Source organism: Actinotignum timonense, from assembly GCF_900155575.1.
GTDB classification, from domain to species: Bacteria; Actinomycetota; Actinomycetes; order Actinomycetales; family Actinomycetaceae; genus Actinotignum; species Actinotignum timonense.
This window is the reverse complement of the sequence record NZ_LT706966.1, coordinates 764,718-822,388: the sequence shown is the minus strand read 5'-3', so window position 1 is coordinate 822,388 and position 57,671 is coordinate 764,718. Positions and strand designations below refer to the sequence as shown.

Here is a 57,671-nt window from a genome sequence, read left to right as displayed (position 1 = left end):
TGGACAGCTGCCGAAAAGCAATGGGAGATGCACACACTTCAGCCTTTCCAACCTCCCTGCAGTGCATGGTCACGATACCGCGTGCGCAGCTCATCGCGATCTTGCCTCATCAACGCTTCGATAGCCTTCGCCAGCTTTGCGGCGTCGTAATGTTTCTTGAACAGCGCCTTGGCATCGCGCTTGAACTGATTCGTACGGAAGACGCTAGTCAGCCTCATTGAGATCCGCCATCAGCTCAGCGACGCTACTAAACGACGCGCCGGTGCGGGACTCAACTTCAGCTCTCGCCACGGCACTGGCCGAGTTCCCGCGATGCGGCGTGAACGGAATGCCGTTGCTGGCAATCGACTGCCGCAAAAACATATTGATGGCAGTACTCATATCCAACCCGAGATCACGGAATAACTCCGCAGCCTGAGCCTTCGTTTCATCATCCGTCCGGAAAGATACATTTGCCACCACAACCACCCCACTACGCGCAATCAACATTACTCTGTACATACAGTAGCATTGACCGCGCAAGATCGCGAGAGCTTTCCGGCCATGTCTCGTTGAATACGCTTGCGCAGCCAGGCAGCGTACCCGCCGCCACTACCCAGCACTGACCGCAACCCAGCCAGGCCAGATGTGAAACATAACGCACCTGGCCTGTAGATTTTGCTCTCGCCGGGGAACGCGGTAAACTCTTATCTGTCGCAAAACGAGGCGGGTTAATCGCTCGCCTCCTCAATTTTTTATTGAGGAGCTTGTGGTAGCCACCTCGTGACTGTGCGCTCGTAGCTCAGTGGATAGAGCATCTGACTACGGATCAGAAGGTCGGGGGTTCGAATCCCTTCGAGCGCGCGAAGCTCCTCCTCGGTGACCCAAATCCCGGTGGGGAGCAATTTCTTTTTCCGCGCTCAAGCCCGAAGCCCCAAGCCCGGCCGCAAAACCAACCTAACGTGAATGCTTCAGGAACGCCGGCAAATTGACCGGGTTGAAACTGAAAACTCCCGGATGGTTAATATCCGCTTCCCAGGTCTGCGCCTTACCCTCCGCGGTCCAGCTAATAAGCGCGGTAGTGGCTTTGCGCTCCACATGAAAATCGATCACGCTCTCCCACGGGTACCGCCGGAAACGCTCGCCGTCCGCCCGCGAAATATTCGACAGCCCCGACTTCCCCTCCGGATTGATCACAATAAACTCGGCATCGGTCACCACCAGCACCCGGATCACCGCCGCGTCGATTGCATTCCACAGGTTCGACACCAGGAGCTTGCCAATTCTGCCCAAGAAACTTCTATACTTGCGCACCACCAGGTAGTTCGCGCCCGCCTCAATGCCGTGCTCGCGAAGAAACGCGAGAATATCTTCTTCCGTCACGCCCCGAATAACGCCCATGACCGTGCACCCTTCTCGCGACTACCGCGATACCCGAGGAGACCCCTTTCCCCGCACCCTTGCGCGAAGTTTGTCACCTCAATAATTTGAGTTTATACCTTTTTACGACGACGCACACCCGCCTCACGCCTCCTTTTCGCACAGCACCGCCGATTCACACCCAGCCCTACCCAGCCCCTCCCCGCGCCAACCATCCACCCAACTCGCACCACTTGAACATTGTCCTATCAAGATCGCTTTAGCTAACACTAAATTTCATTTAGGGTTAGAAGCATAAGTAACCACAACTCTGGATAGGACATCATGGCAAAGATGCGCAAGCTCGCTGTCGGAACACTATCCGCCCTCACGGTCCTGGGATGCGGAATCGTAGCCCCACTCGCCGTGGCGGACGTTCCCACAGCGGATAACCCCAGCCCGGCCATCGTTTCGGGCCTGGCAGTCGGTGATGGCAGCCTCATCACCCCGCAAGATAAGAACGGTAAAGACGCAAAATTCAGCGTAGGCATGCAACTGCGCGCCGCCGACGGCTCGGTTTCGAATAATTTCCCGATGCCTGTTGACCCTCGCGTGGATCCGCTCAAGCGTTTAAAGTGCATGCGGAACAATCTCATTGACCTCACGCAAACAACCCAGCTCACCGCACGAATCCAAGTGCGTAACAATACCGCTTCTCCCCTCTACGGATTCAACTACCAGGTCGGGTTGCGCGATGGCGATGCCGAGTACGATACCACTGGCAGTCAATCCGAACCGTCGGGTTTCGTCGTCGACGGCCCCAAGCTCAAAGAATTCATCACCACCTCCGGCGTATCCTCCAAAGTCACCATCTGGCTCATCCTCAAGGACGGCACCCAAAAGACCCTCGATATGATGACCGATGCGGATTGGGGCAACGTGGCAACGGTGTGGATCCGTGGCATCCTCCCGGCTTCTACCGGCCCGGATGATGTGATCACGGTGGACGTTCCGCTCAAGTTTAATCAAGACCCGGCTACGTTTACCGGCTTGACACCAGTTGCTTCACTGCAGAACTACAAGCTGGTTCTGGCTGGAACCGACTATGGCGAAGCTATGTCGAAGAAGGCCGAAGGGTATAAGCGGATTATCCGCTTCCGCGGTTTCACTCCGCTCACGCAGCCCGATAACGGCGCTGCTGCCAGCCAGCACGGCACCACCGGTAAGTTCGTGGCGGTAGAAAAATCCGATGCCGCTAATTACAGCGACCTCTCCGGCCCCTTCACCCAGGTTCCCCTCGCCGTGCAGCAGGCCATGCCCGCGGTGAAGCACCGGGATGTGAATGCCGAGAAGAAGGTGCCCTTCGCTGACGGTTTCAACCTGCAGTACCAGGCCACCTACGCCAATGGGCTACGCTCGCAATGCGAGGGCTACGAGAGCATGATCTCGAAGATTTCAACGGCCACGGTGAATTCCTACCAGATTGACCTCATGCCGATTCGGGATGCGATCCGCGATAAGGGTTACTCGGTTGGGGCAACCGCTGACCAGATCATGCCGGTCTACACCTACGGGATGTCCGCCCAGCAGCCCAGTTTCGTGGATGCCCAGGGCAATCCCATCGCGATGAACGAAGGCGCTTATGCCCCGCTCGCCGCGGAGCTCTCCAACGCACATGTGCGCCTGGTCAAGGTTATTGAGGCCAGCGATATCACGATTCCGCAACACAGTGCTTACAATTCCCGCGCTCAGCTGAGCACGATCCGCGGCCTCGCGGAGCAGGCAGCGCAGGCGGGCAACCTCGACCTGGCCACCCTCACGAGCGACCGCGATCCGCAGGCGCTCACCGATGCGAAGCAGGTCATCACCTATTCCACCGCGAATTACGATGCCCCGGATGGTACCGGCATTCCCACCCGCGTGATTATCGACGCGTCCCAGGTGGATACCGCCACGCCCGGCGTTTACCCGGTCACCTACAAGCGCGCCGTGAAAACGCAGGACGCCGCGGGTACCTGGGTGGAAGATATTGTGTCCACAACGGCGCAGGTCACCGTCACCGCGGTGAACGCTGCTTACCAGCCGGCCTCCGCCGCGCGCGAGAATCTGGATCCGGTCACCGTGAACGTGCCCGCCCCGAGTTTCACGGATGCGAACGGCGCTGCGGTCACGCCCGCGCTCAGCGTGAACGGTGCTTACGCGCTCAATGACGGCGCGACCCTGCCGAAGGGCTGGGATGTTGTGGTTAATCCGAACGACGGCGCACTCACCGTGACGATGGGGAAGGACGCTGCCACCGGAACTCACGAGCTGCCGATCAAGGTGACTTTTGCCGATGGGAGCAGCACTGTTCTCAACGCGCAGGTGAGCTTCACCCAGAAGGCTGCGACGCTCACCCCGGGAACTCCGATCCCGCCGGAGCCCACGGTTGAACCGACTGTTGATCCAACGGTGGAACCGACCACCGAGCCGACGGCAGACCCGACTGTTGATCCGACTGCTGCCCCAACGGTAGCGCCCACGGAACCGAGCGTTACACCGACCGCGCCCACAGCTGCTCCGACCACCGAACCGACCGTTGCGCCGACAGCCGCACCTGCGGCCCCGAGCACCGCACCGGCCGAACCGACGGCGCCGAGCAAGCCCGCCCGCGTCGTCAAGAAGAAGCTGCCCGNCCCGACTGTTGATCCGACTGCTGCCCCAACGGTAGCGCCCACGGAACCGAGCGTTACACCGACCGCGCCCACAGCTGCTCCGACCACCGAACCGACCGTTGCGCCGACAGCCGCACCTGCGGCCCCGAGCACCGCACCGGCCGAACCGACGGCGCCGAGCAAGCCCGCCCGCGTCGTCAAGAAGAAGCTGCCCGCTACCGGCGCGGAGAGTGTCTGGCTGCTGGCTGGCGCTCTCGCCCTGGCGGGAACCGGTCTGCTGGTACGGCGCCGGCATAGCTAAGTAACGCCCATCCAGGCGCGGCACAGCGCCCAGCTAAGCAGCGCATAGCCAGCTACAAACAGGTGTGGCCCGGAACCGCGAAGGTTCCGGGCCACACCTGTTGAGCAACACTTTTGACCAGGCAACATCCCTTGGCAGGCAAGCCCGCTGCCAGCTAGCTGCGCCGTCGTGCTATGCAGAAACCGCGGCGCGGGTGCGCGCGCCCTCGAGTTTGCCGCGCAATCCGTGCGGGGAAATCAACCAGACCACCAGGAACATAATGCCCTGGGCCGTGACCACCGCGGCGCCGGAGGGCAGGTCGAGCCAGTAGGACACGTACAGGCCCACCAGCGCGCACACGGCAGCGAAAACCGGCGCGAAAATCAGCATGACGCGGAAGCGGTTGGTGACCAGGTACGCCGTGGCGCCCGGCACGATCACCAACGCGATAATGAGGATCGCGCCCACCGCCTGCATGGCCGTGACCACCGTGAGCGCCAGGCAGAACAGCAAAATCGCGCCGAGGCTGCGGGCGCGGATGCCGATGGCTTGCAGGTGGGTGGGGTCGAAAGCGTAGGCGGTCAGGTCGCGGCGCTTGAAGAGCAAAATCGCGAGCGCGAGCGGGGCCAGAATCACCACCTGGATCATGTCCGCGCGCGTGACGCCCAGCAGGTCGCCGAAGATCACGTGGTTGAGGTCTACATTGGAGGGATTGAGTTTGATGAGGATCAAACCGATCGCGAAGAATAAAGTAAACACTGCTCCCATGGAGGCGTCTTCTTTGACTCGCGAGGTGGAGCGCAGTAGGAAAATCAGTGCCACTGCGATGAGGGCGGCGATGACCGCGCCCAGGGAGAAGGGCATTCCCAGTACATAAGCGATGACCACGCCGGGCAGAATCGCGTGCGAGAGGGCGTCGCCCATAAGCGACCACCCGATGAGCACCAGCCAGCAGCTAATGACCGCGCATACAATTGCCGCGGTGAGGGTGACCGTGGCCCCGCGCACCATAAAGGGGTGCGTCCACATTTCAACGAAAAGTTCGTACCACACTAGCGATTCTCCTTTGCCTTGCGCAGCTGCGTGGTCGGGTCTGTGGCCGGATCCGTGGCCGGGTCTGCGCCCGAAGCGGTTGCCGGATCCGCGGCCGGATCCGGTTCGCCGTGATCGGGGACGACGCCGAAGGCCTGCATGAGGTGCTCGGGCTTCATGGCCTCGGCCACCGGGCCGTGGAAAATGACGCGGCGGTTGAGGAGGAGCACTTCGGAGCACAGCTGGGGCAGGCCGGCCAGATCGTGGGTGGCGACCAGGATGGTTACCCCGGAGGCCGCCAGTTTCTGGAGCAGCGCAATAATCATGGTTTCCGAGGGTTTATCCACCCCGGCGAAGGGTTCGTCCAGGAGCATGAGCTGGGCGCCCTGCGCGATGGCGCGTGCAATAAACACGCGTTTGCGCTGCCCGCCGGAGAGCGAGCCGATCTGGCGCTCCGCGTAGGGAGTCATTTCCACCATATCGAGGGCGTGGCGCACCGCCTCGCGGTCCTCGGCGCGAGCGCGGCGGGTGGGACCCATGAAGCCGTAGCGGCCCATGGTCACCACTTCCTGCACGCTAACCGGAAAAGCCCAGTCCACGCCTTCGTTTTGGGGGACGTAGCCGACCAGACCGGCTTTGCGGGCTCGCGCGCCGCTCTGGCCGAGGATCGTAATATCCCCGCCGTGGCGCACCGATCCCATAATTGATTTCATGAGCGTTGATTTACCCGAGCCGTTTTGCCCCACGAGGGCGCAAATAACCCCCGGGGTCAGCCCGAAGCTCACCGAGGTGAGGGCCTGCACCGAGCCGTAGCGCGCGTGAACACCGTTCACCTCAAGAGCGTATTTCGGAGTTTCTGCTGGTGTTGCCACCGTTTCTCCGCCTTTCTGCGATTGTGCGTACGTGCGAGCGGCGTTTACTTGCCGGCGGGTTTCGTGGCTTCGCTCGCGGATTCGCTGGCCTTGCCGGTCAGCCCGCGGGTAATGAGATCGGCGTCGTACCGAAGCAAATCGAGGTAGGTGGGCACGGGGCCGTCCGCCTCGGAAAGCGAGTCGACGTACAGTAAGCCGGCCACCGGAACACCGGTGTCTTCGGCAACGGACGCCATTTTGTCGTCCACGGTGGATTCGCAGAACAGCGCCCGCACCCCGGAGGTGCGCACGAAATTCTCGAGGTCGGCCTTCGCCTTGGGGGTTTGCGCGCCTTCGGCATTGACCGCCCACAGGTACTTTTCTTGCAGGCCGTGATCGCGCGTGAGGTAGGAGAATGCGCCTTCGCAGCTCACCAGCGCGCGCTGGGATTCGGGGATGGTGGCCAGGGCCGCGTCCATATCGCTGGCGATGGCATCCAGTTGTTTCTTGTAGTTTTCTCCGTTGGTGCGGTAATCCTCAGCGTGGGCGGGATCTACTTTCGCGAAAGCGGCGACCATATTATCCACGTACAATTTGCCGTTCTTCGGGCTCATCCACGCGTGCGGATTCGGTTTGCCCTGGTAATCGCCTTCCGCGATGGCCACAGGTTCGATTCCGTCGGAAAGGTTAATGCGTTCCGCGGTGGAATTCTCCACGAATTTTTCGAACCAACGCTCCAGGCCCAGGCCGTTGTACAGAATAATATCCGCGCCTTCCGCGCGTTTAATATCGCCGGGCGAGGGCTGATAATCGTGAATTTCTTCGCCCGGGTTGGTGATCGAGGCGACCTCCATATGCTCGCCGGCAATATTGCTCGCCATATCGGCCAGCACCGTGAAGGTGGTGAGCACTTGCGGTTTCTCGCTTCCCGCGCTTTTTTCCGGCGACGACGCAGCTCCGCAGGCCCCCAGCAGGGCAAGCATGCTCGCCAGCAGCGCGGCCAGGCCGGCCCGGACCGCACCTCGTTGATATCCGATTCCCATCACCATCCCCTTTCTGGCTATACTGGGCGTTGGTGCCCTGATCGGATGCACCCTGTGAGGAAGCCCAACGCTCGTAAGTAAGGGTACCCTTACTTTTTGGTGACGGAGCCTAATCCTACGCGATATCACCACCGCGCGCGAGGGTTTTATCCCGCAACTGGGACTTTCTCCCCGAGTATTCGCCACATTTTTTACTTAATATGACATCGCCCACCGCGCCGCCCTGCGTGAACACCGCAGAGCCGTACGCGAACATTACAGAGCCCTGCGTGAACATTACAGAGCCGAGCGTGAACACCGCATTTTGCTGTCGGAGGCCCCGGGTAGACTTCCCCCATGGATGAGATGGACGCTATCGGTCGGGAAATTGACACCATCGCCGCTTCCCTCGGCGATATTCCGGAAGCCGAACCCGGCGAACCGGGCTACATCATTAATACCTGGGAACGCGTGGTGACCGCGTGCCGGGCGGGAATGCGCCCGGTGGCATCCACGGAGGGGCTGCGCCTGGCCGTGGCTATCGGGCACAACCTGAAAACTGTGGAACTTTCCCCGGCGCGCGATGGGGAGGGGCGTTCCTATCTCAATCTGCGCTGCTCGGTGGGGCGGGCGGATCTCATCGATGTAACCGGCCTGGCCGGCTGGGTTTTTGAGACTTTTTCTCTGGGCGATGTGCGTATTGTCGGAGAGGATGTGGTCCTGCACCTGGCGCTGCGCATGGCCGGATTACCTTTCTCGCGGCTCACCAGCATGGTGAAGTTCCTCGTCGTCGCCGCTATTGACGCCACCGCGGTATTCGTGCGCGGTCTCGATAACGTTCCCCCCACGAAAGATGATCTTTTCGGGCCGGAGGCGGTGGCCGGCGCCGGCGATATTCTGGAGGATACGTTTTCCGCTCGCCCAGAAATGAATCCTTTTGTGGGCAATGCGCCCGGGGATGCCGATCAGTTCACGGATCCGACCGGGGTGGATGCCCGTTTTGATGAGCTGCTGGGCACGGCCGGGGTGTATCGCTGGAACGGTTTGGTTTCCGCGCTCGCTCCGCTGCTCGGGCAGCGCGATGCGGCTCAGGCCGAATACGGTTTCGGGGCTACCCTCCGGGTGGATGGCTCTGAAGTTCCGGTGGTGATGCTGCGCAATACCCTGGTGAGCGGGGCGGATAGCGCGGCCGTGACCTTGCGCCTGGGTGATGCTAACGCGGATGCGGTGCGGGAGGCAGCCCGCCAGGCCGCGGCTCTACCCCTCGGCGGAGTGGTGGTGCACGGCACGGATCTTTATTTCAGCCACGCTTTTGAAATTAGCGGGCAGCGGCCCGGGTGGATCGCCAGCCAAATCGAGGGCGCGGCGCGGTGTTCACTACTGCTCGGCCGCGGGCAGTTCTAGCACGGCTTCTTGGAGCCGCTCCCACAGATCCGCTTCGGCGTCATAAGCTTCGGCAACGATGGATTCGGGGAAGTAGGCGGTATCGCGTTCCAGGCCCAGCAGGCAAGGGTAGAAACCGCCGCGCTGGCGGTAGGCCACCCAGGCGAGGGGCGCGTGGGCTACCAGCCGGTCCCCGATGAGCACCCCGAGCCCGGAGGCGAGGGCCTGCCGGGAGCGCTGGCCGCGCAATTCGGGCAGCAAAGCACAAATATCGTGCAGGTTCTGGGGCAGTTCCCGCCCGCGCGGCACCAATTTCTTCGCTTCTTCGCGCGCTTCGTGTAAATAATTCTCATCCCCGGGGGCGAGCCAGCCGATGCTCCCTTCCGGGTAATAATCGGGATTATCGCATTCGCGCAGAGCCGGCAGCAGCGAAGCTTCCCAACCCAGGTAACGCCCGTTGGTGGCGGCGGCAATAAGCTCCAGGTAGGAACGCGAATCGGCGATGACCCCGTTATCCACGGAGGTAGCGGACCACAGGGTGAGCATCCAGGAATCTTTGGACCGCCCGAATTGGGAAAGTTGCGATTGCTGAACCCAGCCGTTGCGTTGCAGGCGGGTGCGGGCGGCCACCGCGGCCCGGCGCGAAGAAAAACGGAGGCGATTGATCCACATGCGCGGGGCAGTCAGGCGCGCAGCTTCGGCGACCATAGCAAGCAGGGCCCGATCCAGGGCAGCAGCGTCCGCCTGGTTGTCACTCTCGGGGGCCAGATGTGCTCCATGCGCCATGGCTGCTGGTACCGTCCTTTGCTACTCGAGGGCCGCGGAAAAATCACGAGGATGCTCAGGGGGCCGTCCGCGGACAAGCGTGGACGGGATGATCTCTATTGTACGCGGCGCGCCCGGCCTGTGCCGCATTCTGCCGCCAACGTGGAATACTGGTGAGGTGGTATCACAGTTCACAACATGGGAGGATGCCGCCGCGGCCCTGCGCGATACTTATGCGGGCGCGCGGGCGGATGAGACTCCGGCTTTACGATTTGTCACTCACGGGGTGCCGGTTACCGCCTGGCCCGGGCAGTCCACCCGGCGCGATAGCCGCGCCGTCGTTCATCTTGCGGCACCGGTGCTCACCGGCGCGGAGCTGCGTAAGTACGACGGCGCCGCCGCATCCGCGGCGTCCAGCACGCACGCAGCATCTGAGCCAGGCACGCAAGCAGGCACGCAGCCCGCCGCCAAAACCGGCGCGCAACCCACTACGCAATCCGATGCACAATCTGATGCGCAATCTGACTCGGTGCTTTCCCGCAATGCGGCGGCGGTGCTGGAGCATTTCGGTATTGACCCGACCGGCCCGGATCTGATCGCGGTTCTGCGCGCCGCGGATGCGCTGCCGATTGGTGGGATTCGCCTGCTGGGCGGGCGGGCGCATATTCATTACGCGGTGGCGCTGCCGGTTCCGGCTGAGCAGTTGGCCGCTTGCGCGGCTTTGGTGGCGGCGCAGGCCCGGGCGATGAGCGGCGCGGATGCCTCTCATGCGGGCGGCGCTGATGCGGCATCTCCGGCCGGCGCGGATGCGCTTTCGGATGCTACCCGGGAGGGGGAAGCTGATGTCTAAGAAGTCGGGGCGCGGAGCGTCCGATTCTCGTGATGTGACAACGGCGGCGGGCCTGTATGAGGTGCTGGTGGCTGATTACCATGCCCAGGCGCTGCCGGATGGGGTGCATTACCGTTTTGAGGTGGTGTGGCGTTCGGAGTCGGATAAACAGGAGATGATCGCGAGTTACGCGAATGTTCCCGGCTTGGGGGATGTACTGTATGTGGCGGCATCGCTGGTGGAGTCGCCAACGGAGGCACGTACTCGCGATATTTTGGAGCGGATCGGCGAGTTTTTGGATGGTGATGCGGTGATGTCGGGTGGTCACCTCCAGTTGCGGATTTGTTTGCCGATGGCCGGGCTCACGATTGAGATGTTGCGGGCGCGCTTGCGTAATCTTGCCGGCGCTGCGACTTCTATTCGCCGGGATTTTGCCGACGACGACGAAACTGGCACCTTGACCTTCGGCTACTGAGGCATATCCCGGGGCGACCTGGGCGTACTTTAGCCGTAGGCCTTCACCTACCCGCCCGCGCGGGCGTGAGCAGTATGGGCGCATTGTAGCGGTGCGGGTTTAGCGGCTCTGACCCGGGCGGCGCGGGCGGGCTCGTTTGGTTGGGCTGGCGGTGGCGCCGTTTTCCGGCCAGGGGTGGCGCGGGTAGCGCCCGCGCATTTCTGCCCTGACTTGGGCGTAGGGGCCGGCCCAGAAGCTTTCGAGGTCGTCGGTGATGGCAACGGGCCGAGCGGCCGGGGAGAGTAGTTCAAGGGTGACGGGGATGCGCCCGCCGGCCAGGCGCGGCGTTTTGGTCCAGCCGAAGGCTTCTTGGACGCGCAGGCGAACGGTGGGCCGGCCGCCCTCATAGTGGATGGTGCGTTGTTCTCCGGTGGGGATGGTGAGGCTGGCGGGAGCGAGTTCGTCCAGGTGGGTAGCTTCCGGCCAGGGCAGGAGGCGTTCAATATTTCCCGCCCCGAGGTTTCCCCAGGTGCCGCCCCGGGCGAGGGCGGCGAGTTCGGGGCCGGCCAGTTCGTCAATGCGCTGGCGTAGTGCGGTTTCGCTCATATCGGGCCAGGGTTCACCTAGGACGGTGTGGAGGAAGGCGAGGCGTTCGCGCAGGGCTTGGGCTCCGGCGGTGAATTCCAGCGGGAGGGTTCCGGAGCTGGCCGCGGCGCTCACCCACGCGGTGGCGGCGCCGCGCGGGAGGCGTTCGAGTTCCCGGCCGCTAAGTTCTATGGCTCCTAGCCGGGTGGTTTCCCGGGCCCGCAGGCGGCCTTTCCGATAGGTGATTGCGGTGCCGGTGGTGATGAGGCCGCGGCCGGCTTGGCGGGCGAGTTCTTCGTCGGCGGGTACGGCGGCGCGGATGAGTGCATCCGCTCTGCCTTGGCTGGCGCTCACTTCTGCGACCGCGAGCCAGGGCGTTCCAAGGAGCGGGGAGCCTTGCGGGAGTACTGCCCCGCTACCGTTGGCCAGGAGGTAGCGCCCCGAGGTGCTATCCACCGCGCGGGCCAGCAGATCCGGATATGCCCAGGCGGTTACGAGGGCGAGGGCGTCGTCACTGCGAGCCGCCCGGCTGGGTTTCCCGGAGCCAGCTGGGCCGGTTGTACCGGAACCTGCGGTATCGGTTTTCCCGCGGATGGCTGCGCCGCTGCCAGATTTCCCACTGCCACTCTGCCCGCTCTCATGCTGCCCGCTGCCGGCTGCCACCGCATCACCCAGGGCGCGGCGGGCTAGTTTTTCGAGGCGTTGGGCTTGCCGGGCCCAGGCCGATGAGACGGCGATGGGCCACCGGGCCAGATCCGCCCCGGGCAGCCGGGGTGATTCCGCGAGCGCGGCAACGATCTGGGCGGCTGTACCTGCCCCTAACCGCGGGGTGGTTTCCAGCAGGCTACGCCCCAGCCGGGTGCTGACTGGAAGCGGGGCGAGGGTGCGGGCCAGGTCTGTGACCTGCCAGGCGCGCTCAACGCCGGTACTCTCACCGGTGACGGCGCTCCCGTGCGTCTCAGTTCCGAGCGTCCCACCATTGGCCGCATCGACCCCGGCGCTCTGTTCTGCCACCACGCAGCCGAGGGCGGTGAGGGTGCGCATGCCAGCCGCCACGGCCGGCTGCGGGGGCGGGTCCAGGAGGGCGAGCCCGCGACCTTCCGGGGCACCCCATACCGCTGCTTGCAGCAGAAAATCAGTGAGATCCGCGGTGTAAATTTCCGGGGTGGAACGTTCGGCGAGGCGGGCCCAGGTGGCTTCGCTCATGACCCGATACACGGTTCCGGGGCCTAAACGCCCGGCGCGCCCGCCGCGTTGGATACCGGCGGCTTGGGATTCCAGCACCGTGACGAGCCCGCTGATGCCACTGGCGTAATCGGTGCGGGGTTCCCGGGAGAGCCCACTATCCACCACAATCCGCACCCCGGGCACGGTGAGGGAGGATTCCGCGATAGCGGTGGTCACAATAATGCTGCGGGTTCCGGTAACTTCCCGGAGTGCGGCATCCTGCTGGGCGCCTGTGAGGGAGCCGTGCAGGGGCGCCACCCGGGCAGGTAAGTGGCTGAGCAGGCCAACCACGTGCTCCACTTCCCGCACCCCGGGCAGGAAGACCAAAATATCGCCGAACTCCACCTCCCTAAAAGCACGTTCCACCACCCGGGCCACGTGCGCCAGGAATTCCCGGCGCACCCCGAGCGCGCCGTCCCGCGAAATTGTGCCCAAGGGTTCTTCCCCGCGCCCGGGTGGTGCGTAGCGCAGGGTGAGGGGATGAAGCACACCCGGAATATCCACGATCCGCGGGGTTTCCCCGGGCGCTGCGGCCCCCGCTTCCAGCAACGCCGCGGTGCGCTGGGATTCTACGGTGGCGGACATGGCCACCAGCAAAAGGTCCGGGCGGAAAGCGGCGCGGGCTTCCAGGGCGAGGGCGAGGGCCAGATCGGCATCAAGGTGACGTTCGTGCACTTCGTCGAAAATAAGAGCGCCGATACCGCGCAATTCCGGGTCGCTTTGCAGGCGGCGCACCGCGATACCGGGAGTGATCATTTCGATGCGGGTTTCCCGGCTCACCTGGGAATCCCCGCGCACGCTATAGCCGGCGCTGGCGCCTACCGGTTCCCCGAAGAGTTCGGCCAGGCGCCGAGCCGCTGCCCGAGCGGCCACCCGGCGCGGCTGAATCACAAGGACCCGCCCGGGCCGACTACCGCCCGCATCGGTTCCTCCACGCACGCCTTCCGCGAGCGCGCGGGCCACCAGCGGCGGAATGAGCGTGGTTTTCCCGGTTCCCGGCGGGGCGTTCACCACCGCGAGCGGCAGCGCGGCGCGCACCTCATCAAGGTGGGCTGCTACCGGCAGCGAGGGCGGGGCAGCGAGCAGGCGAGCGCAGGGATCCGAGGTCATGCGCCCATTCTCCCACGGGCCTCCGACACGATTTTCAGCCCGAACCGCAGCCTGCGCAAACGGCGCACCCCGCGCCTCAGCCCGCGCGCGAGGTTTCCGTCAGATAGGCCAGCACCGCCCGCACCCGGCGGTTTTCTTCCCCGGGCTGCATCCCCAGCTTGAGGAAAATATTTGCCACGTGTTTGGAGACGGTTGCCCCGGTGAGGTAGAGCTCGGCGGCGATTGCTGAATTGGCATATCCACGCGCCATGAGCTCCAGGATTTCACGTTCGCGGGAGGTGAGCTCCGTGAGAAGTGACGGCGTCGTCGCCATTAATTGGGCCGCAACATCCGGATCCACGACCACGCCGCCCACCCCCACAATTTCCAGGGACCGCACGAAATCCGCCACCCGCGCCACGCGATCTTTGAGCAAATACCCCAGGCCACCGGGCGCGTCATCCTCGTTCCCGGAAGCATGCGTGACCGCGGCGCCGTTCCCACCGGTCCCCGCCGCCGGGTGGAAAAGTTCGCGCGCGTAGGCCGGCGCCACGTATTGGGAAAGCACCATAATGCCCAGGGCCGGGAATTCGCGGCGCAGGTCCACGGCGGCGCGCAGGCCGTCGTCGCTCATGGTGGGTGGCATGCGCACGTCGGTAATGACCAGGTCGGGGGCCTCCCCGCGAGCGGCGGCCGCGCGCACCGTCTCGCTCAGCTCCGGCGCCGTGGCGGCGGTGGCCACAATGGTGTGCCCGCGCCGCTCCAGCAGCCCGCACAGCCCCTCGCGAAATAGCGCGGAATCATCAGCAACGACCAGACGCATCCGTCCCCTCCGTTCTCGTATTTTCGGTTTCCGGCACAACGTCCGGCGCCGCGACCGTCGCGGGCACGTCCGTAGCCCGCGCCACCCCGGCCCCGCTCCCCCACTCGCCGCGGTGGAGCAGCAGCGGGATGCGCGCGCGAATTTCCGTGGGCCCGCCCACCGGGCTGGAAATGCGCAGGCTGCCGCCGAAAGCCGCGAGCCGCTCGCCGATCCCGCGCAGGCCGCTGCCCGGGATGACCCCGCCCGGGCCAGTGTCAGTGATGCTGAGATGGAGGTCGTCGTCGGCAATAAGCAGCACGGTCGCGGTGGCGGCGGGCGCGTGTTTCGCCACGTTCGTCAGCGCTTCGGCCACCGTGAAATACGCGGCGGCGATCACGCCTTCGGGGATTTCGGGCAGCGGGCGCGGCACCCGCAGGGTGGCGGGCACTGGCGCGGAGACCACCAGGTCGCGCACCGCCGCCTCCAGCCCCAGGTCAGAGAGCACTTTCGGATGGATACCGGCCACGGTGCGCCGCAGCGAGGTAAGGGCCAGTTCCGCGCGGTCCTGCGCGGACGCCATGCGTTCACGCGCGGCCGCCAGATCCGCCGAGCTCACCGCGCCGTTCGCGTCGCCTTCCAGCAGAAACGCCGCCTCACCCACATCCATCGAGGTCGCGACCAGGTACTGCTGGGCGCCGTCGTGCAGATCGCGTTCGATGCGGCGCCGTTCGATTTCAAAAGCCGCGGCAATGGAGCGTTGCGCGTGCACTACGTCGCGATGATCGGATGGTCGCGCCATCCAGGTCGACGACGCCGGGGCCACGTCCGCGAGCGCCCTCCCGTTCCCGCGCCACACTATCCACCCGGCCCCACCCAGGGCCAGCAGTCCGGCCAGCCCGATAATGATTGGAATCGGGCTGAATCCGCCGAGCAGGGAGAGCCCCGCCACCGCCACGGATATCAGGGCGATGGTACCGAGCCCGCCCGCAAGCACTCCGCGCATCGTGGCGCGGCGGAGTTGTTCGGCCACCACTCGGGTGTTATCCATGTGCATGGCGCTCTGCGTTGTCATATCGCCATGGTAGCCGGGGCGGGCCGGCCGTCACGCGCAAATCCGGGAATGGTAGACCTAGCTCTACCATAAGTGTGGAGTACGAGCCCTGCCGCCGCCGGCCAATCGGAAGTTGACTAGAGCCATGAACACAGCACAGAATCTCGCCCCGGATCTGGTGGCGAATAATCTCACGAAGAATTTTGGGAACGTGGCGGCGCTGCGCCAGGTCTCGCTACGTATTCCGGGCGGGCAGTCGGTGGCGATTATGGGACCTTCCGGTTCGGGTAAGTCCACGCTGCTGCACTGCCTAGCCGGGATTATCACGCCCACCACCGGCACGGTACTACTGGGCAATGAGCCGATTTCGGATATGTCCGACGGGCAGCGTTCGAAAATGCGCCTGGAGAATTTCGGTTTTGTTTTCCAGGATGGTCAGCTGGTTCCCGAGCTGCCGGCCCGCGAAAACGTGGCGGTGCCGCTGCTGCTCCAGGGTAGGCCCCGGCGGGAGGCGCTGGCCGCCGCGGATATGTGGCTGGCGCGCCTCGGGGTGGAACCCGAACGCCACCGCCGCCCGGGGGAGATGTCCGGCGGGCAGCTCCAGCGCGTGGCCATTGCGCGGGCCTTGGCGGGCCAGCCGGCGGTGGTTTTCGCTGATGAACCCACCGGTGCCCTCGATCAGGCCACCGGTCACGAGGTCACCCAGATCCTGACCACCGCCGCGAAAATGAGCGGGGCTACCCTGATTATTGTTACCCACGACCCGAACGTGGCCGCCTGGTGCGAACGCCTCGTGGAGATTCGCGACGGCGTTATTCACGCCGATTCGGCTAACGCTCCGGCGGCGGAACAGCCCAGTACGGCGCGCCCCGGCACGGCGCGCCCCGGCGCATCCCAGCCCGGCACCACCACCGCGAACGGGGGCGAGCTGCAATGAAAGTCCTCTCTTTCGCGCCCCGCCTCACGCTGGCGCGGCTGCGCGCTCGCACCGGGAACGCCTGGCTGGATATCCTCGCGGTCCTCAGTTTCACCCTGGCAGCCACCATGGCGCTCACCATCGCCGGCGGCATCTTCATGTTCTATAACTGGAATTTCCACCCGAGCCTGGCCATGGCTGCCCACCTCGAAGCCCTGAGCGAGACCATGGGCGCCGGCCTGACGGAAATGTACCTTGGCCTGGCGCTTTTCGCCGGGGCGCTCCTGGTTATTCCCATTTCTTCCCTGGCTTCCGGGGCCGCGCGGCTGGGCGCGCAGGATCGCTCCCAGCGCCTGGCTTCCCTGCGCCTGGTTGGCACCACCCGCAGCCAGACGATTGCGATCTCGCTGTGCGAAACGGTGGTGCAATGGCTGCTGGGCACCGCGCTGGGCACGGTGCTTTACCTGGTGACGCTGCCGGGCTGGCGCGCGCTGAGCTTCCTCGGGCTGCCCATTAATCCCGCTCAGATGCTGCTGCCGGTTCCCTTTATTGCCGCGGTTATTGCGCTGCTCTTCGTGGTGACCTTGGTATCGGCGCTCGGCGGGCTGATGCGGGTGTCGATTTCACCCCTGGGGGTGGCGCGCCGCGAAACTCCGCGTGCGCTGCGGGCGTGGCGCCTGGGGGTGCTCGTCGTCGCCGGAATTATGTATGTGCTGGTGGCTAATGCGCGTGGCGGTTCCACGCCCATCGTGCAAATCGTCATGATGGCGGGCGTGCTGCTGGTCTTCCTGTTCGCGCTTTCGGTGGCGGCTTCCTTTATTATTCAGGCGCTGGCCTATCCGCTCACGCGTTCGCGCCGCGCGTCGCTGCTCATGGCGGCGCGGCGGATTCTCAACGATCCGCGCGCGGTGTGGCGCAGTGTCTCCACCCTCGCGCTGCTGTGTTTCATCGGTGGCTACACCTCCACGCTTCCCGAGCGCAGCGGTTCGGATTCGGTGGCGATTCGCTTGGTCTCCGCCGATATCGGCACAGGTGTGATGGTCACCCTCGGTTTCGGTTTCGCGGTGGTGGCGCTGTCCAGTCTCACGAATCACGCCTCCCTCGTTTTTGAATCGGCGCAGCAGACGCAGTCCTTGCGTTTCCTCGGTTTCCCCACAGCCGTTTTCACGCGGATTCGGATCCTGCAAACTTTTATTCCCCTGGTAGTAACGACGGCGCTGACCACCGCGCTCGGGGTCGGTATGTCTCTTATGACGAATTACTCGTGGGGTGCCCGCTTGGATACCGCTGCTTTCACGAAACTCGGGATCATTACGGTTCTTGGTTTGGCTATGTGCCTGGTGAGCATTTTGGTGGTCACACCGCTGGAAACTCGGGTGGTGCTGGCGCGCGGGCGCGCCAATGATTAGGGCGCTGGCAGGCGAATGACGCGGGCGGGCGGGTAAATCATAAGGGGCTGGCAAGTGAATCATATGGGGCTGAAACGCGAATAATTGAGAAACAATTCAGGAATTAAGCGTGGACGCCCCGGGTATAAAGACCCGCTGGTAGCCCGGGCTCGGTGGCAGAATGGATGATGTTCAGGTCACAATTCTCAGTGCGGAGGGCTCGCTTCGCGGGAAGGAAATTCCGATGTCAGAAATTCGTGCGGCTCAGCAGGAAACGCCGGCGGATGCGCCCCGCCCGCGCTGTCTCGTAGCTTTCTTCTCGCGTGCCGGCCTGAATTTCTGGGACGGCGAGGTGCGTAACCTCGAGATCGGGAACACCAAGGTGCTGGCGGAAAAAATCGCGGCGCGCCTGGGTGCGGATACTTTTGAGATTGTCCCCGCGCATCCCTATCCCGCGGATCCGAATGAGACGCACGCCCAGTCCACCCGCGAACTTGCGGAGGGCATTTACCCGGAGCTTGCGGCCCCGGCGCCCAGCGCGAGCGGGTACGACGTCGTGCTTGTCGGTTTCCCTGTGTGGTGCGAGCAGGTCCCCCCGGTGGTACAGACCTACCTGAAATCCTCCGGTCTCACGGATCAGCTGGTGCTGCCGTTCACCACCTGGTCTGGCTCGCCGAAGGTAGAAATCGAATCGACGTTCACGAATCTGGCCCCGGAGGCAACCACCGGCGTGCCCTTCTCCGTGCGCGGTGAGAATATCCACGAGGCAGCTACAGATAGCGCGCTGGAAGAATGGCTCGCCTCCGCGAATTTGATTTAGCGGATCCCGAGTTCGCGATCCTCCTCGAGATCATCGAGAAACAGTTCCTATTCCGGTTTCTGAGCTTTTTTCACCCGCTGAACATACCCCAAGGCATAGCAGGTCGCGAGGATAATCACCGCGAAACGCGTCCACGAGGAGTTGTTGATCGCCACTAAGGCGAGGCATACGCCCATATAGAGCCCGGCGTGCAAGACCTCGCCCCAGTTTTCCTTATACCGCCGGGAGAAACTCCACAGCGCGAGACCGCCAAGCGTCACAACTTCGGAGATGATTTCAAAATCAAAACGTCCGATGCGGTAAAAGTCGGCTGCGAAAAACGAGAAGAGCATGCCCCATATTAGCTCCGGGACAATTTTCGCCAAGGCCGGTACTGGATCCCACATAATTACCGGGAACCCTCCCTACAGCAAATCCGCGCGCAGCTGCGCTGCGCTGGCCGGGTGAAGCAAAGCCGGCGGAACATCGAAGAGGGTTACCGCCCCGCGTTCCCCACGCGCATGCATCCGCGCCACCGCGCGGGCGCAGGCCACCAGCACCGAACCGGTGAATTCCGGATTGGAATCCAGCGCGAGGTTGAAATGCAGGGCGTGCGAAGTCCCCGGCGAGGTAGTGCCGTGCCGAATCACATCGCCGCCGTGCGCCATCCCGGTGTGCTCCGCGGCGAACTCCTCCTCGGAGATCACGTGGACCTCAGTTTCGTATTCGGCAAAGTAATTCGGCATTGTCACGATGGCCTCGCGTACCGCCTCCGGATCCGCACCGCTCTCCAAGACCACGTAAACGATCCGGCGATGCTTATCGCCCGCGCTGAGCTGGCCTTCCGTTTGCCCGGCCAGGGCCGCGGCCCGCACCTGCTCCTTGGGAACGGTGTACTGCACCGCGTTTTTCACGCCCGGCACCCGCCGCACCGCATCCGAATGCCCCTGGGACAGCCCCGGACCCCAGAAAGTTTCCGAGTGCCCGGCCGGCAAAACCGCCTCGGCCAGCAACCGCTGGAGCGAAAACAGGCCCGGGTCCCAGCCGGCGGAAATGAGAGCGAGGGTGCCGGCCGCGCGGGCGGCGTCGTCGACCTGTTCGAAATGCGCAGGAATCCGCGCGTGTGTATCAAAAGAATCCACCACGTTAAAACCGGAGGCGACCAGCGGCGTTTGCGTGTCGAGGTCCGATTTCGAGCCGCCGCAGTTGATAACGACGTCGATTTTGCCGGCCCAGCGGGCGCGCAGCTGCGGATCGGTGAGTTCGGCGGCGGGGAATGCCGGGCCGGAGGCGGTCATCACGCCTTCGCGGCGGGTGAAAACCCCCACCAGCTCCAGGTCGGGGGCGAGGCTGAGGGCCTGTTCCACCCCGCGGCCCAGGTTGCCGTAGCCGTTGATCGCGATGCGCGCGTGTGTCATGCGTGTGGTTCTTTCTCGAGTTCGTCATCTGTATGCCCGGCGGACATAGCAAGAATAGTGTGGCGGGCAATCCGGCATACATCCTCGAGCGACGCGCCGGTTTCCACCTGGCGAAATGCGTCGGAAATGAGGGCGCGGCTGAATGAGGTCCAAATATCGGGATGCGCGATGCCGGTATCTTTCCAGCACATTTTGAGGGCGTCAGTGAAGAAACCGTGGGCTTTATCCACGCCCATTTTGGTATGCGCCGTGGCCTTCTCCGAACCTTTCCCGCGTGCCGCACGCATGAGACCCATGAGCCATTTATGCGAGTCGCGCTGGCCGGACTGGCGGATGCACGCCACCACCAGCTGCGCGAGGCGTTCGCGCGGTTCGGCATTCATATCAACCTGGCCCATCACCTTGGCGCGCCACTTGGGCACATTCCGTTCGAGCACCAGCAGCCGCAGGTCTTCAACCGACCCGACATAGCGGTAAATGGAGTTGCGCGCGATACCCGCAGCCGCAGCCACCGCCCCGGCCGAGAGCGGTTTGCCCGGCTCGTCTTTGAGAATCTTTTCCGCCGCATCCACGAGCCGGGCTATCATCATTTCCCGATGCTCGCGGACCGTTGGTGCAGAAATCTTTGGCATATCTCCTCCCAGCGTCGCCCCCTATTGTTGCGGACTCAATCGATGAGCGCAACGGTTTAACCACGCCCGGGTTTGCCCGCCCGTAGCATTCGCGCCCTCGCCGCCAGCCCGAATGCCCCGCGCTCCCGCACACACCCATCCGCTCGATGCGAAATCCGGCGCGAGGCGCTACACTTTGTCGGTACTGCTGAGGTGACCGAGAGAGGCGATCCGGCGTGGCTGATAACAACGCGCGTAACTCCATCCCTACTACAGAAACCCCTTCCCCCCATATCCCCTCATTGCAGAGCATCGGATTTGATCGGGAAAAATACATTAAGCTCCAGTCCCAGAAAATTAGGGAGCGCCGCGAAAAGATCGGCGGGAAGCTCTACCTGGAAATGGGCGGGAAGCTTTTTGATGATTTCCACGCCTCGCGAGTGCTGCCCGGTTTCACCCCGGATAACAAAATTGCGATGCTAGCCGAATTGAAGGATGAGCTGGAGATTGTGGTTGCCGCTAACGCGCGCGATCTCAAGGCGAAGCACCGCGCTGACCTGGGCATTTCTTATGAGGATGAGGTGTTGCGCCTCGTGGATGTATTCCGCGAAGCCGGCTTCATGGTCAATTCCGTGGTGCTCACCCAGTACGAGGAAGATAACCACGAGGCGCGCGATTTCCGCCGGCGTCTTATTAAATTGGGTCTCAATGTGGCGCGCCATCGCCGCATCCCGGGCTACCCCTCCAATACCGCGCTCATCGTTTCCGAGGACGGTTTCGGGAAGAACGAATACGTGGAAACGCAGCGTGATCTTATTGTGGTGACGGCGCCCGGCCCGGGTTCCGGCAAGCTCGCCACCTGCCTTTCGCAGCTCTACCACGATCACCAGCGTTCCATCACCTCCAATTACGCGAAGTTTGAGACTTTCCCGGTGTGGAATATTCCGCTGGATCACCCGGTCAACCTCGCGTACGAAGCGGCCACGGCTGATCTGGACGACGTCAATATGATCGACCCCTTCCACCTGGTCGCCTACGGCGTGCAAACGATTAATTACAATCGCGACGTTGAGGTGTTCCCGCTGCTCAGCTTGCTGCTGCGCGAACTTTCCGGGGAAACGCCGTACAAATCCCCCACGGATATGGGCGTTAACATGGTGGGATATTGTATTTCCGACGACGACGTTTGCCGCGAAGCCGCCCGCCAGGAAGTTATTCGCCGGTATTACCGCGCGCTTGTCGATGAGAAGCGCAGCGAATCTGAGCCGGTATGTTCCGAACGCATCGCCCTTATTATGGCCAAGCTCGGGGTGACCGGCACCGACCGGCCGGTGGTGCCCCCGGCGCTGCGCAAGGCCGAGGCCACGGGCGGGCCGGCCGCCGCGCTGCAGCTGCCCGATGGCAGAATCGTGACCGGGAAGACTTCGGAGCTGCTGGGTTGTTCCGCCGCCGTATTGCTTAATGCTCTCAAGGTGCTGGCGGGGATTGATGATTCGGTGAAGCTACTGGCCCCGGAGGCCATCGCCCCGATCCAGACCCTCAAGACGGAGCACCTGGGTTCGCGTAATCCGCGCCTGCACACCGATGAAGTGCTTATCGCGCTCTCGGTTTCCGCGGCCTCGGATCCCACCGCGGCGGCGGCGCTGAGCAAGCTGAAGGATCTGCAGAATTGCGATGTGCATACCACAACGATCCTCGGCTCCGTGGATGATGGTATTTTCCGTTCCCTGGGCGTGAATGTCACCAGCGAACCGCATTACCAGCGTAAAACGCTGTATCGGAAGTAGCCGAGCGGGCGAGTTGGCCCACGTGGCGCGGCGGGCAGCCCGGGTGTTTGTATTCCCGGGTAGCCTGGCGTGCCGCTGAGAATAAGGCGCGGCGGCGCTAGCTGCGGTAATGAACCGTGAAGCTGGCGCCGTCACCCATATCTACCAGGTCCCCATCTTCCAGGCCGACCGCGTGATCAGGTTCGATGCGGCGCAGCGGGCCGTCCCCGTGCTTGAGGTAGGTGCCGTTATTGGAATGGCAATCCCGCAGGAATGCACCGCCCGCCTCCACCAGAACTTCGCAGTGGGTGCGGGAGATTTCCTGGCGCGGGGAGGGCACCGGGAGGAGTTGGGTGGCTGCCGGATCGGAGCGCGCGGCCGCGGCATCGAGGAGCGGGCGGCGCCCCATAATAATATTTTTGAGAGCCGGGCTCACCCCGCCCAGCACCACCGTCTCCCCGAAGGAGAAACGTAATTCGACCGCCGGGAGCGGGGCGGGTATGCCGGAGGAAGGATAGGGCTCGGTGGCCTGCACCGGGTAGGCTTCGGTAGCCGCGGCGTAGCTGGGCACCGGGGCGCTCTCCGCCACCGGNAGCCGCGGGCCGGCCAACCGCAGCCGCCGGCCGGCCGCTGAGAACCGGGCTGAGGCTAATGCGAGCGCCACCGGCGCGGGCCATGCCGCGCTCCAGAGGAAGGGCCGGGCCAGGTGCGGGAGCTGCGCCGTCGTTCCCGGGTGTACCGGTGCCCCAGGCTGCGCCGTCGTTCCCACCGAATGCCGCGCTTTCCGCACCCACAGCACCCGCAGCGCCAACGTTCCCCACCGTCACCGTGGTGTCCTGGGTGGTGGCGGCTTCTTGCCAGGTGAGGGCGTTACTGCCGTCCGCGACCGCGCGGCCGGTGACGTCGCGAACGATGAGACCGTGCGCGGCGACCCGCAGCAGCGGGCCGTCGGCGTAGAACAGCGCAAAATCCGCGCCCAGCGCGGACCACAGATGAGTGAGAAGAGTGGGGAAATCGTGACCGGCGCGCATCGCTTCCCACACCGCGGCCGGATCGGCAGGTAGGGCGGGCGTGAACACCGCCATGCCGGGCACGCAGGCCAGCAGCCCATCACCGGGATAAGAATAGGACGGCATGGCTCCTCCTCGACCTGGTTCCATGAGTCACATCTCTGCTTGCAAGGATACCGCGCCCGGCAAGCGGCCTGCGCCACTTTCTGCCAGAATAGAGGTATGTCGCTCATGAATTGGGCCCTCGAGGTCGCCACCGCTCATCCCGAACTCGCCGGCGCGCTGGTCAATGCCGACGGGCCGTGGCTGGATGTCCTGCTCCCGGACGGACGCACCTTCCGCTTCCGCCCCTTTGAGATGATCGATCCGGATGCTCCCGAAGACAGCCGGCGCGCACTTCTCAACCGCCTCATCACTATCGGCGTATCCGGGGCCACCACCCCGCAGGTCACCGAAGGTGCGGCCGGGTCCGCCCAGCCGGGGGCGGCGTCGTCGGCCCGAAACGGTGCGAACGCGGGCGGTGCGGCTACCGGAACGGGTGCGGCCGCGGGAAGCAGCGCGCCCGAGATGCCCGGCACCCCTCCGGGCCGCGGCCAGAAAAACCTGTCCTGGCGGGAAATCTTCGCGCAATTCTTCGGGACCATGGATCCCAGCGACCCGGGGTTCCCGCACCGCGATCCCGCGCTTGATGAGCTCGCGGAGGAGCAGGGTGACGCCGAGGGGCCGATTATGCCGATTGTGCGCGCCGCGGATTATTTCACGCGCGTCAACCGGCGCGAGGATGATTCCTTTATCTACCTGCCGCTCACGGATTTCGTGGGCGTGGGGCTGGCGCGCGATACCCCGGATAACATCATTCCGCTGTATTTCTCGGATCTGGATCTGATTCCGGGAACGGATGATGTGGGTCCGCTATTCGGGCACGCCGTGGAATCGCTGCGCGGCCTGAATGCGCAATCGGGCTACGCGGCCCTGGAGCTGGTGGTCATGATGTACGCGGGCGCGCGGGTGCTGGCTTTTACCGAACCGAATAATTACCAGAGTTCGTGGTTCGCGGATGTGGATCTGGTCCAGCAGGTGGCGTACTCGATCAGCAAGCAATACAACGGCGCGCTGCCGCTGTTCGTGCCGGCTTCGCGCTCGCGCCTCTTTGTGGTGCTGGCTGATGATCCGGAGCTTCCCGCGCTCTTCAACCGTTTGCTCCAGGATTACGATATCGACGACGCTATCTACCCGCTCCCCCACACCGTGGCCGCGGACGGCTGGATGGAATGGATTCCTATGCCGGATCACCCGGCCTACGCGCCGCTGGCGAATCTGCGCGCCACCTTCCGCGGGCGCATGTACGATCACCAGCAGGAATTCCTTTCGCGCTGGCCGGAAAAGATGGGCCACGTGGCCCTCTACGAGGTGCATGACCTGGACGAAGGCGCGGTGAGCCTCACGCAGTGGCGCCGCTCGGACCACTACGGGTCCATCCCGGCGGTCGCGGATTTCATTAACTATCTTGACGATGCCGATCCGGAAGCCGCCAATATCACCATTCGCCTGGATGTGGCCCGCGATGTGTGGCCCGAAGGCTTCCAGCCGCTCGAAAATGTGTGGCCGCCGCGCTACGAGGTGTCCGGTTTCCCCGATCCGGAGACCTTCCAGAAGCTGAGCGAGGCGGCGCACCGCGCGTTCTAGGCGCGCCCCCACTGCCCGCGGTAGAAGCGCCCGAGCGTTTCTTCTTTGCAGGCCGCGTAATCGCCGGATTCAATAGCCGCGCGGATGGTATCCACGAGGTGCACGGTGAAGTACTCGTTGTGGATAGTGGCGAGCGTGGCCGCCAGTGCCTCCTTCGCCTTGAAGAGGTGATTGAGGTAGGCGCGCGAATAGTTCTGGCAGGTGTAGCACTCGCAGCCGGGCACCAGCGGCCCGAAATCGGTGCGGAACTGGGCGCGGGTCACGTTGAAACGCCCGTCCGGGGAGTAGATCGCGGCATTGCGCGCCACCCGGGAAGGATTGACGCAATCGAAGGTATCCGCGCCGGCTTCGATAGCGGCAAAGAAATCATCCGGTTCGGAAATCCCGAGGAGGTGGCGGGCTTTCGTTTCGGGTAGCTCCTCGCTCACCCAGGCGCAGATGGTTCCGAGCTTCTCCTTTTCCAGCGCCCCGCCGATCCCGAAACCGTCGAATTCCTGCCCGTCCACGCACATGGAGCCGAGGTCCCGCGCGGCTTTCCGGCGCAGATCCTCGTATTGCGCGCCCTGGATCACGCCGAAGAGCTGCTGGTAGGGCTTGCCGGCGCGTTCGATGGTGAGGCGGCGGTGTTCGGCCAGGCAGCGCTCGGCCCAGCGGCGGGTGCGCTCCAGGCTTTTCTCCTGGTAGGCCCGGGAGTTGAGCAGGGTGGTGAGCTCGTCGAAGGCGAACATAATATCGGCGCCGAGCTGGTGCTGAATCCCCATGGACACCTCCGGGGTGAACCGGTGGCGCGAGCCGTTGAGGTGGGAACGGAACCATACGCCGTCGTCGTCCACATTCGCGAGGCGCTCTTTATCGCGCGCGAGTTCGGTATCCGCGCGCCCGGCGTTTTTCCCGGCGTACTCGTTGCTGAGTACTTTTTTGAAGCCGGAGCCGAGCGAGAGCACCTGGAACCCGCCCGAATCCGTGTAGGTGGGGCCGTTCCAGTTCATGAAAGCGGATAGGCCGCCGGCGGCATCCAGGATCTCCGGGCCGGGTTGCAGATAGAGGTGGTAGGCGTTCGCGAGCACGGCCTGCGCGCCGATACCGCGCACCTGCTCGGGCGTGAGAGTTTTAACGGTCGCTTTCGTGCCGACGGGAATGAACGCCGGGGTGGCGATATCGCCGTGCGGGGTATGAATCACGCCGGTGCGTCCCAGCGGCCGCCCGGTGAGGTCACCCACGCGCGCGTCCAGGCGCGTCCCGATCGTAAATCCTGTTGTCACGCTCTCACCTTTCTGTTGCGGTGCGGTTCTTGTGTGCGGCACGCGCGTTATGCCCGGGCGCCGTGCCGCGCGCTCGCGTTGTTTTTAGTACGACGACGCCGCCACCGGCCCGCTGCCTATCGTAAGCCTTCGTGGCGTTTCACCACACCAACCACGGCGTAGGTCAGCGGGAGGAATACCACTTCGATGCCGACTTTATAGAGCCAGCCGACCAGGGAGAGGTTGACGATGGACCAGAATTCCACATTGCCGGCCGCGATATCCGCGCCCCAGGCCACGAAGCAGAAAATGATGGTGTCCAGCAATTCGCCCACGATGGTGGAGGAAATGAGACGCACCCACAGGGCGCGTTCCCCGAAGCGGCGCTTGATCCAGACCAGCACGTAGGAGTTGGAGAGCTGGCCGAAGAGGAATCCGAAAACGGAGGCCGCCACGAAGCGCGGCACCACGCCGAGCACCGCTTCGAAAGCTTCCTGGTTGGCGTAATCCGGGGCGGGCGGGGCGATCTGCACCAGCCAGAAACAGCAGGAGGCCAGGATCTGCACCCCGAAAGCGAGGATGATCGTGCGGGAGGCGACTTTGAAACCGTAGACCTCCGAAAGAAGGTCACCGATGATGTAGGTGAGCGGGAAGAGCATCGCGCCGCCGTCGAAATAAAGATCAAGACCACCAATATTCAGGGTGATGAGCTTCGTGGCGCCGATATTGGAAATGAGGAGGAAGGAGACGAAGAAAACCGCCACGTACACGAAGAGGTGGGAACGGGCGACGTCCGCGAAGCGGGCGGTGGTGCCGGTAGCGCCCGGGGTGGTGGCGGCGGTGCCGGTGGTGTTCGGGCTGACGTTATTCGGGGTGACCAGGCCGTCCGCGAGCGCGGGTGCGGGTGTGGTGGGGTGTGACTCAGGATGCGTGCTGGCGCCGTGCGGCGCGGTGGACTGCGAGCTCATCGTGACCTTTCCATGCGTGTTGAGAAAATATGGTTATGGTGTCCGGCTCTGCCACCGCACGGACGGTCATGATTATAGCGGGATATTGTGGGGCACGAAGCGCCTTAATTCCTGAATCTAATTACCGGCCGAGTGCTAGCATTTTCTTAGATATTTTCCGTATAGGTATTCCTTATGCCGACTGCGTTGTCTGGGAGAAATATGCGATTGAAGAAGAAACCCCTGGTCATCACGGTGCTCCTCGCGGTACTCGCCCTCGTGCTCCCGCAGGCTTACGCCGCACCGGATCCCGCGGCATCGGATCCGGCGGCGCCGCCCGCACCCACCGTGCTCGTCCTACACGCCACTATTTATACGCGGCAGGACATAACATCCCTCAAACTCGAAGAAGGAACAGGGTGGACCGCCGGGGAATGGGACATTGCTCCCGAAGACGTCAAGTCCACCACACCCCTGGCCAATGGCTTGAGCCGCTACGAAATCGAATTCGCGGTGGAACCGGATGGCTACACCGCGGGCCAAACCCTGCCATATACCCTGCGCGCGCCCGGCGGGTGGCGGGGCCGCACGATCAGCGACACCGTGCGGGTCCCGGTCACGCAAAGCGAATCGGGTGATCTGCGCGTTGATGTGGTGCTCAAGGAAAATATTGAACGGCGCTATTCCGTGAACCTCGTGGATGCGAATGGCGCTCCCGTCACCGGAACTATTGACCGCTTCGCGCTGCCCACCTTGGATGGGCCCCACTCGATCAGCCAGATCGTCAGGCGCGATGCGCAGGGCTTCTATTTCACGCACAACGTTGTATACGACGACGCTGGCCAATTCACCACGCTCCTCCTTCGCCCGGATCCGAATAAGCCGATGGATCCGCTCATGGTTCGCGATGGCGGCACCGAAAAAGCCTATGAAGTGACCTCGGTGGACTCCAGTGATACCGGAGAATTCACGGTGCATGTACGGGAAGTGAAGCTGAGCACCGCCACTTTCCACGTGGTGATTGAGCGCCCCTTTGACGTGCTTGGCAAAAGCGCGCGCTGGGAATTTGAGGTGAATGGCCGGGCCAACCCTCATGCCGCCCCGCAGCTCACCATTCCCGCGGGCCGCGGCGATTTCACCACGGATATCACGGTGCCGAATCTTCCGGAAGGTGCGCGGCTCTCGCTACCCGAGCTCCCGGAGGCTTATCCCTACTACGCAATAGCGAAGCAGAGTTACGATCCGGCCACCTCCACCCTGCGGGTCACCTTGAGCAAGCGGGTGTACTTCACAGTTTCGGATATCGAGAAAGTTACTTACGGTGATTTCGGGGTGCGCCACGCGAAGTCCGGCTTTGAGCTCGGGCTGTATAATGCAGCCGGTGAGCTGGTTGATACTTCGGTTGAAGAGCCGGGCATGGCCCCGCGTTACCTCTTTACCAAGGTGGTGCCCGGGGACTACCAGGTGCGTATTATCAGCGCCCCGGAGCGTTTTAAGAGCGGATTTGACCTGGAGCGCGCGCAGCATTTCCGGCTCACGGAAACGGGCCGTTTGCAGGTGCTCGGCTTGACGAGCAGCAGCCCGGATGCGGAAACCTGGATTAATCCGGACGGCGGTAGCGATACCCGCTTCGATAACACCCCGGAGGCCACGGCGCTCCTCGGATTCAAAACTCCCTTGCGCATGTTTATTCCCAAGGCGCCGTCGTTCACCAAAACAATTGTGCAGCAGCAGCCGCAAGCTGAGGTGAAACGCAGCCACGCAAGTCTCGGGGACGCCGTCGAATTTAAGATCGCGGGGAAGATCCCCGGCGACCATCGGCTCATTATGAAATACGATAAGTACGTCGATTTCGGTATCAAAAATACCGTGACCGTGGTCGATGAGCTGGACGAACGCCTCGCTTACGTGGAAGGCAGCGCGCAGGTCCGCGAAGATGGCAAGGCCACCACGAATTACGCGGTGCGTTACGATCCGCAAACTCGCCGTGTGATTCTGGAAGATAACGATGCTGCGCACGTGACGAATTTTGATTTCACCACGCGGACCTCGTACCGGCCTGAGAAAAACCTGGAGGTCACCTTCCGTGCAAAGGTGCGCGAATTTGGTACGACGCCGCTGCGCAATATCATCCCGGGCGATGAAGTAGAGATCGTGCCTTTCCTGGATGTGCTGGTGAAGAAGCAGTGGACCGGCGGTGGGGATCTCATTGCCGGGGTGGATCCGGATACGTATCTCGATAATTTCGAGGTGGAAAGTTGGCAGGGCGAAACGAAGATCGCCACGGTTCCGGCGCGCACCTATCTCAAGGAGAATAGTGTGATGCGCGGCGAGGGCAAGAATTTCCAGTTTGAGCTGGAGAAACTGCCGATGTATACGCCTGAGGAATTGGCTAAGGATCCGGCCGAGCGCACCGCGCTGATCTACCGGGTGACGGAGAAACTCCCCGAGGGACTGGCCGGGCACTTCCGGGTGGAGCGCAAGGAAAGTGCCGGAGCGCATCCGCATTCTCGGGTCGTCGAATTCACGAATGTGTATGTGCCGCCTACGCCTCCTGAACCGCCGGTTCCTCCCGTGCCGCCGGTACCCCCGGTGACCCCGGAGCCCACGCCGACGGCGACGGCAACCCCGACGCCTACGCCGGAGCCGACACCAACTCCCAGCGGAACTCCGATGCCGAGTGAGACTCCAACTCCGACCCCAAGCGAAAGCGCGACACCTACGCCCGAGCCGGTGCCTACGCCGAGCGAAACTTCAACGCCGGTGCCCACTCCCACGCCAACCGTGCCGCCGAGCGCGCCGCCCGCAACGCTAACACCGACGCCGACACCGAGCACTACCCCGACGCCGACTCCTACTCCCAGCAAGCCCACGGGCGGGAAACGGCTGGTATCCACCGGAGCATCCGGCATCTCCGGCGCAGCTGGCGCTTGTGCCGCCCTCGCGTTGCTGAGCACGGGCCTGGTGCTGGTTATCCGGCGCACCGAGCGCTCCCGGCGCGATCATTAGGGCGACCAGCTGCTGATCAACCGCAGCTCACCCAAGCGCCCCGCTACTGCCCCGCTTTCTCGATTCTTGCAACCGCATCGAGAAAGCGGGGCAGTTTCACGCGCGACGCCGCCTCGCCGCACCGCGCCGCCTCACTACACGTCACCGCGCCTCACCGAACCTCACCCCGCCACAAGCGCGATCACCACCTCGGTAACCGCGCTGTTACCGTGAGTTACTCCCGGGCCCGCCCACGTTACCTCCCTCCACGTAATTTTTTCTTGTAAGCACAGGGTTCTCAGGAACCCAACTCAACACGAAGAGGTGTGTCATGTTTAAGTGGTTGGCGGCACCCGGGCCTAAGCCGCGGCTCTCCGCGGAGCAGATCGCTCGCAAGTTCCCGCGCCTCCGGTTCCAGGTCTTTATGGGAATTTTCCTGGGCTATGCCGGTTTCTATCTGATTCGCAATAATATTTCCACGGTTGCTCCGCTCCTCCTGGAAGAAAACGGCACCATCGATAAGCCCGCGATTGGCATTATCGGTAATGCAGTCCTCATTTCTTATGGGCTGTCCAAGTTCTTCTCCGCGATGGTGGCGGATCGTTCCAATGCCCGCTACTTCCTCCCGCTGGGCCTGGCGCTCTCCGCGGTCATGAATCTCATTGTGGCTTTCGTGCCCTGGGTTTCCGCGTCGGTGGGTATTTTCGCTACGGTCATGTTCCTCAATGGCTGGTTCCAGGGCATGGGGTATCCGCCTTGCGGGCGTATCGTCGTGCAATGGTTCTCCACCTCGGAGCGCGGCTGGAAGGGCTCCTTGTGGAATACTTCCCATAACGTGGGTGCCGGTGCCCTGCCCTTCCTCGTCGGTCTTGGCCTGGCGTACACGGGTGAGGATTGGCGCGCCGCCTACTGGCTTCCCGCCGTCGTCGCCCTTATTGTTGCCCTCCTCGCGTTCATCCTTATTCGTGATAATCCGCCCTCGGAAGGCCTTCCGACGGTCGATGAATGGCGTAATGATCCGAGCAAGGTCGCGGATGTGACCGCCGAAGCCGGGGAGAAAATCTCCACGAAGGACCTCGTTTTCAAGTACGTGCTGCGCAATCGCATTATTGTGCTGCTAGCTATCGCTAATGTTTTCGTTTACGCGCTGCGTTACGGCGTGCTGCACTGGATCACCACGTACCTGTCCGAAATTCACAATATGAGTATTAGTTCCGGGCTGGCTGGTTTCGCTGCCTTCGAGCTGGCCGGTTTCCTCGGCACTATTTTGTGCGGCTGGGTTTCTGACCGTGTTTTCCACGGTAACCGCTCGAAAGCCATTGGGCTTTTCACCCTGGGCGCGGGCCTCTCGATTGCGGCGTACTGGCTGGCCCCGGTGGGTACGCCCTTCGGTGTGATGGTGCTGTTCGTGGCGCTGATCGGTGGTTTCATTTACGGCCCGGTTGGCCTCATCGGTTTACAGGCCCTCGACCTGTCCCCGCGTAATATCGCCTCCACCGCGGCCGGTTTCACGGGCCTGTTCGGTTACCTGCTGGGCGCCACCCTGGCCTCCACCGGCGTGGGCTTCCTCGTCAAGTACGCCGGGTGGGACGTCACCTTTATTACCTTCCTTGTTTTCACCGTGCTGATTCTGGCTATTTTCACGGTGATTTGCCGGGAAGAAAACCGCCTGGCCGAGCAGCGCAAAATCGCCGCTCTCGAAGGTGAGTAAATACCACTAAGAAAGGCGCGGCGCCCGCGGAGCTGGGGATACCTCAGTTTCCGCGGGCGTTTTCGCGGGCGGCGCGGCGCACTAACCAATATCGAGTGCCTGCGCCGGGCCGACCCACCCCGCACAAATCCCCACCCGTACCTGGGTTCCGCGCGCCAACTCCGGGATATCGCCCGGGATTCGGGCAACGATGGTGCCGATATCCGTTTCGACGTCGTACATAGTAAAAGCGCGCGCGAACGTACGCGAGATAATACGGCCGTTCATCCCGGGCGCCGGGCCGCTCGCCCCTCGCGTGGGCGCGGGCCGTGCGTCGAGTGGATGCAGTGCCACCTGTTCCGCGGGGAAATACGTAACGACGACGCCACCCGCTGGCAGGCTGCACACTTCCGCGGCGCACGGTAATTCGAAGGTGCAGCGCCCCAATTCAATCCGCGCGAGGCCTTCTGGCGCGGACCCTTCTGGTGCGGGTGTGTTGCCCGGGGCTGCCGCAGATGGGCGGGTCACGCCGGAGAGCCGGGCCGGGAAAATATTGGGGATTCCTAAAAAGCGCGCCACGCTCGGGCTGAGCGGATGCCGGTACACCTCGCTGGGGGTTCCTAGCGCCGCCACGTTCCCCTTCTCGCCCATCACGAGGAGGCGGTCGCCCAGCAGGAAAGCTTCGTCAATATCGTGGGTGACCACGATGGCGCGGGTACCAAAGCGCTGCACTTCTTCGCGAACCACCCTGCGGGCACGGTGGACCAGGCGGCCTTCCACGTGCACAAAAGCTTCGTCGAGGACCAGCACATCGGGGCGGGTTGCGAGCGCCCGGGCGAGGGCAACGCGCTGCGCTTGTCCGCCGGATAGTTCGTTGGCGCGGCGGCGCGCAATATCATCGACCCCGAGCAGGGCCATGACGATATCCACCCGGTCGCGCACAATTGCCGGAGCGAGGTGCCGCTCCCCGAGCGCGTATTCGATATTTTCACGCACGCTCATCGCGTGGAAAAGCACCGGGTCCTGGGAAACAAAAGCGATGCGCTGCGGGGATGCACCACCTATCCGCACGCGCCCCGATGCAGGAAGGATTCCCGCGATTGCTTCCAGTAGCGAGGTTTTTCCGCACCCGGAAGGCCCCACCACGCTAAGGATTTCTCCCGGGTCAACGTGGAAAGAGACCTCATCGACCACCGGAGCCGGAGCGCCTGGGCGAAGCACGCTCACGCTTTCCACGTGAAGGGGCAGCGGTTCTTGGCGCGCGTGGCTATGCGTGAACACGGTAGTCCTTTCCGGTAGCGGAACTCATGAGGAAGATTGGGGCAATTACTGCCATGAGCACCAGTGCGGTGCAGCCCAGGAGCGTGGCCATGGCGCAGGTGGTGTCGATTTTTGCGGCTTCTGCCGCGGCGAGGATGCGGCTCGCGCTCACCGGGAAATCCGGGGATTCCACAAAGAGCGCCGGGGCAACCCGGGTGAGCAGCACCGCGATGAGAATAAGGTGAATAACCGCAATCGGGGTGATGCTTTCCCGCACAAAGGTGGCGGCGGCGCGCGCCCGGCCGGCGCCCGCAGTGCGCGCGGCGTCGATGATGCGGCGGGATCGCCCGGCCAGGAAGATGAAGGCGAGGAAGGCGATGGGGAAAGATGCGAGGGCGTAACCGTAGAGCATCCCTAGGATGCCGTGCCCGATAGAGTGGGCGCCGACCAGCGGGGGAAGGAAGCACAGCTCCCCCACACAGATGGGATCGCGGTGGAGGGCCGCAACGAAAATCCCCGCCATGGTTTGAGAAATACCAGCACCGCAGGTCGCCGCGAAGAGGCAGAGGGGCACCCACCGTTGGCGGCGCACCACCCACATGGCGCACAGCAGCGCCGCGCTACCGCTGAGCACCACCCCGCAGGTGATCACCCCGAAACTGGTGACCAGATTGCGCACGGGGAAGTCCGCGCCGTAGGGGCGGCCATCCGCGGTATCCCTCGCCAGGGCGAGCGCGCCGCGGAGGTACACGGCGCCGTAGGGGATGGCTACCAGCACGGTGAGACCGGCTCCGATACCGCGGGCGATACGCACCGGGAGCAGGCCCGCGAAATGGCGCTCCGCGGGAGTGGGGATCGCACTGCGCCGCCGCGAGCGCGGCACATGGTTGCGCGGGCGGAAGAAGCGGGGAGCGGGCATGAGCAGGAGGGCGAGGCCGGAGAAAATAAGGCCGGCGCTGAGTAATCCCGGGCGGCCGCTCGCGGCCAGGGCCGCCGCGTGGCTGGCCAGGTAGCTGGTGCTTCCGCCTAGGATTTTTGTGATATCCGGCGTGGAGCAGGCGAGTGCGCTGGCTGCGGCCAGGGCGAAAGCGGCGCCGCGGCACAGGATCGGGAGTGCGATGCGCCACCGGGTTTGGGTGAGGAAAAGGAAATCGAAGAGGCGCCCGGGAGTACGCATCGCCATGCCGAAGATGATGAGGGAAGTTACTGGGATAACGGTGAGCGTCGTCGTACTTATCACCGCGAGGCGGCCGTAGGCCGGCAGGTTAAAGGGAGGGGCCGTGACCGCGGTGGCGAGCGCAACCGGGGAAACGGTGAGGCTCAGCGCCGCAACCGCAATATACGGGGCGCGGTGCGCGGAAAAGCGCGCGGCGCAGGCAATAAAAATGCCGATCACGGTTGCAGCACATCCGGCCACCGCAGCCATGAGAAGACTGCGCCCCAACAGCTGCGCGCCGGTGCCGCCGTGCAGGGCGGCGGGAAAGCTGAGGTAGCCGAGGGCGATAAGGAGCAGGCCGCAGCCGGGCTGGAGCAGGAAGCGGGCGCGGCTGTATCGGGGGACGCTGCGGACTCGAGGGTATCGGAAGCCACGGGCGCTACGGCTGCCATGCTCGCGCGCGGCTGTAGCGAGAGCCGCAGTTCTAGAGCGCACCGTGCCGCACCTCTTCCACCCAGGCGTCCACCAGAGCGCGCTGCTGGATAAAACCATTTCCGCTCACCACGGGCACATCCAATTCGGCCAGTTCCCGCGCGAGATTCTCTTCGATATCGGTTCTGGTGGCGAGCTGGCCGACTCCGTCCAAGCCGATTTTTTCGCCATTTTCGGACATGGCAAAACGGATAAATGCGCGGCCGTTCTCCGCGTGCGGAGCGTGACGCAGCAGCGCGACGGCGCCGATCTCATAGCCGGTGCCTTCGCCGGGATAGATGGTGTGCACGGGCGCTCCGCGGCGGGCGGCTTCTTCGCAATAGGGCGCGAAAGTAATGCCGACGTCGGCCCGGCCAGCAGCAACCACGCGGGCGGGTGCCGCCCCGTACTCGGTGTAGGTCACGGTATTGCTATCCAGGCCGCGCATGGTGCTGAGGAAATTCGGCTCGGTATTCGGCACAGCGTTCGGTGCGGTACCCTGCACGGTTTCTGGCACCGCGTTCGGCGCGCTGCTCTGCGGAACACCGGGCGCAGCGCCGCCCGGTACCGCAGCGATAGTGGAGAGCATCGTCGCCGCGGTGCCACTAGTGAGCGGATTCGGGAGCACAATTTTCCCGCGCAACTCCGGGGCGGTCGCATCTTCCCAGGTCCGCGGGAAATACGCGGCATCCTCGCGCACGCACAAAGCCAGGACGCTACCGTAAATTCCCACCCAATAACCCTCGGGATCGCGGAACCGCTCCGGTATCTCGGCGGGGATATCCTCGAGCGGCGCAAAAATCCCGGTGGCGCTGGCGGCCTCGTAGGCTTCCGACGGGCCACCCAGCCACACATCGAATTCGTGCGGGGATGCTTCCACCCGTTTTTTCGCGTCGCCGGTGGGCAGGCGCGTGAGCGAGACCCGGATGCCGGTGCGTTCGCCAAATTCGGTGGTCAGCGCGGTGCAGGCCACGTTATTGTGCGAGCAGAGGATCCGAAGTTCGGGAACCGGGCGCAGCAGCAGCGCGAGGATCGCCAGGATCGCCACCACCGCGAGCGCCGCCCCACCGCGCGCGAGCTGGCGTTCCCACTGGCTCAGGTACATCGGCCGGCGTAGATATCTCACGATAGTTTCAGGGCGTAGCCGGTGCCGCGGCGCGATTCAATGGCGTTATCGGGAAAGCCGCATTCACGCAGGTGGCAACGCAGCCGATAGACGGCGGTCTTGAGGGTATCGCGCCCGGAAACGGAATCGTGAGAATCCCACACCTGCCGGAGCAATTCGCGCGGGGTGAGGAAAGTGTGCGGGTTCTCGGCCAGGGCCAGCAGCAGTTTCACTTCCCCGCGGGAAATTCCGAGGGCTTTCCCGCGCCACGAACTTTCCAGAGTGACCCGGTCGATAATGAGCTCGCCCACCTGCACGCGGTTATTTTCCGCCTGCGGGCGGGTGCGCCGCATAATCGTGTGGGCGCGCAGCACCAGCTCGCGCGGACTAAAGGGCTTCGTCACGTAATCATCGGCCCCGGCTTCCAAGCCGGCGATCCGGTCCTCTTCCTCGCCCAGCGCGGTCAGCAAAATAATGGGAAGGGTGGAGTTTTTCCGAATTTCGGCGGTGAGCTCCACGCCGCTCGCTCCGGGAAGCATCACGTCAATCACGGCGAGGTCCACGGCGTGGCTACGCAGAATACGCCAGCCTTCTTCCGCGCTATTCGCGCTCAGGCATCGAAATCCTGAGGTTTCCAGGGCGAACGTAATAATGGATACCATTTGTGTTTCGTCGTCGATGACGAGCACAACAGGCTGGGCATCCGGGTTGTGCTGCTCGGGTGCGTCCATTAACTCTCCTCTCTCTCGGGCGCGGGTGTTGCGCGCCGCGTGGGTGCGGGTACCTGCGGCGGTGCCGGTACTTGCGGCGGTGCGGCCGGAAGATATACGACGACGGCGGTACCTCTCCCCCGCGCGGAATCGACCATCACCTTGCCACCGTGAATACGAGCAATTTGCTGAACAACAGTCATGCCGATTCCCGAGCCGGGGCGCCGCGAGGTTCCGGTAGCAAAGGGGGTGAAAAGCTTGTCGCGCTCGCTATCGGGTATGCCAGCGCCGTTATCGGTCACTTCGATAAGCGCTCCACCGGCGCTACCTTCATCAATACGAACCGTGATCGTGGCGCCTTCGCCGGCGTGCCGGGCCGCATTGGCAATAAGGTTCCATACAAGCTGGCGCACCAAACCGCGATCCGCGCTAATGGGGAGCAGGCCGCCGCTGGCATCCACGTAGAGGGGCACATCCGAGAATTGCGCGAGTTGGCGGGCCGCGGCACCAACCGTTGCGCGAATATCCACCGGACTGAGATTGAGCTGCACAGAGGAATTCGAGAGCTTCAAGTTGGTAATGAAGTTTTCGGCGATATCGATGGCCTGGGCGGAGTTTTCCCGGATGGTATCAACGAAGGTGCGCTGGTGGTCGGTGAGGGGCCCGGGGCTTTCTTCCGCCAGAAGCTCCGCGGCGCCGTTAATAAGGGTGAGGGGCGTGCGCATTTCATGAGCGACGACCGCGGGTTCCCCGGCCCGGAATTCCGGGGCGGGCACGTCGCGGCCGCGCCGGAGGATGGTGGCGGCCAGGAGGGCGGTGGTCAGCCATCCGGCCAACGCCAGGGCGGTGAGAATCCAGGTAGTCATCTGCGGCAACGCTCTTCCGGGTAAAGGTGAGAGAGTGAGTTGGAGTGGCGTGCTACTCCAGGGGATTCCAGGGGAAGTGACCACCACCTCACTACAGTAGCGGCCCCATGGTGCTCAGGGGAAGAATATGAACGCCACTTGGCAACGTGAATGCGGTGCGGCCACCGGTCACCACCGCGAGGAAATCCGGGGCTTTCACCATACGGGCATCGCGCAGCCGGAGTAGATTGCGCTCCCCCGCGCTCACGGCGCGATCCGATTCGCCGAGTTTCACTTCGATGCCGGCCCAGTGGCCATCGCTGAACTCCAGCAGAATATCTACTTCCAGGCCGCTCTCATCGCGGTAACCGAAACAGGTGGCGCCGATCTGCTCCGCGTAGGTGCGGATGTCCCGCACCGCCATGGATTCGAAAATCTGACCGAAATATTCGGGGTCATTCGCGAGCTCTTCCGGGGTTGCGCGGAGGGCCGCGAGCGCCAGAGATGGATCGCAGAAATGCAGTTTCGCCTGTTTGCGGAGCCGGGTTTTTGAGCGCAAGGAGCCGCTCCAGGGCGGGAGCTCCTCCACGATGAAAATCCGGGTGAGCGCATCGAGGTAGCTTCGCACGCTTTGCGGGGAGAGTTCGCCGCCGTCCGCGGAAATATCTTGAGAGAGGGTGGTCGCCGCGGTTTCGCTTGCGATATTCCGGGCGAGGGAGCGCAGTAGGCGCCGCACCCGTTCCGGGTCGAAGCGGGCGTCCACCTGCGCGAGGTCAACATGCGCGATATTGTCCACGTAGTTCTGGACGAATCGGATAAAGGCAGGATTTTGCGAGGAGACAAGGAAGGGCCAGCCGCCTCGCACCGCTTCGGTCGCGAGTTCGGGGTAGCTGAGGGCACCGGGTACGTAGCGAACCTGTGTGGCGGTGCGTAGCTCGTTCAGGGTGATGCGGTCTTCACGCGGATATGCTTCGCCCAGGGCCATGGGGCGCATGCGCACCCGGGAGAGCCGGCCGGCGCCGGTGTGGCGGGTAATCGAATCGGCCGGGGTGGCCGAGCCCGATAAAATGAACTGACCCGGGGCACGCCGCACATCGATTTCGTGGCGGATTTCGTTCCACAGGATCGGGGCGAGCTGCCACTCATCAACGAGCCGGGGAACATCGCCTTCCAGAACTCCCTGGGGATTGAGTTCCGCCAGGCGCTGGTTGGATGCCTGATCCACGCGGAATTCTGAGTGAGCGTGGAATATGCCCGTTTCGGTTTTACCGCAGCCGCGCGCACCTTCAATCACCACACCACCCATGATTTCCAGGTCTTGTTGCAGCACTGTATCAACCGCGCGCCGAATATAAGCCATGCTGTGAGACTAGCCGTTTCGCGTGCCATTGTCACTATTGCGGGAGTTTCGATATCACTTTTGCGGACTTATCGATATCACTTTTGCGGGTTTTTCATTATCAGTCTTGCGGATTCGCGGTTGCTATTTTCGCCGCCTTGCAGCTATTGCTTTTACAGGGCCGGACGTTTCCTCACCAGGTGTCGGGCGTTTCCTCACAGCTCATAGCAGCCCAGCTTACGGGCCCGCCGGCTATACTTTTCGGCAGAAGCTCGTGACATACCGGGCACAAGGAAAGATTGGATCAATGAGCGCTTTTGAACCGTACCCGCAACGGGGGCCGCAACAGAACCAGCAGTATCCACTTCCGGGGCAGCCGTATCAAGGGCCGGGGCAGCCGTACCCCACCGCTCCGGAGGCGTATCCCACAGCCCCGCCCGCATATTACTACCAAGAGCCGCAATTCCGCACGGTCAATAAGATCGTTTATGTGCTCCTTGCTTTCTTCTTGGGAGGCTTCGGCGTCCACCGTTTCCTGCGCGGGCAGGTAGGTATCGGAATCTGCATGATTCTCTTTAACTGGCTCACGGGGCTGCGGACTGTTTATTGGACATTATCGCTTAAAACCGCTTGACGATGCTCCACAATCGTTAAACCATCGAACTTCAAGGTAATACGCTTCTGGTTATAGAAGAACATATACTCGTCTATCGCCTCGCATAACTCATCGGTTGTAGCCCACTTCTTCCCGTGATAAATCTCGGTTTTCATCCGCCCGAAAAACCCCTCACAAGCAGAATTATCCGGACTACACCCCTTCTTCGACATCGACCGCGTCAACCCGTAACGCCGCGTAAGCTCAATCCAGGACACAGACCGGTAGTGGACTCCCCGATCCGAATGGATCACGAGTGGATGCTCACTCTGGCCGGCTTGTAGCTCGTTTAGACGCTGGTGCGGGAGGGTTGCCAGGGCGTTTTCAAGGGAGGAATCAGCCAACACTGAGGTTGGGTGTAATCCCCTCGTATACGCCACGACTTTCCCGTCATAACAGTCAATAATCGGGGAGAGATAAACCTTCCCGTTAGCTGCGTGGAACTCGCTGATATCCGTGAGCCAAAGCCGTCCGGGCTCATCAGCGTGGAAGTCACGCTCGACTAGGTTTTCCGGTGCCGGGCTGATCTCCCCGCCGTAACTAGAGTACTTCCGGCGTGCTTTGGCATACCTGACCGGGATTTCCTCTTCCCGCATCAAGCGCTGGATGACTTTCTCCGAGACCACATACCCAAGCTTTCTAAGCGCTAAACGGATACGCCGATACCCATACGTATACAAGCCCTCGCGCGCGATCTGAGCGATCAACTCACGCAAGCGAGCATGCTTGTCAGGCCGCTCTAGCTGTTTAGCGGTGTAATAGTACGAGCTTGCCGGCAAATCCAAGGTATCTAAGACCATGGCTAGCGGCGTGGTAGAGCGTAGCTGGTTAGCTACCCGTGTTTTCTCTACCGCTTCACTGCGCCCGCCTGTGCGGGCTTTTCCTTTTTTTGCTAGCTCGAGCTGGGCTTTCAAGACGCGTTTCTGCACGATTAAATCGGCTACAAGAGCACGTAATTCTTCCGGGTCTTGGGGTAGCTGGGCTTCCAGTTGGTGGCGGGTTTTCGCTTTGATCTGGTCGCATTCTTTCTCGTTCATGAGTCCTAGACTGCCTTCCGCATCCCACTTTTTAACCCAAGCATAGATGTTTGTGCAGTTCACGATTCCTAGATCCTGGGCGATAGTGTAGGCGTTTTCCCCGCTGCGGAATCGCTTGCAGGCAGTTACTTTCACGTCCGTTGATATTTTCTGGTTAGGGGCGTGTTTCTTCGGTTTTCTCTGCTCTGGTTTCTCGTTGCTATTCCGGATCCATTTGTAGAGCGTGTCTCGGCCTGGGTAGCCCAGTTTACGGACTGTGGCGGTTACCGATTGCGTGCGTTGGTAGGTGGTGAGGGCTTTACGGATCTGCTCTCTCGTGTACGTACGCTTACTCATTGAACGTTCTCCTTAAAAATCTCTAGGAAACCGTCCGCACCCCCCACTATCGGCATTTGGGCGCTGGTGGAGTTCATTATCGGCTGCGTGAAGCTCAGCAAATATCCCGGTGATGATTTCATCTTCACCCAGAGCGGGGATTGGATTTACTAATTCACACTCCCGTCCTGCGCGTTCGGAATCCCGAACGCCCGTGGAGCCATAAGTAAAGGAGGGGTGCTGCCGCCCCTCCTTTTCCTATGTCACTACCTATAGAACCGGATTGGCCCGGTAGTACTCCTCAATAGCATCCCGAGGAATAACCACGGTTGAGCGGGTTTCAGTATCACAGTACTTGCGGGCTTCCCGCCACGGAGCTTCGCGATGAGTTTTCTCAACCAACTCGTTTGGATTCAACTCGCCCAATTTTGCGCAGACGGCATCAACAACGCCCCGCTGCCGATCAGAAAGCCCTTCACCCCGACTGTGCAGCTCGCCCGGGTTAATGAAAAACTTGCGCCGGTGCTGAGCGAAGAGATCTGGTGATACCGGGCCATTCACCCAGGCCTGAAAGTCTCCTTCAAAAAGAGGCCGGCCAGTTTCACCGAGATAAGCGGCCTGGCAGTAGAAGGTAAGTTTTTGCAATTTCATGGTGGTCATACGCCCGCAGCGCTCAAGAATACGCCCGGCAATATCTTCGACGTTCGCCATCCCGCACCTCCCCATTTCGTACGCAGAATCGCACCCTATTTCGGGGAAAACTAGTAAATCAACCGCAGCGTGGGGGTCTCCCCGTCGCGGCCCTGGGCGATGGCGATGGACTCATCAGCGGCGGTGCCCAGAGTTTGCCCTGGCATGAGGGTTGCGCCGTCGGAAATAATATATCCGGCAGTGTTCGCGAGCAGTTCGTACACGGCCTCGCGCGGGCGGTGACTGTCCTTCACCTCGAGGTCGAGGTGCCCGAAAAGCGGCAGTCCCACGGTGCGTCCGGACACTACCTCGCCGGCGCGCATCGGCACGTAAATCCACAGTAGGAACGGGTCTGCGGCGTCGATCCGGTAACCGGTCACCACATCGGCGGGGTAGATGATGCCCAGCTCTGGGCGCGCCACGCCCACCGCGGCTTCCTCGCCCATGAGCGAGCGGATCACGGCCGTGTACACCCGGTGCAGCGTGTGCATGGAGGTACGACGACGCGCCGCGAACTCGTCGCTCACCGGGTCGGGCATGTCCTCCCCGGAGCGCGCCATATCGGAGAAAAACGTCATCATAATGTGAAAAGCGTGCGGCGGGGTGGCGCCCTCCAGCGCGGCCGGCCCGGAGACGGGCGTGAGCAACACCGTCACGCCACTGGCCAGAAAATTGAACACCTGCCCGCCGGGGAGCTCATCCAGGTGGACATCGAGGGCCCGGCCGTCCACTTCCACGCGTTCCAGCGCCGTTCGCACGTCAATCGGCGCACTAAAAAGGGCGACGGCGCCCAGGTGGTCAGGGGCAACGGGATGAATAGCGGACACCGGAACTTGAGCCATGTGCCCTATCGTAGCGGCTTGGCACAACTTCGCGGGAATGCACTCTTCCCTCCCCGCGCGAGGCCCACTACACTAGAAACAAAAGAAACGAAAAGGAGGTGTGACGTGACGATTACACATGATGACAAAATCGCGCAGATTGATCCGGAGATCATGGATCGAATCCGCCGGCTTCTCGCTAAGTCACGCAGGGTTGGATTGACCTTTGACGGCGTCACTATCGAAATTCCGCCGCTGCTGCGCGCACAGATTTCGATGGCCGTGCAGGAGGAACCGGATGGGGATAGGGAAATCTCCACTCAGGAAGCTGCCGATCTTTTGAATATGACCCGCCCAACCGTAGTGAAGCTATGCGAAGAAGGTGCAATACCGTTCCGGAAAATTACCACCCATCGCCGGCTCTGGCTCTCGGATGTTCTGAATTATCGCGAAAAGCAGCGGCAGGTGGCAAAGAAGGCGCTGGACGAGATCTCGGATATGACGTACGAGTTGGGTCTTTATGACCAGACTCCCGAGGAGATCGAGGCAGCGATAGCCGAAATCCGTAGAATCCGCAAAGGCCTTTAAATGGGCGCGGTTTTTCTGGATACATGCGTCCTCTTTCCTGCGTTACTGCGGGAGGCCCTTCTCGAGACTGCATATCTGGGCGTGTACCGCGTCTCCTGGTCAAATCGCATAGAAGAGGAATTAACCGGAGCTATCTCACGCTCCAACAAGGAACGTGGAATCGACGATTCGACCACCTCGGCGTATTTATCGCATCTATTCAAAAGAATGCACCACGCCTTTCCGGGAGGGAGCATCGAACTCCCTCCCGGATCAATAGGCAATTATGGAGATGCTCCTGATCCAAACGATACGCATGTTATCGAGGGTGCACTCCGTAGCAATTCAGATATGATCGTAACGTTCAATCTCAAAGACTTTCCGCCCGCGATTCTTCCAAAGAATCTCATTGCGCAACACCCGGATGATTTTCTGCTGGAACTGTGGGAGAAAAATCCGTTCACCACCCTTGGGGCCATAGGAAATATCGCGAAACGTACTGGGCGGCGCGGCCCACGATTGACACCAGTTGAATTCCTCAAACAGCTAGCCATCCACACACCGCGCTTCTCCGCGGAAGTGCTCCGGTGCTTTTCACAAGAGGGAGCATAGGATTCCGGGCACGGCCGAAGAGTGGGCTACTTTTCGGCTGCCGCTTACAGATACAGTCTTCCTTACCCGCCCATCCGGGCAAGGGTGGTTACACCAGAAACGAAAAGGAGGTGTGATGTGACGACTTCAAACGATCAGAAATGTACCCAGGCAGATCTGGAGGCAATGGATCAAATCCGTCAGCTCCTCGCTCACGCGCGCAGGGTCGAATTGGTTTTTGACGGTATTGCTGTAGAAGTTCCGCCCCTGCTGCGAGCGCAGATTTCGATGGCCGTGCAGGAAGAAACGGATGGAGATAGGGAGATTTCCACTCAGGAAGCGGCCTATCTGTTGAATACGACCCGCCCGACCGTGGTGAAGCTATGCGAGGAAGGCGCAATACCGTTCCGGAAAATCACCACCCATCGCCGGCTCTGGCTCTCCGATGTTCTGAACTATCGCGAAAAGCAGCGGCATCAAACTCGTGAAGCTCTCGATGCTCTCATGGCAGATTCCTACGCCATGGGCGATTACGACGAAGACCCCGAAGTCATCGCCCAGGCAATTCGCGAGATGGGCGCCGAGTAGCGGATACACAAAAAAGAAGAGTGACCTTCTTTCAGGCGTCGATTATCTCCGGCGCAGCTGGATAACCTGCGATTCGCCAGCATTGCCGAAGCGATCCGCAGCAGTAGTAGCGGTATCGGCGGCAGAATCGGCAGCGGAATCGAGATGCAGCCAGGAGTTAATCCATTCCGGTTTGAGCCCCAAAGCTTCGGACATCTTAAAAGCCAGAGCTTTCTTGCCGAATACTCGCTCCGCCGCTTGCCTGAACAAGGAAGGCTTTTCCGGAGGAACAATCACCGGCTCGCGCTTACGCCAGCCGGCATTGGCCAGCTGAATCTGCAGGCTCCGGAAACGGTGCTGCGTAATGATCCCAAGGCGCTGGGCACGCACGGCAGTGGCTGCCACACTGATTCCGTATTCTCGCCTGATATCTAGCAAGCTACGTAGCGGCGTCGTTTCATTAATACGTGCCCGGGCCACGGATTCCGGAAGCAATAGCGCCCCCGCAAAATCGTAGGCACGGCGTTCTTGCGGAGCGCGAGTGGAAGGGACCGGCTGAGTAAGGCCCTGATCGAATAGAAGGTGACCAAGTTCGTGAGCGAGCGTAAGGCGCTGGCGCGCACCCTCCGTACGATGCACAATACTGATCGCAGGGCGAGTATTTTCCCTACTGGGCAAGGAAATCGCGAGGTGCCCGGCGTCTTCGGCATCCTCCAGTAAGGGGTACACCACAGCAACCCCGAGAAGTCCGAGGATATGGGTGACATTCTGAATCGGCTCCGTGGCACTGAGCCCAAGAACCTTACGAGTTTGTTCAGCGGCATTTTCCACACCCAGACCTGCGGCAAGCAGATCGGTACTGGGAAAATCAAGGTACCCAGATTCGCGCGATAGCGCATCCCAGGCGCGGTTGACTTCTCGCGCGAGCTGATTGACCTTGCGTTCAGCAGTGACCGTGGCAGTACTGGATTTACGGAAAGTCGCGGTTGCGTTGGAGAACTTGGAATCCTCTACCGCGAAGAAAGACAGTGGCACGTGGAAGCTCTGCGCTGCCCGCAGCGCGAGTTCTTCGGAGAATGCGTTTTCTTTCCGGAGCACCTTGGAGATAAAGGGTTGGCTCACGCCCAGCAGGTCACTTAGCTCCTGCTGATTTACTCCCGTGATGTCTTTTAGAGCCCGAAGCCTCTCAGCTCGAACCCAGCCGTCTACTGTTGACTGCACCCTAATTCTCCGTTTGCCGGATTACCGCTTGACTGCTTCCATAGTAGTCGTAGCCGTTATCTTCGTTGGCGTACTGCCACTCCTCACCCTCGTTCACCGCAAGTTCCGTGGGAATTGGAATCGACAACAACAACGGAACAGGAGCGCCGTATTTCCCCGGTTTGCTGGTCATTACCAAGCGGGAGTCGAAACCACCGAGACGATCTTCGATATCACGATAATCCCAAAGATAGAGGAATCTGTATGGCGTCGCAGTTCGCGACACTTCCTCACTGCCCGGCAGATCTAACTCCATTTGTTCTTCAATAGTCCAGGATCTCCGCCTCGCCAAATTGTGCCCGGCGGCGGGAACCTTTCCTGGCATAACAGGGCATTCTTTGAGTACACGCACTAGAAGACCCAAATCGTGGTTCTCCAGCATAAGTTGCCCCATTAACTGCGGCTGCCCTGTGACATGCCACCCCTCCGGTAGGTCCGCATTTTCGAGAAATTCGCGGAGTTGCGCTCGCGCTAACAATGGAAAGAGGTACGGATATTTCGGGTATGCAAGTCCACTCAACCGAACCTCAGAATCGGCCAATGCTCCAGACATTCCCGTGTTAAGAACCTCCCCGACAGAATCGGTGACAACAGCGGCGAGATTGCGAATATTCTCGATAGTTACAAGCTGCTTAGTATGACTTTCCATGGTTATATTATAACTTCCAATGTCATGGTTGAGAAGACCTACCACACGTAATGTCTCGCGCATTTCACACCAAAAGCGGGTGGCCTTTTTAGCCGCTAATCATCGGAAATGACAACCTCTTTCCCGCCATCCAGCTTCTCCATAACTGCTCTACTGAAATTAATCACCTGAACAAGAGCAAAAATTTGCGACAGCGAGTCCTGCACGTCTTCAGTAGTGAAAAGTGCTCTAATAGCCTCCGCTCCCCCTAGCTCACGCATTGCCTGCGGAAACAGTTCCACGAGCTTCCGGCACACTTCTTTTTTTACTTTTTGCAACGGCGTAAAATCAGCATTGAGTTCTATTCCCAAGCAATCGAATATGGTCCCTTTCCGTTTCTGCGGGAGGGGTTCACATTTAGCACGCTCGATTCGATCTGCAACTTCTTCTACCAGCAACGGAGCCACCTCGGTCCGTATTGGAATTTCATACCGCACAACCGACCTGATCGCCTCACGTCGTAACGCCAGGGACACACTACCCGGATCTTCGTGAAGATTAACATAGCGAAGTATGTCCGCATTCGACGGAAACTCTTGAGAAGAAAATTTAAGATCCCCGAAGGTGGGAGCGGGATCCAACGGTATATCCACCGCTATACTTGCTGCTTCGCTTAGCATCACTCGATAAAGATAGAATTGCTTGCCACCGTCGCACTGGAACCCTATTCGGCGGATCATGTTATGGACTGCAGCTTCGTATGTTCCCACGTGCAAAGCAACATCTTGTTGTTCCTCAACCGAACCAACATCAGGCTGCTCTTGCCTCATGATTTCACGAAATTCCGGAGACCATTCCTCACGAGGGTCGTAAACCTTTTTGGGCCAGTCCGGATGAGTACTCGTGTGGTACCAGTACAAAGAAGTCAGTTTGCTGACGTTACGCGCAGCATCTTCAGGATCTCCATCAACTCTCAAGTGGACATTCTCCTCTAGATGCCGGGCACCACATTCAGGGCACTGGCCTTCTTGGTAGTTAAAGAACTTCCCCAACCACTCATCCGAAGCTTTCCATTTCCGCTCACATTTTTCACATCGCATATATCGCGATCTCATAAAATCAACTTCCCGGTCAATCATTTTCAGCAAACCTCCTGAACTAAGAAAAATAAAATTCGCTGAGAACTAATGCGATCTTGACCTTAATCCCTATTTAAAGTCAAACGATTGTTCGATCCCATTATTCAGGGCATAACTAAGTTATCCACAAGCAGTAAGCATGTGCACGTGTGGATAAGTTGCCACGAGCCCCTTCCACCACCCTGTGGATAATTACGATTTGCAAACAGAAATTTCATGCGATCACGCCGGCTGGAACCGTTAAAATCCATAGTCCAGAAAAACTACTTCAAACGAGATGCTCTCCTACCAAAACCACTGGCTGCGCGAAAGCACTGCCGTACGATATTTCTGTCACAAGCCCCCTCTAAGATAGGAGCGTACCGCCCGAGCCGCAGCACCCGCGCCGCGCCCGGGCCCGTCCGCGAAAGGAGCCGGCTGTGGCCATCACTCTCCAAAGTATTGAGGAGAACGTCAAGAAACTCACCTCCCGTGCGCCCTTCACCCGCGATTTCTTCTTCGACCTCCTCCTCGCTTACGGCATCTCCAAATCCAGCGTCACCCGCCTGCGTTCCACCACCGCCAGCTCGCTCAACGTCGCGGCGAACCCGGATCGCGATATCGTGTGGAAAAACAAGATCTACCTGGCCGAAACCAGCCGCGACCTCATAGCCACCGCACAGGAAATGAAAACCAGTGATGCCGCGCTCCGTTTCAATACCCGCTTCGTCATCGCCACGAATTACGAATCCCTCGCCGCGATTGACACCAAAACCGGTGATTCCCTCAGCATCCCCCTCGCCAAACTCGCCAGCGATTTCACCTTCTTCCTCCCCTGGGCGAATATGGAGAAACAGCACTTCTCCTCGGATACCCACGCGGACCGCCGCGCCGCCGAACACATGAGCAAGGTGTACGACGAACTCCTCGCCGCCAACCCCAACCTCTTCCATGAGGACAAATCTCCCCACAGCCTCAACATCTTCTTCACCCGCCTCCTCTTCTGCTTCTTCGCGGAGGATACCGGCATCTTCGCAAAAGGCCAGTTCACCAGCGCGGTCGGCTCGCACACTCAGCGTGACGGCTCCGACACCGCCGCATTCCTCACCGCACTTTTCCACGCGCTGGACACTCCCAACGCGTCCGATAAACCCGTCTACTTGCAGAGCTTCCCCTACGTCAACGGTCGCCTTTTCCGCATTAATAACGACGACGCCGCCTCTTTGACAGTCCCCCAATTCACCAAGCATGCGCGCGATTCGCTCCTGGAGCTCGGCACCCTGGATTGGTCAGAAATCAACCCGGATATTTTCGGCTCCATGTTCCAGGCGGTGGTAGATAAGGACCAGCGCGCCAACCTGGGCCAGCACTACACCTCGGTCCCCAATATCCTCAAAACCATCAAACCGCTTTTCCTGGATGAACTCTGGAACGAATATGACAAAGCCTGCGAATCAGTACCGCGCCTCAAGAAACTCCTCACAAGAATTTCAAAAATCAAGCTTTTCGATCCGGCCAGCGGCAGCGGCAACTTTTTAGTTATCGCATATAAGGAATTGCGCAAGCTCGAACACGCGATCCTGGACCGCATCGATTCCCTTTCCTCGGCGGGCCGCTGGGGCCTGCTCGGCATGGGCGAAGAAGAAAAGCTCGGCGCAGCCACCCTGGGCTTCGGCTCCTCGGTGATCAATATTGAGAACTTCTACGGCATCGAAATTGACGACATCTCCGTGGAGATGGCCATCCTTTCGCTCTGGATCGCCAAGCACCAGATGAACCAGGAGTTCAAAGCCAAGTTCGGCCTAGATATTCCCCTGATGCCACTGAAGGAAACCGGGCACATCGTGCACGGCAACGCCACCCGCCTCGACTGGAACGAGGTCTGCCCCAACAACGGCACCGACGAAATTTATTTAATCGGAAACCCACCTTATGTAGGATCCAAAAAACAGACCGCCGAACAGAAAGAAGACTTCACATACGTCTTCGACTCCCCCAAGTACCCCAAGGATCTGGACTACGTCTGCTTGTGGCTCATCAAAGGCTCGCGATATATCGAGGGAACGAAGGCCAAGCTGGCTTTTGTTACCACCAATTCCATTTTCCAAGGCCTCCAAGTTGAGTTGCTTTACCCACACGTCTTTACCGGCGGCATCGAGATAGGGTATGCATACCCCTCATTTAAGTGGACGAATAACGCGTCGCATAATGCGGGAGTAACTGTCGCTGTTATTAGCTTGCGGAATAAAAGTGAGGAAAAGAAATACCTCCTCACCGGCGATATCCAAGTGTCAGCCTCGAATATTAATCCTTATTTGGTCGAGGGACAATCCGTCGTTGTTCGACAAAAAACCCGGGAGCCGCTGTGCGGTTTTCTCCCGCCAATGACACTAGGGTCGTTACCTCGTGATGGAGGGAATCTTGTTCTATCCCCGCGGGAGGCAGAAGACATTCTGTCCCGCTACCCTCAATTGTCCGATGCAGTAAAAAGCTTTATCGGTGCTGATGAATTCATCAACGGGAAGGACCGCTTTTGTCTCTGGTTCACCACAGATAATCACGATAAGGCAAGCACAATTCCTGAGGTGAAGCGTAGATTTGAGCGCGTAGCCAAGATGCGATTAGCCAGCGTAAGAAAAGCTACGCAAAAACTCGCTAGCATCCCCTGGAGTTTCGATGAGATCCGTTACAAGCCCACGGACTCTATTATCGTTCCGCGGGTTTCTTCTGAACGGCGGGTATACGCACCTATCGGGTACCTGGGCCCTGACACTGTCATCTCCGATGCAGCCTTCGCCATCTACGATGCTGAGCCGTGGCTGTTCGCCTTGCTCACCTCGAAAATGCACATGGCCTGGCTACGCGCAGTCGGTGGGAAACTCAAAACAGATTTCCGTTACTCGAATACCTTGGTTTATAACACTTTCCCCGTGCCAGAGTTGTCGGCGTCGTCGAAAGAAGAACTTACGAAACGTGCGCTACGCGTACTCGATGTACGCGAATACCACTGCGAAAAAACACTCGCGGAACTCTACGACCCGGACCTCATGCCACGCAACCTCCGCGAAGCGCACGAAAAATTGACGAAGCGGTCGATAGACTTTACAAGAGCACCCCGTTCGCATCCGATGAGGAACGCCTCGCGGTGCTGTTCGCGAAGTATCAGCAGATGATCGAAGCAGAAGGGAAATAGCTGTGGCCACCGAAAACGTTGTGGACGTGACCTATGCGCAAACCGGGAAATCGGTTGCCACCGATGAGCTCGGGATGCGGGAAATGCAGGCTCGTGCCTATGAACAGCGCGCCTCCCAGTACCTGCTCATCAAGGCGCCGCCCGCCTCCGGGAAATCGCGCGCGCTCATGTTTATCGCGCTTGATAAGCTCTTCAACCAGGGCCGGCGCAAGGTCATCGTGGCGGTACCCGAACGCTCCATTGGCGCATCCTTCGCGCCCACCGACCTCACCACCTACGGCTTCTTCGCGGACTGGGACGTCAAACCCGCGAACAACCTGTGCACACCCGGCAGCAACGAATCGAAAGTCGCCGCATTCCTGCGTTTCCTGGAAGGGCCGGATGCTACGCTCGTCTGCACGCACGCCACCCTGCGTTTCGCTTTTGAACAGGCCAAACCCGAGGATTTCAACGGCTGCGTGATCGCGATTGACGAATTCCATCACGTCTCCGCAGACCTAGACAACAACCGGCTCGGCTCCGTGCTGCACGCCATTATGGAGCAGTCCGACGCGCATATCATCGCCATGACCGGCTCCTACTTCCGCGGGGACTCCGTGCCCGTGCTTGACCCGAAAGACGAAGCGAAATTCACGCCCGTCACCTTCAACTATTACGACCAGCTCAACGGCTACCAGTACCTGAAAACGCTGGGGATCGGCCACCACTTCTACCAGGGCCGTTACACCGACGCCATCGCGGAAGTGCTGGACCTCGACAAGAAAACCATCCTGCATATCCCCTCCGTGAACTCCGGGGAATCCACCAAGGATAAGTACGAAGAGGTCGGGAAAATCCTCGATATTATTGGCGAAGTGCTTTCGCCCGAAGAAGTTGCGCAGGTAGAACCGCGTTTCCCCGGGGACGACTGCATGATCTTCGTGCGGCGACGTGACACCGGTGCCGTGCTGCGAGTCGCGGACCTCGTGGACGATAGCGATGAGAAAGCGCGCGCTAAGACCCTAGTGTATTTGACCGATGTGGCCGCGAAAAATCGCGACGCCGCTGACATCATCATCGCGCTCGGGATGGCGAAAGAAGGTTTCGACTGGCCTTTCGCCGAACACGCCCTCACGGTTGGTTACCGTGCTTCGCATACCGAACTCATCCAGATCATCGGGCGCGTCACCCGCGATAGCCCCGGGAAAAGCCACGCACAATTCACCAACCTGCTGGCCGAACCGGATGCCACCCAAAACGAAGTGACACTCTCCGTCAATAACGTGCTGAAAGGCATCACCGCGGCGCTGCTCATGGAACAGGTACTTGCCCCGAACTACAACTTCCGGGCCAAGCGCAACACCGACGAAACCCCAGATCCCGGCACCCTGGAAGTCAAGGGCCTGGTGGAGCCGTCTACCAAGCGCGCAAAGCAGATCATCGCAACCGATATTGACGATCTCAAAGCCACTATTCTCCAAGATGACCAGGTGGCGCGGGCCGCGGCCGGCGCTGCGGAACCCGAAGTCATTAACAAGGTGCTTATCCCGCGCATCATTCGCCAAACCTACCCAGACATCACTGAGAAAGAAGTCGAGCAAATCCGCCAGCACGTGGTGGTCTCCTCCGTGATTAAATCTGGCGAAGTGCGGACCGTGGGCGACCGGCGTTTCGTGGAAGCGGGGAACAAGTTTGTGGATATTGATGAGATCAATATCGACCTCATTGAATCCATCAACCCCTTCCAGAAGGCCTTCGAAGTGATGTCCAAGCAGGTCTCCAGCCCGGTGCTGCGCATCATCCAAGATGCCATCGCCGCTACCCGCATCACCCTGAAGCCCGAAGAAGCACTGGAGATGTGGCCCGCAATCACCGACTGGGTCAAGGTCAATGGCCGCCGCCCGGACGTGCGCAGCGACGACCCCACCGAGAAACTGTACGCCGAAGGCCTGCTCATCCTGCAACGCGAAAAAGCAAAGCATGATGCTGAGAAAGCCGCGGCCGAAGCGGCCGTTGAAGCTGCGGCTGCGGCTGAGCAGAGCGAACCCGCGGCAGTGCGCAGCGGTGGTAAGCATGCCGAAGATGTGCCGGTGCCGGCACGTACCGCAAGCGCCGAGGCTTCCCAGGGAGACAAGAACTAATGGCTGATTTCGATTTTGAAGCAGAATTCGCAAAGATCCTCGCCTCCGATACCGAAGGGCTACTTGACGCACCTCCCGCCCCGCGGCGTTTCACCAGCGAAGACCGGCTAGAACGCGCCTTCCTGGAAATCGTGGACTTCCGCGCCAAAGAAGGGCGCGAACCTGACCCCCACACCCGCGCTATTGGGGAGCGCAAACTCGGCGCGCGCCTGGAGGGAATCCGTGCCGATCCCGAAAAGCTCGAAAAGCTCAAGGACCTCGACACTGAATTTGGGCTACTCACCCGCGAAGAAGCCCCGCAGAGCATCGACGATGTTCTGGCCTCCGATGAGTTCAACCTCCTGGACGACGGATACGGCATCACCGATGTGTCCCGGCTCCCCGCTGCGCCGCCGCGGACTATCGCCACGCCGGAATCAGTTGCGAAACGCGAAAAAGCCAAAGATTTCGAGCAGTTCGAACCGCTTTTCAAAGCTAAGCATGCCCAGCTGCGTTCCGGCGCAGCCGAACAACGTTCTTTCCCGGGCATCAGTGCTGTACAAGAAGGGCTCTACTTCGTGCTCGGCGGAGTGATGGGATTCGTTGCCGCTCAAGGAGCTGACCAGAAATACCACACCGGTGGCGAACTCCGGACCCGGCAACGGCTCCGTGTCATCTTTGAAAACGGCACAGAATCTGCACTCTACCGGCAGTCCCTAGCTACCGCACTCGGAAAAGACGGGCGGATTATCGTCGAACCGCAATCAGCCGCCCTTGATCTTCAGCAAGGAAGTGATACCGTTACCGCAGCTGACGAGGAAGTGAACCCGGACGAAACTCCAACCGGGTGGATCTATGTGCTGCGTTCACTCTCCACAGACCCGCAAATCTCCAGCCTGCGCAACCTCCACAAGATTGGGTTCTCGCGCGGTCCGGTAGAAAAGCGCATCGCAGGCGCGGAACAATCACCCACCTACCTCATGGCGCCCGTCGAAATCGTGGACACGTACGTCACCTACGATGTGAATGCCGCGAAACTAGAGCACCTGCTCCACCAGATCTTCGCGGACGTAAAAGTATCCCTCTCGCAAATCGATAACGAGGGCAAAAACTACGACCCGAGCGAATGGTTCATCGTCCCGCGCGAAGCCATCGCCACCGCCGTCGAACTTATTCAGAACGGGGAAAACACCCGGTACCGCTATGACAAGGGGAGCGAGAGTTTCGTGCCGGTACAGCAATAGAGGAACAGGGCAGCAGAACTTTTCTCGTCAAAGCCAATCAACATAAAGAATACTTTTGACCATCCTTGGCAAGGAAAATCCTATCGTTACTGACAGCGACAACACTATTGATAAAAGCTGGGTTTACAACTCAGGTGAGGCACTCTCCCCGAGCGCGGCGAACCAGCTCGTAAATAGCCGTATTGCATCGTCCGCAAGCTCTCGAACTTCATCGATAGGCCGGGGATAGCTTCTTACACCCAAAGAGTCGGTAATATACCCCCTGGCAAGCCAGGGATGATTAGGAAAATACTTCTTGGTAATCTGTTGGCGCCTAGGGCCCAATCCTTTCTTAGATGAACTGTGGTGATTAGTAGCCTTGAGGTCGAACTTCCCCGGATCCCCTTCAAGAACCCTGTCATACAAAACTCTCGCGTTTGTGACCCACTGAGGCTCAATTCCCAATTCCGGATCTGGGTAACATTCTTCAGTCTCAGACACTTTGGTTCCCACGTAAAACTCCAGCTTTACATCATCAAGATCTTTCGGCATCGAGCGCCCGATAACTTGTATCTGTCCGCACAGTTGACTTCCATTACTGTGAAACGGACTGTAGATCGTTATCGCCGGCATCCCCGCATTTCCACGCTCTACCTTGAATTCCCATCCGGGAATCCTCCTCCCCTCTAATGCGTCATGGAGTTTTCGCTCAACCTGGACCTTCTGAGCGGGGATTGCGTACACATCAGAAATCAACAGTCGCGGTTCAGTGAACCTTCCGAGAATATCCGACCATGTAATAACACCATCGACTTTGTCCCTATAATCCACAGCGTCATTTTCCTCTAACACAAGCAATATCAAATAATTACATACTTCACGTTCGCGCGAGATCTGATCTTCGCTTAGGAAATGGTCAATCTTGGCTTCAATAGCTAAGCTAATCTCTTCGGTTGAGCTTTTAAAAGTGAGCTTCACATCAACGCGTTGTTCCTTCTCACAGCCAACATCCACAAGCTCACCTAGATTGCAATTAAGTAGTTTCGAGAAATACTGCTCTACAACTCGTGGCGCATTGCGAATTTCCGCGGCCAAAGCTCGAGTGAGCTGAGGCTCAGACGTGTAGATTGCGCTGAACTGTCGATCGCTGCTTTCGCTCATAAAACAAACTCTATATGCGTTGAAAAGGAATCTGAAGAGCCTTGCACCGCTCGAAAATATCTGGAACGCACCGACGGACATGGGAGATGACTATACGTCCACCTTTGCAGCTCCATCCGAACACCCACACAAGCTCTAATGATCTATTTTGTATTTCATATCACAATATAGAGTGTTGCATTCTTGGCGTTAATGCCTCAAGATAGTCATTACCGGCCACATTAGGTCTACCAGATTTCATGGGCCGGATCTCGAAACGGGGCTGAACTATCCGGATGGATAGTGGACGAACGCAGTGGAAACCTGCGTGACTTCCGAGGGTAACTTCGGAAACTCCGATGCGTACCGCATATCAGTTCTTCGCATCGGGATTTCTGTTAATACCTCAACATAAGGAAGTGAATACGATGTCCTCCCCTCACACCCCCGTAGTTCTTAAAATCGAACACGTTGCAGATTCACACATCGGCGTATTGCGTCGAATCACCGGATTCGTAAAGATGCGCGGTCTCATCGGACTGATTACGAACGAAAGTCTGGAAGCTAACCCACGACACTCGAAGCGAAACAGTATCACCAAGGATATCCTCGAGACTCTTCTGACTAACCCATCAATGATGCCTTTCTATTCAAAAGGTTTACTCATTGGTGCCGGAGAAGTCGTCGAGCGCGACCGGAGTCGCTATCAGTTAGAGTTTAAATGTCGCCACCGTGAGGGAGTGCTTGATGGCGGACATAACCTTCTAGCAATTGGAATAGCGTTATTGACCGAAGCCGGTATCCCCGAAAAAGAAATCAACAAGGTTAAAGTTTGGCATGACCTTAAAGAGTGCTGGAACCGCAACTCCTCGGAGATTGAAGCTTTGAAAGCAGAGCCGTCGACACCCACTCTTGATGCACTAATTCCGGTTGAAATCATCAGCCCTTCAGATCTAGACACTAACGTGGATAGTCCGTCAGTTTTTAATGAGCTGATTCCCGGCATATGCGCCAATAGAAATCAGAACGCACAGCTTGCCGCCGAGGCGGTTGCAAATCAAAGGGGCGTTTTTGACGTACTCAAGACCGAACTTCCTGAGAAAATTACCAGCGAAGTCGCTTGGCGCACGAACGACAACGGTCGCCTGGATCCCCGATTTTTAATCGCACTTTCCTGGGTCACGCTAGGCGTGATCCCTACACTTTCCAACTACGGAGTATCCCCACTACCTGGAACTACCGCCTACTCATACAAGGCAGAAGCGCTAAAAAGATTCACTTTGCTCATTGAAGCGGATGGCGCCACCGAGAAAACTCCGGATGGCACAGGCCGCACTATTGTCGATACATACCTAAAGTCCGCACTAAAAATGGTGAACGAAGTTTTAGCTTGTTACGATCTCATCTATAAGGGTTTTCGATCAGCATACAACGCTAATAACGGCGCTTTCGGACGTATTTCCGCAGTGAAGAAAACCAGCAAAACAAACAACCAGACACTATTCTCCGGGGAAGAGGTTCCGTATGAAGTTCCACCATTGGGTTATCTTATGCCCGTGGTATTCAGCCTCCAATCCCTCATCAAAGTAGATAATAAAAAGCAAATCCTTGAATGGATTCTTTCCCCTACTGATTTCTACGGAAATCCAGACAATCTCAAAGAACTTATCGGTACCCTCAAGCCAATCATTGAAATGGCCGAGTGGGATCCGCAACGGGTTGGGAAGAGTGGCGCTTCTTATAGCAGTGTTAAAGAAAAGGCTCGCAACATGGTATTAGAGTCTTTATTCGGAAAACAAACCCTGCTGTAAAACCCATTAGATCAAGTTTTACATAGCTTCTATTTGTAGAAAGCTGAGAGGGGCGGCGTTTGCACGCCGCCCCTCAACGGCAGGATCAAGCAACCCGCTCACCTCAGGTTGAGTGATACGCATGCCGTGGTGTGCACGCCAATATGGCGACACAGGTCCGTTAATGTAACAACGAGTGAGTACTTGTATAAGTCTAAACGCATGCGCAACAAAGCTTGCGTTTTGAGCCACCCTCAGCCGTGCCATTACTCACATTCAACGGCAATTCAACGATATTCCGACCATGCGCCCACGCCTACATGCCCCGTGGGCTTCGTTTTCAGTGCGCGATACCGGAACTGAAATAAGCAATGCTACTTCCGCTCAGGAAATAGCGCGCTCACGCCCCTTCGCCCTCGCGTTCGCGCTGCTGAGGCGCGCGCAAATCCAGGAAATGCGGCCCGCGCGCATCCAGCTCCTCCATATAGGCCGCACCCCATTGCATCCACGGGTCCTTGGAAAGATGGTCATTGGTGAACCGCAGATCGTCGGAAACTTCGGTGGCGCAAAAATCCGGAATTTTCAGGTCCACCACCGGCGCGCGCCGCTCCACTTCCGCGATAATCAACCCCGCGTTTTGCCCGCCAAAAGCATCGAATTCCCAGCCGTCCTCATCGATCCACAGGGAGAAACGATTTTTGAGGACCAGATCCACCGAGCGCCGCAGAATCTGTACGGCCACATCGGTATCAATTTCCATTTCCTTCTCGTAGCGTTCCGCGCTGACCACCGGCGATTTCACCGCCACCGAGGCGCTCGCCGGGCATCCCGCCCCCAGCATCCGCGCGAGCGCACGCCGTTCGTAACCACCGCGGAAGTCGGCGGCGTCGTCGAACTCATCAAAAGGTACGAAAGCATCGGGGAAACGTACCCGCACCCGCACCGCGTAGCCGTCCTGCGCGAAAGTGTAAGCCTGGATGATGACCTGGGTGGAGGCGTGCTCGGCGACGTCGTCGGGCAGTTCGCGCACCAGGAATTTGCGTTCGAATTCGAAATCGGCATCCGCGTCGATGCCAGAGCCGTGGCCGGGTTCCATCATGCTTCCATCGTAGACGCGCGCACCCACGTGGTGAAACAGCCACGCCATCGCGCCCGCATCCCGGCACAATAGGAGGATGACTGAATTACCTTCACCCGAGCTCATCGCCGCAGCCGCCCGCACCCTCGCGGGCACGGTGCGCCGCACCCCGCTGCAGCTATCCGAGCGCC

At 60.6% G+C, this 57,671-nt stretch carries 49 protein-coding genes, 1 tRNA gene and 1 pseudogene (1 of these 51 only partly in view); 21 read left to right on the top strand and 30 right to left on the bottom strand.

Translation table 11 applies throughout. The features are described 5' to 3' along the window. Positions 1–38: 38 nt before the first annotated feature. Complete coding sequence (locus CZ322_RS03460) at positions 39–218, bottom strand: type II toxin-antitoxin system RelE/ParE family toxin (protein ID WP_087070229.1); 180 nt, start codon at positions 216–218, stop codon at positions 39–41. Beyond that, positions 205–489, bottom strand: coding sequence for a type II toxin-antitoxin system RelB/DinJ family antitoxin (locus CZ322_RS03455; protein WP_051278520.1), 285 nt, complete (start codon positions 487–489; stop codon positions 205–207). The genes CZ322_RS03460 and CZ322_RS03455 overlap by 14 nt, the downstream gene beginning before the upstream one ends. Positions 490–770: 281 nt before the next feature. On the opposite strand from CZ322_RS03455, the gene CZ322_RS03450 reads away from it, so the two are divergent. Continuing rightward, positions 771–843: transfer RNA gene (locus CZ322_RS03450), tRNA-Arg, on the top strand. 93 nt (positions 844–936) lie between these two features. Here CZ322_RS03450 and CZ322_RS03445 read toward each other — a convergent pair. Further along, positions 937–1,380, bottom strand: coding sequence for a hypothetical protein (locus CZ322_RS03445; protein ID WP_087070228.1), 444 nt, complete (start codon positions 1,378–1,380; stop codon positions 937–939). Positions 1,381–1,683: 303 nt separating this feature from the next. Here CZ322_RS03445 and CZ322_RS03440 point away from each other — a divergent pair, with 303 nt between their 5' ends. Then, positions 1,684–4,293, top strand: a complete 2,610-nt coding sequence (locus CZ322_RS03440; protein WP_087070227.1) for a YPDG domain-containing protein — start codon at positions 1,684–1,686, stop codon at positions 4,291–4,293. A 171-nt stretch (positions 4,294–4,464) separates the two neighbouring features. On the opposite strand, the gene CZ322_RS03435 is transcribed toward CZ322_RS03440, so the two are convergent. Genes CZ322_RS03435 through CZ322_RS03425 form a run of 3 tightly spaced genes read right to left on the bottom strand, consistent with a single transcriptional unit; the run spans position 4,465 to position 7,198 of the window. Next, positions 4,465–5,301, bottom strand: coding sequence for a metal ABC transporter permease (locus CZ322_RS03435; RefSeq protein WP_035277154.1), 837 nt, complete (start codon positions 5,299–5,301; stop codon positions 4,465–4,467). Positions 5,302–5,324: 23 nt separating this feature from the next. Next, positions 5,325–6,176 carry a metal ABC transporter ATP-binding protein gene (locus tag CZ322_RS03430; protein ID WP_087070226.1) on the bottom strand — a complete coding sequence of 284 codons (852 nt, stop codon included), beginning with the start codon at positions 6,174–6,176 and terminating at the stop codon, positions 5,325–5,327. 44 nt (positions 6,177–6,220) lie between these two features. Then, on the bottom strand, positions 6,221–7,198 hold the full coding sequence (locus CZ322_RS03425) for a metal ABC transporter substrate-binding protein (protein WP_087071150.1): 978 nt from the start codon (positions 7,196–7,198) through the stop codon (positions 6,221–6,223). Positions 7,199–7,534: 336 nt separating this feature from the next. Here CZ322_RS03425 and CZ322_RS03415 point away from each other — a divergent pair, with 336 nt between their 5' ends. After that, positions 7,535–8,581 (top strand): hypothetical protein, encoded by a 1,047-nt coding sequence (locus CZ322_RS03415; RefSeq protein WP_087070224.1) that lies wholly within the window; start codon positions 7,535–7,537, stop codon positions 8,579–8,581. On the opposite strand, the gene CZ322_RS03410 is transcribed toward CZ322_RS03415, so the two are convergent. Then, complete coding sequence (locus tag CZ322_RS03410; RefSeq protein ID WP_087070223.1) at positions 8,555–9,346, bottom strand: ribonuclease E inhibitor RraB; 792 nt, start codon at positions 9,344–9,346, stop codon at positions 8,555–8,557. The two genes, CZ322_RS03415 and CZ322_RS03410, sit on opposite strands and share 27 nt — an antisense overlap. Positions 9,347–9,434: 88 nt before the next feature. Between CZ322_RS03410 and CZ322_RS03405 the strand changes: the two genes are divergently transcribed. Next, a complete protein-coding gene (locus tag CZ322_RS03405) occupies positions 9,435–10,175 on the top strand; it encodes a hypothetical protein (RefSeq protein WP_101657654.1) in 741 nt (246 codons plus the stop codon). Next, positions 10,168–10,629 (top strand): hypothetical protein, encoded by a 462-nt coding sequence (locus tag CZ322_RS03400; protein WP_143231834.1) that lies wholly within the window; start codon positions 10,168–10,170, stop codon positions 10,627–10,629. Before CZ322_RS03405 ends, CZ322_RS03400 begins: the two co-directional genes overlap by 8 nt. A 99-nt stretch (positions 10,630–10,728) precedes the next feature. Here the strand turns inward: CZ322_RS03400 and CZ322_RS03395 are convergent, their stop codons facing one another. From CZ322_RS03395 to CZ322_RS03385, 3 genes are all read right to left on the bottom strand, one after another. After that, complete coding sequence (locus CZ322_RS03395) at positions 10,729–13,530, bottom strand: ATP-dependent RNA helicase (RefSeq protein ID WP_087070220.1); 2,802 nt, start codon at positions 13,528–13,530, stop codon at positions 10,729–10,731. Positions 13,531–13,606: 76 nt separating this feature from the next. Then, positions 13,607–14,332, bottom strand: coding sequence for a response regulator transcription factor (locus CZ322_RS03390; protein WP_087070219.1), 726 nt, complete (start codon positions 14,330–14,332; stop codon positions 13,607–13,609). Beyond that, complete coding sequence (locus CZ322_RS03385) at positions 14,313–15,383, bottom strand: sensor histidine kinase (RefSeq protein WP_200807165.1); 1,071 nt, start codon at positions 15,381–15,383, stop codon at positions 14,313–14,315. The genes CZ322_RS03390 and CZ322_RS03385 overlap by 20 nt, the downstream gene beginning before the upstream one ends. 124 nt (positions 15,384–15,507) lie before the next feature. On the opposite strand from CZ322_RS03385, the gene CZ322_RS03380 reads away from it, so the two are divergent. From CZ322_RS03380 to CZ322_RS03370, 3 genes are all read left to right on the top strand, one after another. Beyond that, positions 15,508–16,299, top strand: a complete 792-nt coding sequence (locus CZ322_RS03380) for an ABC transporter ATP-binding protein (protein WP_234984443.1) — start codon at positions 15,508–15,510, stop codon at positions 16,297–16,299. Then, the gene (locus tag CZ322_RS03375; RefSeq protein ID WP_087070218.1) at positions 16,296–17,687 is read left to right on the top strand and encodes an ABC transporter permease family protein; all 1,392 of its coding nucleotides are present in this window, start codon (positions 16,296–16,298) and stop codon (positions 17,685–17,687) included. The genes CZ322_RS03380 and CZ322_RS03375 overlap by 4 nt, the downstream gene beginning before the upstream one ends. 223 nt (positions 17,688–17,910) lie before the next feature. Continuing rightward, positions 17,911–18,486: a flavodoxin gene (locus tag CZ322_RS03370; RefSeq protein WP_159454984.1), complete on the top strand. Its 576-nt coding sequence runs from the start codon at positions 17,911–17,913 to the stop codon at positions 18,484–18,486. 47 nt (positions 18,487–18,533) lie between these two features. Here the strand turns inward: CZ322_RS03370 and CZ322_RS03365 are convergent, their stop codons facing one another. Genes CZ322_RS03365 through CZ322_RS03355 form a run of 3 tightly spaced genes read right to left on the bottom strand, consistent with a single transcriptional unit; the run spans position 18,534 to position 20,515 of the window. Then, on the bottom strand, positions 18,534–18,851 hold the full coding sequence (locus tag CZ322_RS03365) for a hypothetical protein (RefSeq protein ID WP_143231833.1): 318 nt from the start codon (positions 18,849–18,851) through the stop codon (positions 18,534–18,536). Positions 18,852–18,890: 39 nt separating this feature from the next. Beyond that, positions 18,891–19,883: a diaminopimelate dehydrogenase gene (locus tag CZ322_RS03360; protein WP_087070215.1), complete on the bottom strand. Its 993-nt coding sequence runs from the start codon at positions 19,881–19,883 to the stop codon at positions 18,891–18,893. Beyond that, complete coding sequence (locus CZ322_RS03355) at positions 19,880–20,515, bottom strand: TetR family transcriptional regulator (protein ID WP_087070214.1); 636 nt, start codon at positions 20,513–20,515, stop codon at positions 19,880–19,882. The genes CZ322_RS03360 and CZ322_RS03355 overlap by 4 nt, the downstream gene beginning before the upstream one ends. A gap of 281 nt (positions 20,516–20,796) precedes the next feature. Between CZ322_RS03355 and CZ322_RS03350 the strand changes: the two genes are divergently transcribed. Further along, entirely contained in the window at positions 20,797–22,281 is a 1,485-nt protein-coding gene (locus CZ322_RS03350; RefSeq protein WP_159455036.1) for a DUF1846 domain-containing protein, read from the top strand. A 97-nt stretch (positions 22,282–22,378) separates the two neighbouring features. On the opposite strand, the gene CZ322_RS10455 is transcribed toward CZ322_RS03350, so the two are convergent. Continuing rightward, positions 22,379–22,669, bottom strand: a complete 291-nt coding sequence (locus CZ322_RS10455; protein ID WP_459543374.1) for an FHA domain-containing protein — start codon at positions 22,667–22,669, stop codon at positions 22,379–22,381. Between the two features lie 823 nt (positions 22,670–23,492). Between CZ322_RS10455 and CZ322_RS03340 the strand changes: the two genes are divergently transcribed. Beyond that, a complete protein-coding gene (locus CZ322_RS03340; protein ID WP_234984442.1) occupies positions 23,493–24,956 on the top strand; it encodes a hypothetical protein in 1,464 nt (487 codons plus the stop codon). On the opposite strand, the gene tgt is transcribed toward CZ322_RS03340, so the two are convergent. Both tgt and CZ322_RS03330 read right to left on the bottom strand, forming a co-directional pair. Next, complete coding sequence (tgt, locus tag CZ322_RS03335) at positions 24,953–26,188, bottom strand: tRNA guanosine(34) transglycosylase Tgt (RefSeq protein ID WP_200807202.1); 1,236 nt, start codon at positions 26,186–26,188, stop codon at positions 24,953–24,955. The two genes, CZ322_RS03340 and tgt, sit on opposite strands and share 4 nt — an antisense overlap. A gap of 146 nt (positions 26,189–26,334) precedes the next feature. Continuing rightward, complete coding sequence (locus tag CZ322_RS03330) at positions 26,335–27,165, bottom strand: queuosine precursor transporter (protein ID WP_234984441.1); 831 nt, start codon at positions 27,163–27,165, stop codon at positions 26,335–26,337. A 201-nt stretch (positions 27,166–27,366) separates the two neighbouring features. Here CZ322_RS03330 and CZ322_RS03325 point away from each other — a divergent pair, with 201 nt between their 5' ends. Next, positions 27,367–30,153 carry an isopeptide-forming domain-containing fimbrial protein gene (locus CZ322_RS03325; protein WP_159454983.1) on the top strand — a complete coding sequence of 929 codons (2,787 nt, stop codon included), beginning with the start codon at positions 27,367–27,369 and terminating at the stop codon, positions 30,151–30,153. Positions 30,154–30,463: 310 nt separating this feature from the next. Continuing rightward, positions 30,464–31,843 carry an MFS transporter gene (locus CZ322_RS03320; protein WP_087070210.1) on the top strand — a complete coding sequence of 460 codons (1,380 nt, stop codon included), beginning with the start codon at positions 30,464–30,466 and terminating at the stop codon, positions 31,841–31,843. Positions 31,844–31,924: 81 nt separating this feature from the next. On the opposite strand, the gene CZ322_RS10405 is transcribed toward CZ322_RS03320, so the two are convergent. The 6 genes from CZ322_RS10405 to CZ322_RS03290 form a co-directional block, all read right to left on the bottom strand. Beyond that, positions 31,925–33,103 carry an ABC transporter ATP-binding protein gene (locus CZ322_RS10405; protein WP_087070209.1) on the bottom strand — a complete coding sequence of 393 codons (1,179 nt, stop codon included), beginning with the start codon at positions 33,101–33,103 and terminating at the stop codon, positions 31,925–31,927. Further along, positions 33,090–34,733, bottom strand: coding sequence for a hypothetical protein (locus CZ322_RS03310; protein WP_087070208.1), 1,644 nt, complete (start codon positions 34,731–34,733; stop codon positions 33,090–33,092). Before CZ322_RS03310 ends, CZ322_RS10405 begins: the two co-directional genes overlap by 14 nt. After that, positions 34,723–35,835 carry an extracellular solute-binding protein gene (locus tag CZ322_RS03305; RefSeq protein ID WP_143231832.1) on the bottom strand — a complete coding sequence of 371 codons (1,113 nt, stop codon included), beginning with the start codon at positions 35,833–35,835 and terminating at the stop codon, positions 34,723–34,725. Before CZ322_RS03305 ends, CZ322_RS03310 begins: the two co-directional genes overlap by 11 nt. Next, positions 35,832–36,545 (bottom strand): response regulator, encoded by a 714-nt coding sequence (locus CZ322_RS03300; protein WP_087070206.1) that lies wholly within the window; start codon positions 36,543–36,545, stop codon positions 35,832–35,834. The genes CZ322_RS03305 and CZ322_RS03300 overlap by 4 nt, the downstream gene beginning before the upstream one ends. Beyond that, complete coding sequence (locus CZ322_RS03295) at positions 36,545–37,390, bottom strand: sensor histidine kinase (protein WP_087070205.1); 846 nt, start codon at positions 37,388–37,390, stop codon at positions 36,545–36,547. The genes CZ322_RS03300 and CZ322_RS03295 overlap by 1 nt, the downstream gene beginning before the upstream one ends. A gap of 91 nt (positions 37,391–37,481) precedes the next feature. After that, on the bottom strand, positions 37,482–38,729 hold the full coding sequence (locus CZ322_RS03290; RefSeq protein ID WP_087070204.1) for an ATP-binding protein: 1,248 nt from the start codon (positions 38,727–38,729) through the stop codon (positions 37,482–37,484). A 286-nt stretch (positions 38,730–39,015) separates the two neighbouring features. On the opposite strand from CZ322_RS03290, the gene CZ322_RS03285 reads away from it, so the two are divergent. After that, positions 39,016–39,342 carry a TM2 domain-containing protein gene (locus CZ322_RS03285; RefSeq protein ID WP_087070203.1) on the top strand — a complete coding sequence of 109 codons (327 nt, stop codon included), beginning with the start codon at positions 39,016–39,018 and terminating at the stop codon, positions 39,340–39,342. Here the strand turns inward: CZ322_RS03285 and CZ322_RS03280 are convergent. From CZ322_RS03280 to CZ322_RS03270, 3 genes are all read right to left on the bottom strand, one after another. After that, positions 39,312–40,736: an IS3 family transposase gene (locus CZ322_RS03280; protein ID WP_087069845.1), complete on the bottom strand. Its 1,425-nt coding sequence runs from the start codon at positions 40,734–40,736 to the stop codon at positions 39,312–39,314. The genes CZ322_RS03285 and CZ322_RS03280 overlap by 31 nt on opposite strands. 249 nt (positions 40,737–40,985) lie before the next feature. Continuing rightward, complete coding sequence (locus tag CZ322_RS03275) at positions 40,986–41,426, bottom strand: Panacea domain-containing protein (protein WP_087070202.1); 441 nt, start codon at positions 41,424–41,426, stop codon at positions 40,986–40,988. A 50-nt stretch (positions 41,427–41,476) separates the two neighbouring features. Then, positions 41,477–42,247 (bottom strand): DUF4261 domain-containing protein, encoded by a 771-nt coding sequence (locus CZ322_RS03270; RefSeq protein WP_087070201.1) that lies wholly within the window; start codon positions 42,245–42,247, stop codon positions 41,477–41,479. A gap of 105 nt (positions 42,248–42,352) precedes the next feature. On the opposite strand from CZ322_RS03270, the gene CZ322_RS03265 reads away from it, so the two are divergent. From CZ322_RS03265 to CZ322_RS03255, 3 genes are all read left to right on the top strand, one after another. Further along, entirely contained in the window at positions 42,353–42,814 is a 462-nt protein-coding gene (locus tag CZ322_RS03265) for a helix-turn-helix domain-containing protein (protein ID WP_159454982.1), read from the top strand. Next, the gene (locus CZ322_RS03260) at positions 42,815–43,405 is read left to right on the top strand and encodes a PIN domain-containing protein (protein ID WP_087070200.1); all 591 of its coding nucleotides are present in this window, start codon (positions 42,815–42,817) and stop codon (positions 43,403–43,405) included. It abuts the gene before it with no gap. A 117-nt stretch (positions 43,406–43,522) separates the two neighbouring features. Then, positions 43,523–43,972, top strand: coding sequence for an excisionase family DNA-binding protein (locus tag CZ322_RS03255; protein ID WP_087070199.1), 450 nt, complete (start codon positions 43,523–43,525; stop codon positions 43,970–43,972). Positions 43,973–44,014: 42 nt separating this feature from the next. On the opposite strand, the gene CZ322_RS03250 is transcribed toward CZ322_RS03255, so the two are convergent. The 3 genes from CZ322_RS03250 to CZ322_RS03240 form a co-directional block, all read right to left on the bottom strand. After that, a complete protein-coding gene (locus tag CZ322_RS03250) occupies positions 44,015–45,172 on the bottom strand; it encodes an XRE family transcriptional regulator (protein WP_159454981.1) in 1,158 nt (385 codons plus the stop codon). A gap of 1 nt (position 45,173) precedes the next feature. Continuing rightward, complete coding sequence (locus CZ322_RS03245; RefSeq protein ID WP_087070197.1) at positions 45,174–45,860, bottom strand: hypothetical protein; 687 nt, start codon at positions 45,858–45,860, stop codon at positions 45,174–45,176. Positions 45,861–45,955: 95 nt separating this feature from the next. Further along, positions 45,956–46,987: a hypothetical protein gene (locus CZ322_RS03240; RefSeq protein ID WP_143231831.1), complete on the bottom strand. Its 1,032-nt coding sequence runs from the start codon at positions 46,985–46,987 to the stop codon at positions 45,956–45,958. Positions 46,988–47,397: 410 nt separating this feature from the next. On the opposite strand from CZ322_RS03240, the pseudogene CZ322_RS03235 reads away from it, so the two are divergent. From CZ322_RS03235 to CZ322_RS03225, 3 genes and pseudogenes are all read left to right on the top strand, one after another. Beyond that, positions 47,398–50,150 (top strand): annotated as a pseudogene (locus tag CZ322_RS03235) (DNA methyltransferase). A 2-nt stretch (positions 50,151–50,152) separates the two neighbouring features. Then, positions 50,153–52,270, top strand: coding sequence for a DEAD/DEAH box helicase (locus CZ322_RS03230; RefSeq protein ID WP_087070195.1), 2,118 nt, complete (start codon positions 50,153–50,155; stop codon positions 52,268–52,270). Further along, a complete protein-coding gene (locus CZ322_RS03225; protein ID WP_087070194.1) occupies positions 52,270–53,493 on the top strand; it encodes a GIY-YIG nuclease family protein in 1,224 nt (407 codons plus the stop codon). The genes CZ322_RS03230 and CZ322_RS03225 overlap by 1 nt, the downstream gene beginning before the upstream one ends. Before the next feature lie 123 nt (positions 53,494–53,616). Here CZ322_RS03225 and CZ322_RS03220 read toward each other — a convergent pair whose 3' ends face one another. Next, positions 53,617–54,633, bottom strand: a complete 1,017-nt coding sequence (locus tag CZ322_RS03220; RefSeq protein WP_143231830.1) for a hypothetical protein — start codon at positions 54,631–54,633, stop codon at positions 53,617–53,619. A 407-nt stretch (positions 54,634–55,040) separates the two neighbouring features. Between CZ322_RS03220 and CZ322_RS09835 the strand changes: the two genes are divergently transcribed. After that, positions 55,041–56,423, top strand: coding sequence for a hypothetical protein (locus CZ322_RS09835; protein ID WP_143231829.1), 1,383 nt, complete (start codon positions 55,041–55,043; stop codon positions 56,421–56,423). 379 nt (positions 56,424–56,802) lie between these two features. Here the strand turns inward: CZ322_RS09835 and CZ322_RS03210 are convergent, their stop codons facing one another. Beyond that, a complete protein-coding gene (locus CZ322_RS03210) occupies positions 56,803–57,501 on the bottom strand; it encodes a CYTH domain-containing protein (RefSeq protein ID WP_234984440.1) in 699 nt (232 codons plus the stop codon). A gap of 76 nt (positions 57,502–57,577) precedes the next feature. On the opposite strand from CZ322_RS03210, the gene CZ322_RS03205 reads away from it, so the two are divergent. Beyond that, positions 57,578–57,671, top strand: the start of a protein-coding gene (locus CZ322_RS03205) for a pyridoxal-phosphate dependent enzyme (RefSeq protein ID WP_087070190.1). 1,289 nt of this gene lie beyond the right edge of the window; the window shows 94 of its 1,383 coding nt (coding positions 1–94); its start codon is at positions 57,578–57,580; its stop codon lies beyond the right edge, outside the window.

Bases quoted from the DNA above. Each gene is read 5' to 3' on its own strand.
- CZ322_RS03460 (WP_087070229.1), bottom strand. From the start codon at position 218: ATGAGGCTGACTAGCGTCTTCCGTACGAATCAGTTCAAGCGCGATGCC.
- CZ322_RS03455 (WP_051278520.1), bottom strand. From the start codon at position 489: ATGTTGATTGCGCGTAGTGGGGTGGTTGTGGTGGCAAATGTATCTTTC.
- CZ322_RS03445 (WP_087070228.1), bottom strand. From the start codon at position 1,380: ATGGGCGTTATTCGGGGCGTGACGGAAGAAGATATTCTCGCGTTTCTT.
- CZ322_RS03435 (WP_035277154.1), bottom strand. From the start codon at position 5,301: ATGTGGACGCACCCCTTTATGGTGCGCGGGGCCACGGTCACCCTCACC.
- CZ322_RS03425 (WP_087071150.1), bottom strand. From the start codon at position 7,198: ATGGGAATCGGATATCAACGAGGTGCGGTCCGGGCCGGCCTGGCCGCG.
- CZ322_RS03415 (WP_087070224.1), top strand. From the start codon at position 7,535: ATGGATGAGATGGACGCTATCGGTCGGGAAATTGACACCATCGCCGCT.
- CZ322_RS03410 (WP_087070223.1), bottom strand. From the start codon at position 9,346: ATGGCGCATGGAGCACATCTGGCCCCCGAGAGTGACAACCAGGCGGAC.
- CZ322_RS03405 (WP_101657654.1), top strand. From the start codon at position 9,435: ATGATCTCTATTGTACGCGGCGCGCCCGGCCTGTGCCGCATTCTGCCG.
- CZ322_RS03400 (WP_143231834.1), top strand. From the start codon at position 10,168: ATGTCTAAGAAGTCGGGGCGCGGAGCGTCCGATTCTCGTGATGTGACA.
- CZ322_RS03395 (WP_087070220.1), bottom strand. From the start codon at position 13,530: ATGACCTCGGATCCCTGCGCTCGCCTGCTCGCTGCCCCGCCCTCGCTG.
- CZ322_RS03390 (WP_087070219.1), bottom strand. From the start codon at position 14,332: ATGCGTCTGGTCGTTGCTGATGATTCCGCGCTATTTCGCGAGGGGCTG.
- CZ322_RS03385 (WP_200807165.1), bottom strand. From the start codon at position 15,383: ATGACAACGCAGAGCGCCATGCACATGGATAACACCCGAGTGGTGGCC.
- CZ322_RS03380 (WP_234984443.1), top strand. From the start codon at position 15,508: ATGAACACAGCACAGAATCTCGCCCCGGATCTGGTGGCGAATAATCTC.
- CZ322_RS03375 (WP_087070218.1), top strand. From the start codon at position 16,296: ATGAAAGTCCTCTCTTTCGCGCCCCGCCTCACGCTGGCGCGGCTGCGC.
- CZ322_RS03370 (WP_159454984.1), top strand. From the start codon at position 17,911: ATGTCAGAAATTCGTGCGGCTCAGCAGGAAACGCCGGCGGATGCGCCC.
- CZ322_RS03360 (WP_087070215.1), bottom strand. From the start codon at position 19,883: ATGACACACGCGCGCATCGCGATCAACGGCTACGGCAACCTGGGCCGC.
- CZ322_RS03355 (WP_087070214.1), bottom strand. From the start codon at position 20,515: ATGCCAAAGATTTCTGCACCAACGGTCCGCGAGCATCGGGAAATGATG.
- CZ322_RS10455 (WP_459543374.1), bottom strand. From the start codon at position 22,669: ATGGGGCGCCGCCCGCTCCTCGATGCCGCGGCCGCGCGCTCCGATCCG.
- CZ322_RS03340 (WP_234984442.1), top strand. From the start codon at position 23,493: ATGTCGCTCATGAATTGGGCCCTCGAGGTCGCCACCGCTCATCCCGAA.
- CZ322_RS03330 (WP_234984441.1), bottom strand. From the start codon at position 27,165: ATGAGCTCGCAGTCCACCGCGCCGCACGGCGCCAGCACGCATCCTGAG.
- CZ322_RS03325 (WP_159454983.1), top strand. From the start codon at position 27,367: ATGCGATTGAAGAAGAAACCCCTGGTCATCACGGTGCTCCTCGCGGTA.
- CZ322_RS03320 (WP_087070210.1), top strand. From the start codon at position 30,464: ATGTTTAAGTGGTTGGCGGCACCCGGGCCTAAGCCGCGGCTCTCCGCG.
- CZ322_RS03300 (WP_087070206.1), bottom strand. From the start codon at position 36,545: ATGGACGCACCCGAGCAGCACAACCCGGATGCCCAGCCTGTTGTGCTC.
- CZ322_RS03295 (WP_087070205.1), bottom strand. From the start codon at position 37,390: ATGACTACCTGGATTCTCACCGCCCTGGCGTTGGCCGGATGGCTGACC.
- CZ322_RS03290 (WP_087070204.1), bottom strand. From the start codon at position 38,729: ATGGCTTATATTCGGCGCGCGGTTGATACAGTGCTGCAACAAGACCTG.
- CZ322_RS03285 (WP_087070203.1), top strand. From the start codon at position 39,016: ATGAGCGCTTTTGAACCGTACCCGCAACGGGGGCCGCAACAGAACCAG.
- CZ322_RS03280 (WP_087069845.1), bottom strand. From the start codon at position 40,736: ATGAGTAAGCGTACGTACACGAGAGAGCAGATCCGTAAAGCCCTCACC.
- CZ322_RS03275 (WP_087070202.1), bottom strand. From the start codon at position 41,426: ATGGCGAACGTCGAAGATATTGCCGGGCGTATTCTTGAGCGCTGCGGG.
- CZ322_RS03270 (WP_087070201.1), bottom strand. From the start codon at position 42,247: ATGGCTCAAGTTCCGGTGTCCGCTATTCATCCCGTTGCCCCTGACCAC.
- CZ322_RS03260 (WP_087070200.1), top strand. From the start codon at position 42,815: ATGGGCGCGGTTTTTCTGGATACATGCGTCCTCTTTCCTGCGTTACTG.
- CZ322_RS03245 (WP_087070197.1), bottom strand. From the start codon at position 45,860: ATGGAAAGTCATACTAAGCAGCTTGTAACTATCGAGAATATTCGCAAT.
- CZ322_RS03225 (WP_087070194.1), top strand. From the start codon at position 52,270: ATGGCTGATTTCGATTTTGAAGCAGAATTCGCAAAGATCCTCGCCTCC.
- CZ322_RS03220 (WP_143231830.1), bottom strand. From the start codon at position 54,633: ATGAGCGAAAGCAGCGATCGACAGTTCAGCGCAATCTACACGTCTGAG.
- CZ322_RS09835 (WP_143231829.1), top strand. From the start codon at position 55,041: ATGTCCTCCCCTCACACCCCCGTAGTTCTTAAAATCGAACACGTTGCA.
- CZ322_RS03210 (WP_234984440.1), bottom strand. From the start codon at position 57,501: ATGATGGAACCCGGCCACGGCTCTGGCATCGACGCGGATGCCGATTTC.